A 57267-nucleotide genomic window follows, 5' to 3' on the forward strand; every position below is an offset into this window, starting at 1 on the left:
CAGTACCGACCTTGCCACGGCGGTGTGTTCGTGGGCCGGTTCGTTCACGGTGGTGCGCGTGGACGGCGGAGGCGGAGTCGACGTGCTGGCCGACGCGGCCGGCTCCTGCCCCCTCTATACGGTGTCCACTCCTGGCGGTCTGGTGTGGGGGTCGAGTTCGCTTGCGCTGTCTTCGTTGACGGGCAGGTGCCCGGATGCCGAGTGGCTCGCCTCCTACCTGCGCGAGAGGAACGCGCCGGACTCCCGAAGGAGCGCGTGGTGCGGAGTGGACCCGGTACCGGCCGGACACCGCTTGGTCATGGGGCCGGACGGCGGGACCTCGCTGTCCGAGTGGTGGACCCCGAGTAAATGTCCGACGCGGGATGCGCTCCAGGCTCTTCGGCGTGCGCTCGGTGAAGGGGTGCGAGCACGTGTCGAGGGTGTTCCGGTCACATCGGATCTGGCGGGCATGGACTCGACGACGGTGGCGCTCCTGGCGGCACGACACGGCCCGGTGACCGGCGTGACCCTCCATCCGTCCGGCGTCACGCGGGGCGGTGACCTCCAGTACGCGCGAGCGCTGGACGTACCCGGGCTGAACCGTACGTACTTCCCGCTGGAGACGCGTCACCTGCCGTTCACGGCCGCCGACGAGCCACTGCCCGCCACCGACGAGCCCGCCCCGTCAACCGGCGTATGGGCCATGCTGTTCGCACAACTGCGGGCGATGGCCGCCGGCGGATCGGCGCGTCACCTGACCGGCGATGGCGGCGACAACCTGTTCCTGCCCGCCCCTGCCCACTTGGCCGACCTGGCCCGAAGCGGGCGCTGGCTGCGCGTTGCCGGTGACGCGACGGACTGGGCGCGGCTGCGCAAGCAGAGCCCGTTTCCGCTGATCGCGCAGGCGCTTCGCGGCGACGCGGCCCGCATCGGCCGTCCGGTCCGGCCCCGCCCTGCGTGGCTCAAGGCACCCGCCCCCGACCCCACACCCTTTGGAGAGGACGCTGACACGGTGCTCGTGGCATCCGTCAGGAACGTGGCACGAGCCGTTCAGGCTGACAACCAGCTGGCGGACTCGATAGGGATCGAGCTGCACAACCCCTACTTCGACGCGGCCGTACTCGCAGCGGTGGTGTCCGCACCGGCTGTCGAACGGTTCTCCGCCCGCCGGTACAAACCCCTCCTTGCCGATGCCTTTGCCGACCTGCTTCCCGAAGCCCATCGGCAGCGGGCGTCCAAAGGGCTGTTCGCGGGTGACTTCCACCAAGGGGTGCGCACCAATCTGCGGCGTGTTCTCGGACTCGCGGACGGACGACTCGCCGCCATGGGCGTCATCGACCCCGCGCCACTGCACGCCGCGGTGCACGCGGCCGCGCTCGGCGCACAGACGGTATGGCCTCCGCTGTTGAGCGTGCTTGCCGTTGAGATGTGGCTGGACGCCGTCGAGAACACGGCGCCCGTCGGGTGGACCACTTCGCCCCCGGCGGGCGCGCGGTGAGTCACGCCAAGACCGTGGCCGCGCTCACCGCTCACGCCTGCGTGCTCATCGACTACGACACCGGGCACACCGAACTGCGCCCCGCCTCCGAGGCGGCCGCATCCCTGGGTGCGACTGTCGTACGGCTCCAGGACGCAGCCCCCTCATGGGGAACCATCGACGTGCCCGCGGTCCTGCCGCCCCTGGCCGACGTCCCGGTCCGGTGGCGTGCGGGAGCGGTCCTCGCCGTTCTCGTCACCTCGGCGGCCTGGGCAGTCGGACATCGCGGCAAGCCCGTTACGCTGTGTGCGCGGTACGTCGGGCCTCACGGCTGGTTCCCCTGCGCTGGGCCTGCCTGGAGCAGTCGACCGCCGCCGCTGTGCTGCTCGCGATGGCTGGGCGCCGCGCCGAGTGGCGGCACGGCGTGGCCACCGATCCGGTACGGCTGCTGCGTGGATCTCCGATGAGGACGGCGAACCCGTCGAAGAACCGGACGACACCGCGCTCTACACCGCCACCTGCACACCCGACGGACCCGGCTCCGTGACCAGGGCCGAAAGGAAGACCCACCGTGAGTGACCCGCACATCCTCCTGGCCGGCGAGAGCCTCGCACTGGGCATGCCCCGCCGCGACATGCTGCCCGAGTACCACCGTTGGGAGAACGATGCCCGGACGATCCTCGGGTACGGCAACCAGTGGGCGCAGGCGTGGGAGGTCCGCGAGTCCGGATGGGAGCGGCAGCGCGGGAACAGCCGCTATCAGCAGTTCGAGGTCGTACGGCTGACGGACCGACAGGCCATCGGTGTGACCGTGTTACAGATCAATACCTTCGTGCAGACCGCCGAATTCGTGATCGTCCTGGCACCGGAGGCGCGTGGGAAGGGTTACGCGACCGAGGCGACCCGCCTCACCCTGGACTGGGCGTTCCATCTGGGAGCACTGCGCATGGTGTGGCTCAAGGTGCTGGAACCCAACCGCGCGGGAATCGCCGCCTACGAGAAAGCCGGGTTCCGCCGGTCCGGGCGCCTGCGCAAGTCCGGTTACTGGCTGGGGCAGCCCGTGGACGAAGTCCTCATGGACGCCCTTCCCGAGGATTTCCCAGGCCCTTCGGCCGTGACCGCCGCCATCGGCGGCTGACGGCCATGACGTCGGAGATGGGAGCTGATCGGCCAGGGATCGCGGCTGCGGTCGTTGTGCAGGAGGGGCGTGTGCTGCTCGTTCGGCGGCGGGTGCGGGAAGGGGAGTTGTGCTGGCAGTTTCCGGCGGGGGAGGTGGAGAACGGGGAGTCGGAGGCGGAGGCCGCTGTGCGGGAGACGTGGGAGGAGACCGGGTTGGTGGTGAGGGTGGTGCGGGGGCTTGGGGAGAGGGTTCATCCGAAGACGGGACGGCGGATGTCGTACACGGCTTGCGAGGTCGTCTCGGGGGAGGCGTACGTCGCGGACCGGGAGGAGTTGGCCGAGGTGGCGTGGTGCGGGTCGGGGGAGATCGCCGGGTATGTGCCGTACGGGTTCTACGGGCCGGTGCAGGCGTATCTCGACCGGGTGTTGGGCCGTAGTGCGAGGCGGGGAGAAGGATCACGCTCGGGAGTGGAGGGCGGCGAGGAAGGTGGTGAAGGCGGGGGTGGGGATGTGGAGGGTGGGGCCTGAGGGGTTTTTGGAGTCGCGGATCAGGATGGTGGTGGGGGTGGGGGAGATTTCGAGGCAGGCGCCGCCGTTGCTGCTGTGGGAGGACTTGTGCCAGACGGCGAGTTCGAGGCATTGGCCGCCGTTGTTGCTGTAGGAGGAGGTGCGCCAGGCGGAGGCGGCTACCTCTACGCAGACGCCGCCGTTCTCGCTGTGGGAGGACTTGCGCCAGGTGTGGGTCATGGAGCCCCATGGTGAGTTGTCACATGGGGCTCCGACAGATCAGAACCCGCCGAACTCGGGGGAGTTGAGGGCGGTGAGGAAGGTGGAGAAGGCTGCCGGGCGGACGTTCAGGGCGGGGCCCGACTGGTTCTTCGAGTCGCGGACCGGGACGGTGCCGTGGGTGGCGGCGAGGTTCGTGGCGACCTCGACGCACTGACCGCCGTTCTCGCTGTACGAGGAGGTGAACCAACGGGGAGCTTGGGTGTTCACGGGGTGCCCTTTCGCAACTCTCTGATCATGGCCACGGAGTCCGCCTGGGAAAGCGCTTCGGCCTGTAGCTGATAGTAGGCCGACAAGAAGGGGGCGACGAAGGAGTTGTCCCGCTCAAGATGGCCCCTCAGCGCGGACTCGGCATACGCCACGAGCGCGCGGTCCGGCAGCGTCACCAGGGTGATCGGCAGAGTGAGCGGTCGACGCTCGCCCATGTCGAACGTGGCGATCTGGAGGTGGGTGTTCGGCAGCTCCGAGAACTCCAGCAGTCGGTCCAACTGGGCCTTCATGACGGAGGGTTCGCCCATGGGACGACGAAGGCAACTCTCGTCCAGCACCGCAAAGATCTGCGGCAGAGGTTTGCGAGTCAGGGTGAGCTGACGTTCTGCGATGAGAGCTATCCGCTCCTCCACCTGTGCGCTGGTGATCGCTCCGCGCTTCATGGCGCTCTGCACGGAGACCTCGGTGTACTCGGGTGCCTGGAGCAGTCCGGGGATGACCCCCACCTCGTACAGGCGGATCTCCACCGCCCTCGCCTCATCCCCCAGGAACTGCGGAAACCCGTCCAGCAGCCCGGCGTTGTTCATCTTCCGCCACCGGCGCTCGAACATGTCTCCGGTCCCCAGCGACGCATCGATCCTTCTCGCCAGCTGAAGGGTCGGTTTTTTTCGGGCCGTTTCCACCGCCGACATGTGCGAGCTGGAGAAGCCGGCGCGGAGCGCGACCTCGTCCTGGGTCAGGCCCTGTTCCTCTCGCACCGTGCGGAGATGCGCGCCGAACGCCGCGTGGGGCGAGCTGTCGGGGTCGAGTTTCTTTCGGTTCAACGGCTGTTGCACCGTCCTTCCAATCCGGCCGGGCTAGTTGAAGGGTTCCCGGCGGCTCGGCCACTCTGAGGCTCACGGTAGTGGAAGGACTACGGAGTGGAGTGGTCATGTCGGGAAAAAGCGGGGAGGGGGAGCACGAAGTCCCGCCCCCCGTACCGGAGATCGGCGCGTTGATGCTGGACTCCGCGCGCGACCTCGTGGGGGAGTTCAGGGGGGTGTGGGCGGGGAGATGGTCGCTGCGGCCGGTGAAGGGTGGGGTCGAGTGGGAGGTGGACCCGAAGGACGTGCGGCCGCTGAACGCCGAGCAGCGGATGCGCGCCGAGGTCGGGAAGGCGAACGCCCGCAGCAGGGGTGAGGTGCTGTGACCGGGCGTGAACGGGTGCTGGAGGAGAGGGAGTTGGTGGTGCGGCGGTACCGGGAGGGTGCCCCGCTCAGCCGGCTCGCCGAGGAGTACGGGGTCAGCAGCGGGTGGTTGGGGAGGCGGTTCGACGAATGGGGCGAGGACAGAAGGGGGTTGGTGGACGCGCTGCTGTACCGGAGGGCCGGTGCGCGGGTGTTCCGGGGGCGCGCGAAGCGACGTAGCAGTGAAGAAGTTCGGGAAGCGCGCGCGGAGTTCGTGGGGGCGCGGGAGAGTGTTGTGGCGCGGTATCGGGAGGGGGTGTCGGCGGCGGCGCTGGCCCGGGAGTTCCGGGTGAGTCCGACGTTCGTCGCCGAGCGGCTGGTCGCGTGGGGGGTGCCGCGGAGGGAGCCGCGGGGCCCTTCGGCGGCGTACGGAGAATCTCTCAACTGACTTGCGAGGGCGCGATGTTGCAGTGCACCGCAGTGAAGCTTCTGCCCGTGCGGGATGTGCTGGCCTTGCTGAAGGCCAACCGCGAAGAGCCGTACGACCACGCCGAGTTCGCGGACGGGTACGTCTGCTGCGAGCTGGCGGAGGGGCACGACGGGGACCACGCGGACTTCCTGTGGGACGGGTTCGCGCTGGACGAGGGGCAGTGGTTCCTGTGGGGGGAGGAGGAGTTCCGGTTCACCGTGCTGCGGTGGTGTCCGGCGTCGCATCCGGAGGGGGACGCGTGCGGGCTGTACGACGGGCATCCCCTCGTACACGCCTGGGACGTCTCCGATCCGACCTCCGACGCGTTGCTCCAGGACCTGATCGAGAACCCGGAGAAATGGGGACTTCCCGGGCCGCTGTAGCTCTCAGGTACTACGGGAAAGTTCACCCGAACGAGTGAATACTCGGAAGTCAGTTTTCCGCTTGTGTCACTTGGCCCTACGGTCTGTCACCACAACACGAAAACGCCCCGAAGGATCGCGACAACGATCCGACGGGGCTAAGCCGAAACAGCCACGTAGGAGCTGATCGACCTATGCGCGATTTTATCGTGCGCGCCCTTTTGAGCGCCCTCCGCATCCTCATCCCTCGTCGCCGTCCCGGACGGCACACCGCCGAGCACTTCATCGCCACGGCGCCCCCCACCCCCGTCATCCCCCCGAGCCCCTGGTCCCGGCCCTGGACCGGGCCCACCAAAGCCGAGGCCGCCGAGATCTTCCGCCGCCAGGCCGAGGCGGACGAGGCGCGGCGCCTGCGCGAACACCACCTCCAGCGGGAACGCCGCCATGCCGCCGCGCTGGCCTCGATGGGGATCGAGTACCCGTACACGTACGACGGGGCGCCGTTCACGGAGTTTCCGGTGGGGGCGTAGGTAAAGAACACGCCAAAACCCTGACGGGAAAGGGCACTTGGCAGGTTTCCACACCCTCGGGATAGTCGAGGTGAGACTTCAAACGGGGGAGTTGACATGGAACGACTGCTGGGCGCCCACGAGTTGGCGATCTTCCGCAGCGGGGGCCGCGTGCTCGTCATCTGCGAGGTCGAGGGGGACGTCGACCGGGGGCTGCTCGCCGAGGCCCTCCGGCTGCTGACCGAGTTCCACCCCGTCCTCCTCGGGAGATTCGTCCCGGACGGCGCGACCTGTGTCGTCCGGGACGGGGATCGTGCCGCCCAGCGCGTGCCGATCGACAGGTTCACGGACGTCCGCGAAGAGGCGCAGGTCGTCCAGGACTGGCTGAACGGCCCCCTGTTACGGGTCGCCGTGTCCGACCCCGGCCCGCGTACGACGATCGCCCTCGGCATGCCGCGCGCCCTCGTCGACGGCTCGGCCTACATCGCGCTCCACAAGAGGCTGTGGTCCCTCTACACGGCCCTGTCCCAACGCGAGGACATCGCCGCGCCGCACGTCATCGCGGGCGGGCTCGCCTCCCCCTCGCTCGACGACCGCGTCCGCGAGGCGTTCACCGACGGCGAGGTGACCGCCTTCCTGGAGTCGCGGGCCGCGCTGCGGGACGCCGTACCGTCCGTGCTGCCCGTCCGTGGGCGCGAGCCCGGCGGGTTCGGGGTCGTACGGCTCGAACTCGACGCGGAGCGTACGCAGTTGTTCGCCGAGCATGCGCACGGGGTCGGGCTGTCCGTGCACAGCCTGGTCTGCGGGGTGCTGCTGGCGGGGGCCCGGGGCCTGATGCGGCCCCCGGGCGGGGCGGTCACCCTGGCCTGCGTCTCGGCGGTCGACCTGCGTGCACGGCTCACCCCGCCCATCGATCCCGAGAGCGTCCAGTCCTCCGCCTCCTCCAGCACGACCACGCTCGACGTCCTCGACTCGCCCGACCCCGTGGACCTGGGCCGGGCCGTGGCGTCCCGGCTCCGCTCCGACCTCGACGCGCGGGTTCCCGACCTCGACGTCGCCACGATCCCCCACCTCACCCCGGCGACCGTCCCCCGCCTGCCCACCCTGATCGTCACCAACCTCCACACGATCCCCGCCCCGACCCTGCCCCCGTCCCTGACGCTCACCGGCTGGCGCATCCTCCCCCTCGTCGACATGCCGGTCCCCCTCGCCACGGTCACCCGCTTCGCCGGCCGCCTCGCGATCGACCTGCCCTATCCACGGCGGTGGTACGACGACGAGACGATGCGGCGGTTCCTGGACGCCGCGTCGGGGGTCTTCGACGAGGTCCTGGCACGGTGGGCGGCCCCCACGCCGTGACCGGGGGAGATCACACGCGCCTCGCGGCGACCGCCCCCGTGTACGTCTCCGTCGTCAGGTCCTCCGAGGCGATCCCCAACTCGCCGAGCACCGAACGCACATCGTCCAGTGCCGATCCCAACTCCCCCTCCTCGACGAGCGTTTCCACCTCCAGAAACGTCCCGTCGAGCTCCGGCACCTCCACCAGCGTCGCGAGCAACTGTCGTCCGTACGCCGTGAGTTCATAGTTCCGGCAGTGCTTCTCGAAGGCGATCCGTACGGTGTACCCGAGCCCTCGCAGGATCGCGTGCGCCGCGTCCGCGTCCGCCACGGCCGTCTCGTACTCCGGCTTGGAACCGGACGCCTCGTCCAGCGCGGCTCCCTTCCAGGTGAGGACCGTACGGGTGCCGTCCGCCCCCTCGACCGTACGGATCCGCAACTCCTCGTCCCGCTCCCCCAACTCCCCGTTCCCCCGGTCGTAGTACGTGTCCCGGTACACCTCGCCCCGGGCCTCGGCACGCTCACCGAGCACCCGAGCCACCGCCTCCGGCACCCGCACCCGAGCCTTCAACTCCGCCTCAACCGGCATCCGCCGCTCCCCTCGCCACCGGGCTGGACCCGTTCGCCACTGCTCAGCCGCCGCCGGGCTTCCTCTCCTCGCCGGTGCGGTGCGTCGTCTCGGACATGTTCCCAGCGTGTCAGAAGCGCCGATCGTGGGTGGCCGGGCGGGGGTTAGTTCTTGGTGGTTGGGCTGAGGTAGAGGACTCGTACCCCTTGGGTGCGGTTGACGCCCAGGTGGTAGTCGAGGGGGCCGTGGGTTGTTGTGTGGCCGGGGCCCTTGCTGGGGCGGTCGATGTGGGACGTGAGCCAGTGGCGTACGGGGGCGGGGGCGTTTGTCGCCGCCTTCGCGCAGGCGAGGAGGAAGCGGGTCGCCTGGGGCACGTCCTTGCCGAATGCCTGGCAGGCCAGGGAGGTCAGGGTTCCGCCGGTGGACTTCGTCTCCACTACGCCGATGTGGAGGTTCTTGGGGCCCTTGCCTTCGCCCATGCGGCGTTCCGTGCCGGGGAGGTCGCGGTAGGTCAGGTGCCAGTCGGTGGCGAGGGCCTTTTCGAAGGGGGCCGAGGCCAGGGTGGCGGCGGGTTTCGCGTCGGCCTGAGGGGTGGGCGTGCAGGCCGTTGCGGCCAGGGCCAGGGGGGTGAGGAGGGCGAGGGCGCGGCGGGGGGTCGGCATGGTCGGAGTCAAGCTTCGGGGGGTGCGGGGTCTCCTGCGACACGGTGATCATGGAGGCCGGACGGGGGATAAATCGCATCTACATGATCAAGTGATGTCGGATTGTGTGAATAGGGGCCGTGCTGACATCCCGTCACTTCCTCTCCCCAGGGAAGGTCATGTACGCGACGCTCACCAGAGGTCCCGGCCGTCTGCTCACCGCCCTCGTTGTGCTGTTCCTCGGCATCGGGGCGGCTCCCGCACTCGGCGAGCCGACGTTCTCGCTGCGCGATCAGCTCGGCGGGGGAGCGCCGGTACTGCTCGCGGACTGGGGTGCCGGGGCGGGGGCGCTGGGGGACACCTTGAGCGACGGCTCCGGGTATCGGGTGAGCTTCACGCCGGGGGAGGCTACGGAGGAGGCGGGGGCTGAGCAGCGTACGGCGCCTCGGCCCCGTAAAGAGTCTCAACCTCGTTGGCGTACCGTCGAGTTGGCTCGTGATGTCGCCGGGCGGTCCGGTGCGTACGGCGTGCGGTTGCCCGCCGCGCCTGCCGGGCGGCCGTACACCGTGACCGTGCGGCTGCCGGAGGCTCGCGCCTCGTGGGTGTCCGTGCTCGGGGACGGGGCCGACGGGGTGTTCGCGGACGGGGCTCGGCGGGTCAACCGGTTCGACCGGCGGGAGCGTGGCGCGGACCTGGTGTTCGCGGCGCCGGTGGACGAGATGCGGTTGACCGTCTCCGAGGGGGCGCCTGCGGGGCTGGTGCTGGCGGGACCGTTCGGGAGCGAACCGAAGGCGCCGGATGCGGCGGAGCCTGCGGATGAGGCGGAGAAGGGCGAGAAGGCGGAGGCTTCGAAGGCGCCTGGCTCTTCGGAGACGTCCGGTCCCGACAAGGCTTCCGGTCCTGCCGAGGCTTCCGGTGCCGCTGAGACTCCTGGTCCCGACAAGGCGTCCGGTCCCGACAAGGCCACCGGCGCCCCCAAGCCAGACACCTCCGGCGCCCCCAAGCCCCGTACAGAGCCGGGCGCAGCCCCCCGTGGCAACTCCCCCGCCCGCCGCGCAGCGAACTGCACCCCCTCCTCCGCTTTCACCAACTGCACCCTCTACAGCTACACCGGCGCCGACCAGACCTTTACCGTCCCGGCCGGGATCAGCAGCGTGAACGTCCAGCTGTGGGGCGGCGGCGGTGGCGGCGACAACGCGCAGTACTACACGGCCCAGAAGGGCGGCGGCGGTGGCGGCTACACCACCGGCACGCTCGCGGTCACGGCCGGCCAGCAGCTCACGGTGATGTCGGGCCAGGGCGGCCTGGTCAACTCCACGACCGGTACGTACGGGGGCGGCGGCGCGGGCGGCGCCAGCAACAGGACCATCGCGCAGGGCGGCAGCGGCGGCGGCATGTCCGCGCTGTGGACCGGCGCCAGCTTCGGCACACCGCTGCTGATCGCGGGCGGTGGCGGCGGGGCCTCGCCCGGCTCCGACACCCTGAGCCCCTCGGCGGGCGGTGGTGGTGGGAGCAGCGGTGGCGGGGACGGCGTGACCTCGGCCTCGGGCCAGGGCGGTACGCAGAGCGCGGGCGGCGCGGCGGGCACGAACGGCTCGCAGTGTGCCGCGTCCAGCAACACGGCGGGCCAGAAGTGGTACGGCGGCAACGGCTTCAACGCCTTCACGAACCGCAACGGCGAGGGCGGCGGCGGTGGTGGCGGCGGCTACTACGGCGGTGGCGGCGGCGCCTGTCAGAACTCCTTCCCGACGAACAACCCGAACGGCCCCGGCGGCGGCGGTTCCGGCTACATCGGCGGCGCGGGCGTGTCCGGCGCCTCGACGACGGCCGGTGCCAACGCCCCGGCCAACAACCAGGGCGGCAACGCGGCCGGCACCTCGTCCGCGCAGTACCCCTCGGGCGTCGGCACGGGCGGCAGCGACTCGCAGGCGGGCGGCAACGGCGCCGTCGTCATCCAGTGGCTGACCCAGACCAGCCTGAGCGTCACGAAGACGGCCACCCCGAACCCGTACACCCCGGGCAACAGGGTCACGTACCAGATCACCGTCTCCAACGCCGGCCCCGCCCCGGCCCCGAACGCGGCCATCACCGACACCGTCCCCTCGGGCCTGACCGGCGTGACCTGGACCTGCGGCGCCTCGGCGGGCGCGAGCTGCGGCAGCTCCTCGGGCAGCGGCAACAGCATCAGTACGACGGCGACGATCCCGGCGAACGGCCGCGTCATCTACACCGTCACCGGCACCACCGCGTCCTCGGCCACCGCGACCCTCACCAACACGGCGACCGTCACCCCGCCGTCCGGCGTCCGGGACACGACGTGCGGTACGGGGTGCAGCGCCACGGCGACGACACCCGCCCAGGCGTCGGCCGACCTGTCGGCGGCGAAGCAGGCCAGCACGGCGAACGTCTCCCCCGGGCAGACGTACACCTACACGCTGACCGCCTCCAACGCGGGCCCCTCGGACGCGCAGAGCGTCTCCATGACGGACACGCTGCCGAACAACGTGACGTTCCGGTCAGGCAGCGGGTGCACGGCGTCGGGGCAGAACGTGACGTGCGGACCGGTGGCTACGGTGGCTTCGGGGGCCTCGACCTCCTGGACGATCACCGTCCTGCTGGCCTCGTCGTACAAGGGGAACGGGTCCGACATCGGCAACACGGCCACCGTGTCGTCATCGACTTCTGACCCCAACTCCAGTAACAACAGCGGGAGTTCTGGTCCACCGCCGATCGTCCCGCAGTCCGACTTCGACGTCACGAGCAGCACGGCCGGTGGCCCGGTCGCGCCCGGGTCGACGACCACGATCCCGGTCGTCGTGAAGAACAACGGCCCGGCGGACGCGCAGGGGAACGTCACGGTGGCGGTCAACCTGCCGTCGGGGGTGACGGCTTCGGGGACGCAGCCGTCGGGGTGTACGGCCAACTCGGCGGGTACGACGGTGACTTGTACGGTCCCGGCGGCCTCGCTGGCGAGCGGTCAGTCCGTGAACCTGCCGATCGGCGTGCTGGTCTCACCGAGTGCCGCCCCCAACAGCACGCTCACGCAGCCGGGCGGCATCACGGTCTCCGGGCCCAACGACAACGTCTCGTCCAACAACCAGGCGGACGCGGTCGTCCGGACGTCCGGCGCCACCAACGACCTCGCGGTGACCAAGTCGGCGAGCCCGACGTCCGTCAACTACGGCTCCACCACGGTGTTCACGGTCACGGTCACGAACAACGGGCCGAGCGCCGCGACCGGAGTACAGGTCACGGACCAACTCCCCAGCGGGCTTACGTACGTGAGTGATGACGCGAACGGCGCCTACAACTCCGGCACCGGGGTGTGGACGGTCGGCGCGCTGGCGAACGGGGCCAGCGCGACGCTTCACATCACCGCGCGGATGACGAGTACGTCGGCCCAGACCAACACCGTCTCCCAGGCGACGTCCAACGGCACCGACCCCACCCCGTGCTCCAACTGCGCCTCGGCGACGGTGACTCCGGTCGCCGCCGACCTCGCCACGACCAAGTCGGCGACGGGGACGCCGGTCGCGCCGGGGCAGACGTTCCAGTACCAGATCACGGTGACGAACAACGGGCCGAGCGCGGCGGCGAACGTCTCGGTGACGGACACCCTGCCGTCCCAACTGGCCTTCGTCTCCTCGTCGTCGGGGTGCACGGCGTCGGGGCAGAGCGTGACGTGTCCGCAGATCGCGTCGCTGGCGAACGGGTCGAGTCAGACGTTCACGATCACCGCGCGGGTGGATCCGTCCTACACGGGGAACGGCTCGGACATCGCTAACACGGCTTCTGCGGGGTCCAGTACGCCGGATCCGACGCCGGGGAACAACACGTCGCCGCCGTCGTCGCCGCAGGTGTCGGGGGTGCAGACGGGGCTGTCGATCACGAAGACGGGTTCCTCCACGTCGTACCAGCCGGGGCAGACCTTCTCGTACACGGTGACGGTCTCCAACTCCGGTCCCTCGACGGCTGCTGGGCCGTCTGTCGCGGACACGTTGCCGAGCGGGTTCTCGAACTTCTCGTGGAACTGCGCTGCCTCCAACGGGAGTTCGTGTGGTGCGGCTTCGGGGTCCGGCAACATCAGTGACGCGCCGACGATCCTGCCGAGCGGGACGATCACTTACACGATCAGCGGTACGGTGCCGGCGGCTACCTCCGGGAACCAGACCAACAACGCGACGGTGACCGCCGCGAGCGGGACGACCGACAGCAACTGCAAGTCGACGTGCACGGCTTCGGTGGTCACCAACGGGCCGAGTGTGCAGATCAGCAAGACGTCGACGCCGGCGCCCGCGAAGCCCGGGCAGACGGTCACCTACACGGTCACGCTGAAGAACAACGGTGGCGGGGACGCCACGAACTTCTCCTACAGCGACAACCTGAGCGACGTCGTGGACGACGCGACCTTCAACTCCAGCTCGATCAGCACCTCGCCGTCGAGCGCGGGCAACGGGACGTACAACTCGTCCAACACCACGCTGACGTGGACGGGGACGGTGCCCGCCGGGGGCACGGTGACGGTGACCTACCAGGCGACCGTGAACAACCCGCCCGGCGGGAACCAGGTCCTGAACAACGCGGTCACCGCGCCCGGGACGAACTGCGCCGCCGGGTCGAAGGACGCGAACTGCTCCGACGACAACGGGGGCGGGATCCCACGGCTCAGCATCAGCAAGACGAGCAACGCGAGCGGGACCGTGAAGCCGGGGCAGAAGGTCGTCTACACGGTGACCTTGACGAACCCGGGGACGGCGACCTACACGGGCGGTGCGTTCACCGATGATCTGACGGACGTCATCGACGACGCGGCCTACAACAACGACGCTTCCGCTTCGGTCGGTTCGGTGTCGTACACCGCGCCGAACGTGACGTGGAACGGGACGCTGGCGGCGGGAGCCTCCGCGACGGTCACCTACAGCGCGACCGTGGACAACCCGGACACGTCCGGCAACCAGAAGCTGGTCAACCAGGTCACCTCGTCCTCGGACACCAACTGCCCGTCGGGTGGGTCGAGTTCCTCGTGCACGACGACGAACTCGGTGGCCGCGCTGAAGATCGCGAAGACGGTGTCGGACGCGAATCCGAAGCCCGGGGAGAAGGTGACGTACACGGTCACCGTGCAGAACACGGGGGCGGCGACGTACGCGGGGGCTACCTGGTCCGATGATCTGTCCGACGTCATCGACGACGCGGCTTACGGCAACGATGCCTCGGCGACGGCTGGTTCGGTTTCTTGGGCGTCCCCCAAGCTGACCTGGACCGGCGATGTGGCGGCGGGCACGACCGTCACCATCACCTACTCGGCCACGGTGAACAACCCGGACACCGGCAACGGGCAGATGGTCAACGCCGTCACCGGACCGGCGGACTCCAACTGCCCGCCGGGGAACACGAGTTCCGCGTGCTCGACCGGTAACCAGCCCGGCAACGGCATCCCGCAGCTGAAGATCACCAAGACGCAGAACCCGACGGCACCGGCGGCCGGGCAGACGATCACGTACACGGTGATCGCGCAGAACACCGGCACGGCCGTCTACACCGGGGCCACCTGGTCGGACGACCTGTCCTCGCTGACCGATGACGGCACGTACAACAACGACGCCAAGGCCAGCGCGGGGACGGTCAGTTACAGCGCTCCCACCCTGTCCTGGACCGGTGACCTCCAGCCGGGCACCCGGTCGACGACCACCTACACGGTCACCCTCGGCAACCCGGACCCCGGTGACAAGCAGCTCACCAACCTGGTCACGTCGACCTCGGACACCAACTGTGGCTCTGGTTCGACCAGTTCGGAGTGCGGCAACCAATCCCCCGTCCCCGTCAAGCAGTTGACGATGAAGAAGTCCGCGTCGACGACGACCCCGAAGCCGGGTGACAAGGTGACGTACACGGTCACCGTGCAGAACTCCGGAACGGCGGCCTACCCGGGCGCGACGTTCAACGACGACCTGACGGCTCTGCTGGACGACGCGGCTTACAACAACGACGCGAATGCCACCTCTGGCAGCGTGAGTTACTCCTCCCCCACCGTCTCCTGGACGGGTGACCTGGCCGTCGGGGCGACCGCGACCATCACCTACAGCGTCACCATCGACGCCCCGGACAACGGGGACCAGGTCCTCACGAACACGCTGGTCAGCACGTCGGCCGGATCCAACTGCAGGTCCGGTTCGACCGACCCGAACTGCACCGCCGGGCCGTACGACGTGCCGTCCGTGCAGATCACCAAGACCGTCTCCCCGGCGAAGCCGCTGCCCGGCGACACCATCACGTACACCGTGAGCCTGGTGAACACCGGCTCCAGCGACTACGACGGCGCCTCCTTCACCGACGACCTGACGAACGTCCTCGACGACGCGACCTGGCTCGACCAGACGACCCCGGCGGACGGTTCGGTGACGTACGCGTCACCCAAGCTGTCCTGGACCGGTGACGTGCCGGTCGGGCAGACGCAGACGGTGACGTACGCGGTGAAGCTGAACGACCCGACGACCGGGGACGGCAAGGTCACCAACTCCGTTGTGGGCCCCGCTGGTTCCAACTGTGCGCCGGGTTCCACCGACAACCGCTGCACCGCCGCCATCGACGGTCTGCCCGAGCTGCACATCAGCAAGTCCGTCTCGCCGGTGAACCCGGTGGCGGGGCAGAAGGCGACGTACACGGTGACCGTGCAGAACACCGGGTCGGCTACCTATACGGGGGCCAGCTGGTCGGACGATCTGACGAGTGTGCTGGACGACGCGGCTTACAACAACGACGCGTCGGCGACGGCCGGTTCGGTTTCCTGGGCCTCTCCCAAGCTGAGCTGGACCGGAGACGTGACCGCCGGCGCGTCGGCGACGATCACCTACAGCGTGACCGTCGACTACCCCGACACCGGGGACCAGCGGTTGAACAACACGGTCACCGGGCCGCAGGGATCCAACTGCATGTCCGGTTCGACGGACACTGATTGCGGAAGCTCCTCCGGTGTGGGCCAGCTGAAGCTCTCCAAGAGCTACACGCCGCAGGCGGCCGTACCGGGCTCGAAGGTCACGTACACGGTGACCGTCCAGAACACCGGCACCGGGACCTACCCGGACGCCACCTGGTCCGACGACCTCACCGGGGTCCTGGACGACGCCGCCTACGACAACGACGCCTCGGCCGACTCCGGTTCCACGTCCTGGGCGTCCCCGCAGCTGACCTGGAGCGGCGACCTCGCCGCCGGGCAGACGGCGACGATCACCTACAGCGTCACCGTGAACGACCCCGACACCGGGGACAAGCAGCTCGCCAACACGGTGACCGGGCCCGCCGGTTCCAACTGCGCGGCCGGTTCGACCGATCCGGCTTGCGCGCCGAGCCCGGCGGGCGTACCGACGTTGAGCATCGCCAAGTCGGCGTCCAGCAGCACGCCCACACCGGGGACGAAGGTCACGTACACGGTCACCGTCCAGAACACGGGGACGGCGACGTACGCGGGTGCCACCTGGTCGGACGATCTGACCGACGTCCTCGATGATGCTGCTTACGGCAACGACGCCTCGGCGACGGCTGGTTCGGTGTCGTACGCCTCCCCCAAGGTCTCCTGGACCGGGGACGTGGCGGCGGGTGCGACCGTCACCATCACCTACTCGGCGACCGTGAACACGCCGGACACCGGCAACGGGAAGCTGGTCAACTCCGTTGTGGGGCCCGCCGGTTCGAACTGTGAGGCGGGGAAGCAGGACGCCTCCTGCTCGACCGGTGACCAACCCGGCAACGGCATCCCGCAATTGGCGCTGAGCAAGACGTCGAGCCCGGCGAACCCGGTGCCGGGGACGAAGGTCACGTACACGGTGACCGCTCGCAACACGGGGACGGCGACGTACTCGGGCGCCACCTTCACGGACGACCTGACCGACGTCATCGATGACGCGGCGTACGGCAACGACGCGTCGGCGACGGCCGGTTCGGTGTCCTGGGCGTCCCCCAAGGTGTCGTGGACCGGCGATCTCGCGGCGGGCGCGTCCGCGACCGTCACCTACTCCGCGACCGTCGACAACCCCGACACCGGCAACAAGACGCTCACCAACTCGGTTGTGGGGCCGACCGGTTCGAACTGTGCGCAGGGTGCGCAGGCCGCCGCCTGCTCGACCAGCACCGGGTCTCCGCAGCTCACGCTGAACAAGACCTACACGCCGAGCAACCCGCTCCCCGGGGACAAGGTGACGTACACGGTCACCGCGCGGAACACGGGGACGGCTACCTACCCGGGCGCCACCTGGTCCGACGACCTGACCGGGGTCCTCGACGACGCGACGTACAACGCTGACGCCAACGCCTCGATCGGGACGGTCAGTTACGCGTCGCCCAAGCTGTCCTGGACCGGCGATGTTCCAGCCGGCCAGACGGCGACGGTCACCTACAGCGTGACGGTGAACGACCCCGACACCGGGGACAAGCAGCTCTCCAACACGGTGACCGGCACCCCCGACGCGACCTGCGCGACCTGCACACCGCCCCCGGTCGGCGTGCCCCAGCTCGCCATCGCCAAGTCGGCCTCGGACAACACGCCCAAGCAGGGCGAGAAGGTGACGTACACGGTCACCGTGCAGAACACGGGGGCGGCGACGTACACGGGTGCCACCTGGTCGGACGATCTGTCCGGTGTCCTCGATGATGCGGCGTACGGCAACGACGCGTCGGCGACGGCCGGTTCGGTGTCCTGGGCGTCCCCCAAGGTGTCCTGGACCGGGGACGTGGCGGCGGGTGCGACCGTCACCATCACCTACTCCGTGACCGTGGACAACCCCGACACCGGGGACATGAAGCTCGCCAACTCCGTTGTCGGGCCCCAGGGTTCGAACTGTGAGGCGGGGAAGCAGGACGCCTCCTGCTCGACCGGTGACCAACCCGGCAACGGGATCCCGGTGCTGAAGCTGAAGAAGACGGTCAGCGCCGCGACGACCGCGCCCGGTTCGACGGTGACGTACACGATCACCGCGCAGAACACGGGGACCGCGACCTACACGGGCGCTCAGTGGTCCGACGATCTGTCCGGAGTCCTCGACGACGCGACCTACAACAACGACGCCGACGCCTCGTCGGGCACGGCTTCGTACGCGTCGCCGAACCTGACCTGGACCGGGGACGTCCCGGCCGGGCAGACCGTCACGACCACCTACACCGTCACCATCAACAGCCCCTCCACCAGCACCCAGGACCTCACCAACACGGTGACCTCCTCACCCGACACCAACTGCCCGTCCGGCACGGCCAATTCGGACTGCACCGCGTCGGTCGGCATCCCGCAGGTGTCCATCACCAAGACGGCGTCCACCACCAGCCCGATGCCGGGGCAGAAGGTGACGTACACAGTCACCGTCCAGAACACCGGCACGGTCGTCTACCCCGGCGCCACCTTCACCGACGATCTGACCGACGCCATCGACGACTCGGCGTACGACAACGACGCCAACGCGACGATCGGCACGGCGAGTTGGGCCTCGCCCGAGCTGACCTGGACCGGGGACGTGCCGGTCGGGCAGACCGCGACCGTGACGTACAGCGTGACGGTGGACTCGGATCCGGCCTCGATGGGCAACGGCGTCCTGAAGAACGCGGTCACCTCCACCGGGCCCGGGACCAACTGCACGACGGCCGCTGTGCCCGGGTGTTCCACGACGTCCAGCCAGGTGCCGACGCTCCGGATCAGCAAGACGCAGACCACGACGGTGGTGTTGCCCGGGGGCACGGTCTCCTACCAGATCACGATCACGAACCCCACGGCCTCCGACTACCCGAACGCGGCCTACACCGACGATCTGACGGGTGTCCTGGACGACGCTTCCTACAACGACGACGCCGACGCGACCTCGGGGACGGCGAGTTGGGCCTCGCCCAAGCTGACCTGGTCCGGTGACGTCCCTGGCGGGCAGACGGTCACGCTCACCTACAGCGTCACGGTGAACACCGTTGACACCGGGGACGGCAAGCTCGCCAACACGGTCGTGGCGAACGTTCCCGGCTCCAACTGCCCTGCGGGTTCGACCGATTCGGACTGCACGACCGGTGGGAACAACACCGGTGGTCTGATCCCGCACCTGAAGATCGTCAAGACCGTCGACAACACCGACCCCCTGCCGGGTGACCTGCTGAACTACACGGTCACGGTCACGAACGACAGCCTCGCCGCCTACCCGGGCGCGACCTTCACCGACCAGGTGACGCAGGGGTCCGGGCTGATCAACCAGCAGGCGGTGACGCCTCCGACGGCCACTTCGGGGACCATCAGCGACCGGTCCGGGTTCACGTACACGTGGACCGGTGACATGGCGGCCGGGGCCTCGGCCTCCGTGACGTACACCTACATGGCGAACGCGGTACCGGGTTCCGGGAACCGGCAGATCGTCAACCAGATCACCAACGCCAGTGCCAACACGACGTGTTACGGCAACGGGGCGGACGCCGGTTACCCGACGGGGTGCGGCGCGACCGTGGTGGCTCCGCTGTACGACTTCGGCGAGGCGCCCAACTCGTACGGGACGACGACGTCCGCGAACGGGCCGTACCACGTCATCGTCCCCGGGCTGGGGCTCGGAGACGGGCCCGTGGCCGGGCTGAACGGCATCCCGAACGGGCCCCGGCTCAGCCGGACGACCGGACGAGGGCCGACGTCGATCCCGACGGCTTACTCCTCCCAGCGGGGGTACGCGACTCAGGTCGAGCTGACCAACACCACGGGTTCTCCTGTGCTGTTGGCCGCCTGGCTCGACTACGACTTCGACGGGGTCTTCTCGCCGGGTGAGCGGATCACCCGGGCGATCGGGAACAACGCGACCACCGCCAGCCTGAGTTGGCCTTCCGCCTCGTTCGCCAAGGCCGGGACCACGTACATGCGGCTTCGGTTGTACGGCGAGCAGGTGCCCGCGGGGCGTGATCCGCAGGTACCGGTCGGGGAGACTCTGGTCAAGGTCGGCGGCAAGCTGCGGTCGGTGCCCTTCCAGAAGGCCGCGCCTCCGTCCGACCCGAAACCCACCGGGTACGGCGGTGCCGGGCAGGTCGAGGACTTCAAGATCCCGGTGGTTCAGGGGACCTTGAAGGTGGCGATCACCTCCGACAACGCGCATCCCAAGCCGGGGGACAAGGTGACGTACACGATCACCGTGTGCAGTCCGAGCGGGACGCCGTACACGGGGGCCACCGCCTCGGCCGATCTGACGCAGGCGTTGAAGTACGCGACGTACAACAACGACGCCGCTGCTTCTGCCGGGAGCGTGAAGTACTCCGGCGGCAAGGTCAGTTGGAAGGGGACCGCGTCCGGGGACTGTGCGCATCCGACGAAGATCACGTTCTCGGTGACGTACAGGGCCGTGCCGCCCGGGACTTCCGTGGACGTTCCCGTCACGGGTGGGCCGTCCGGGTCCAACTGCCCTGCGGGCTCGAAGGATCCGGTGTGCAACGCGGTCGTCGAGCCGAAGACGCCGGTCAAGCCGCTGCCCGACACGGGCGGCAGCCGGGGGATGTCCCCGCTGTGGGGGCTGGCCGCGCTGGTTCTGCTGGCGGCGGGTCTCCTCCTCCACCTCGTGGTGAGGCGTCACCGGTCCAAGGGGCGTGTGTGATGCGGGCGTTGACCAAGGTCGGGACGGTCCTGCTGGCCGGGTTGGGGCTCCTGATGGTGGACACGGCGGCGAGCGGGCTGCCGGTGTCCCGGGTCGTGGCGCTGTCCGAGAAAGCCGGGCCCGGTACGACCATCCTGCTCATGGGGACCGATGACCGGTCCACGCTCACTCGGGAGGAGCTGCGGAAGTTCCATGCGGGTGGGGAGGCTTGTCACTGCGCGGACACGATGATGCTCGTGCATGTCTCCGCCCGGCAGGATCGGGTCAGCGTGCTGAGTCTGCCCCGGGACTCCCTTGCGCGGGTTCCCGGGCGCGGGGACGCGAAGCTCAACTCGGCTTTCCGGGACGGTGGGCCCGCGTTGGCCGTTCAGACCGTCGAGGAGATGACCGGGGTGCCGGTCGACCGGTATCTCCAGGTCGACTTCCGGCGGTTCGTGGACTCCGTGAACCAGGTGGGCGGGGTGGATGTGTGTACGGCTCGGGGGATGAACGACCCCGGTACCAAGCTGCACTTGGCGCCGGGGACCCATCGGCTCGACGGGGGGCGGTCCCTTCAGTACGTGCGGTCGCGGAAGTTCGACGGCGCCGCCGACATCGGGCGGGTTCAGCGGCAACAGCGGTTCCTGGTGGGGGTGTTGAAGCGGCTTCAGGCCAACCCCGTCGAGCTGCTGGGGCTCAGTCGTACGCTGCTGGGGGCCGTGTCCGTCGATCAGGGGTTCAAGGACGCCGAGTTGGTGTCGTTGGCGAAGGTGCTGGTTCGGCTCGCGCCGTCCGCCACCGAGTTCGCGACGGTTCCCATCGGGGGGTTCGAGGATGTGCCTGGGGTGGGGTCGACGCTGGTCTGGGACCGGGAGCGGGCTGATGAGGTGTTCGCTCGGTTGCGGGAGGATCGTCCGCTGACTCCGGTGGGCTCTGTGCAACGGCCTTCTGAGGTGCCTGAGTTCGGGGCGTATGAGCCGGTGCGGGGGTCGGCGATGGTGTGTGGGTGAGGGGGCGGCTGCTGGTCTGTGCGGCTGGGCTGGTGTGGGGGTTGGGGTCTGGGCATTCATCCCCTGCGGGGATGGCGGCGTTTCGGGGGGACCCTGATTCGGCTGTGGGGCGGCAGGTGGGGGTGGGGTTTCGGGGTGATCCCGGTACGGCTGCGGGGCGGCAGGCGGTGGCGTTCTGGGTCGACGCCGATACGGCTGCTGCCCGGCAGGTGGAGGAGTACCGCAGCGCCGGGCGTCTTGCGGACGCGGCCCGCATCTCGCGCATCTCCCTTCAGCCGCAGGCTACTTGGCTGACCGGGGCCAACCCGGGGGTCGAGGTGCGTCGGCTCACCTCTGCCGCTTTCGCTGTCGGCCGGGTCCCCGTCCTCGTCGCCTATCACATTCCCGACCGGGACTGCGGTGCCTTCTCCGCCGGGGGCGCGGACGACTCACGCGACTACCGCGCCTACATCGACTCCTTCGCCGAGGGCCTGGGCGAACGACCCGCCTGGATCATCCTCGAACCCGACGCCGTTCCCCACGCGCTCGGGGGCTGCTCGGACACGAACCTCAAGGAACGCCTGGGGCTTCTGTCCTACGCCGTGGACCGTCTCAAGTCCCACCCAGGCGTACGGGTCTACCTGGACGCCGGCCACCCGGACTGGATCACCGATCTCCCTTGGCTGGCAAGGACGTTGATCCAGGCGGGGGTGTCACGAGCCGACGGCTTCTCCCTCAACGTCTCCAACTTCCACACGACCCCGGCCGTGCTGACGTACGGGCGGCGTCTGGCCGAGGCGCTGGGCGGGGGCGCCCACTTCGTCATCGACACGAGCCGCAACGGCAACGGGCCCTACGCCGGACCGGACGCGTGGTGCAATCCGCCGGGGCGAGCGCTGGGGGTGACGCCGACTGCGGAGACGGGGGAGGCGGGTGTCGACGCGTACCTGTGGATCAAGCGGCCGGGGGAGTCGGACGGGGCCTGCCGGGGTGGGCCGGGGGCGGGGGTTTGGTGGGGGGAGTATGCGTTGGGGTTGGCGGGGTGAGGGGATCCCCCTCGGCGGGGTGAGGGGAGTTCCGGCGGCGGGGTGAGGGGAGTTCCGGCGGCGGTGTCCCCGATCACTCAAGGCGAGAGGTCCAGGACCCGGACTCCTGCCTGGTCCCACTCCTTCGGTTCGACCGTTGCCACCCGTGCTCCTTCCGGGCGCTCGGGGCTGGGCATGACCACGTGCCGGGTGTGGCACCAACCGATCGACCGGTCCTGGCCCGAGGCGGTGAGGACGGCCGCGAGATCGAGTGGGTGGAAGACCACCTGGTCGAGCATCCCGAGGTGGCCGGCGAGGCCGACACGTACGCGGTCCGCTTCGGCGAGTGCCGCCAGGGCGACGTGGATGCGCCAGGATCCGGTCTCGGCTGCCTGGCGCAGGATGCGTGAGGCCAGGATGTTGCCCGAACCCAGAGCGATCAAGGCGCTGTCGTCGAGGACGACGTCCATGGCAGGGGCAGGGTTCACGCGCCGCCGCCGAGCCGCCGCGCGAGTTCCTTGTCGGCCACGCGGTCCTGCTCCGGGTCAGGGGTGTAGCCGGAGAGGGCGTGCAGGACTTCGAACGTCTTCGCGATCTGCTCGGCCCGTTCGCTCTGGGTGGGGGTGTGGGTGGCGAACTCGCTGACCAGGCCCGCGATCGTGGTGCCCTTCTCGGCGGCCAGGATCGCGAGTCGGTCGCGAATGCTGCTGTCGACCTTGATCGTTGTGTGTGCCATGCCCTGAAGAATGCCTGAGGTATACCCGAGGCGGGGTGCTTTCGGAGTACGGGCGGGGCCGGTTCTCACGCCGTGCGCTGGGCGGCCTCCCTCCGGCGCCGCAGCACCCACCAACCCCCCACCCCAGCCGCCCCGAGCAACCCCGCTGCCCCGGTCAGCCACCCGTACGACGACCCGCCCCCCTCCGCCCCCGGGCGAGCCTCCAGTGCCGCGAAGTCCGAGGCGCAGGTCGTCCCCCGGTCCCCCGCCTTCCCCCGTACGCACACCGTCGTAGACATGGACGACTTCGCCTTGCCGTCCGTCCGTTCCGGCTGGCGTACCTTCACGAACTGGGCTTCCCGTACCGCCTCCGGGCTGCCCGGCATCGCGGTGACGGTGATGCGGGTGTGGCCGTGTGCGGGGACGCGGACCGTCCAGGTCACCTCGTTGCCCGAGGCGCGGCCTGCCGGTGTGGCTGTCACGTACTTCATGCCGCCCGGCATGAGTTGGGTGACGACCGCCGCCGGGTACGGGTGGTCGCCGGGGTTCGTGACGTCGACGGTGTAGTGGACGCGGGTGCCTTCGCGGACGTCCGCGTCGGTGCGGTGGACGGTGACACCGAGTCCGGGGTCGGCGCCGGTGAGGAGGAGGGCGGCGGATGCGGTGAGGGCGAGGGTGTGCACGGGGGCCTCCGGCGGGGCGAGTGAGGGTGGGGGCGGGAGAGAGATTCCGCGCCAGTCCTACCGTTCGAGCACCGCTCACTCCGTCCACGGCACGCGGCCACTGTTCCGTCGTACCCGCCTGGCCGTCCCTCTCGGATGCGGCCAGCCCACCCGGCCCCCTCCCCGGATGCGCTCCCACCCCCCTTCCGGGGACTCGACCCGTAAGGCGTGGCGGCAGCCCGTGTGTGAGAGGGCGCCGGACGAGTGATCTTGGTCGGGATTCTTTACGTAAATGCGACAAAACTCCTGTCGTTTCCTTCACGCTCCGTAGCGATCGCACATTCCCGTGCCCCACGTCGCCCGAAGGAGACCAGCGGTGAGATTCCGCCCCTTGCTGAGACGCGCAGCCTTGCGGCTGCGCACCGGACTCGTGGGGGTGGTCGCGCTCAGCATCGCCCTGGGTGCCCCCGGGTTCGCCGCCGCGCGCGCCTCGCAGCCACCCGCCGGTGACTCGAACCTGACCGGCGTACCCATCTCGCCGACCGGGTATGCCGGGCTGTGCGTGACCGCCGCCAGCGCGAACGTGGGCGCACAGATCAGCCTCCAGAGCTGCAAGTCCGGCTTCGAGTTCCAGCTCTGGGACCTGAAGTCCGGCAGCGACGCGCTCTGGCTCAACGGCCAGAGCCTGTGCATCTCGAACCCGTCGAACGGGACGGACAACAACGTCCAGCTGGTGCTGTCGTCGTCCTGCACGGGCAACGACACCAACTGGACGTACACGCCGACGGTGAGCGGCTCCTACCCGGCCGGCGGACTGCACACGCCGGGCGGCGTCTGCATGAACGTCAAGGACGGCAACATCGTCTCCGGGACGCAGATCATCCGGTACGGCTGCGACGCGACGTACGCCAACGAGAAGTTCAGCATCGGCACCGCCGACATCCAGGTCTCCGGCATCAACGCCTCGGGCAAGCCCGGCGCCACCGTGACGCCCTCGATCCGGGTCCAGAACCTCGGCCTCAACCCGTCGAACGCCTGGGCCTCGGGCCCGTTCTTCTCGGTCGGTACGTCCCTGACGGCGACCGCCGACTCCGGCTTCACGATGAAGAGCGTCTCCCCGTCGTACGGCTGGTCCTACGCGTACAACACCTGCTCGATCTCCGGACAGAACCTGAGCTGTCCCGCGGCGACCGGGTACCTGTACACCAACTCGGGCACCACCCTGCACAACGGCGCCGGCGCCGGCTTCCTCGGCGTCACCGGGACGATCCCGGCATCGGCGACCCCCGGTTCGACGTACAAGGTGTGCGCCACCAACACGACGAGCGTCTCCAACGACACCGTCAGTTCCAACAACAGCGGCTGTGCCACCGTCACCGTCCTGCCCTTCGAGTCGGACCTCGCGATGACGACCGGCGGCGCGCAGACGAACTCGCAGTCGACGACGCCGGGCGCGACCCTGGACACGTCCTGGACGCTGACGAACAACGGCCCCGACACGGCCGGGATCCCGAAGGTCACCTTCGCGAAGCCGTCCGGCGTCACGGTCAACTCCCTGACCGGGCCGTCGGGTTGGAGCTGCTCGACGTCGACGCTGGTCTGCACCGGCCCGACGGAGAAGCTGGCGAACAACGGCACCGCCGCCTTCACCATGAACGTCACCGTCCCCGCGAGCCAGCAGGTCGGCACCTCCCTCGCGCTGACCGCGACCTCCTCGGTCGGCGGGCGCTCCACGGACACCGAGAGCGACAACGACAAGGCGACCCTCACCCTGAAGATGCCGAGCTCGGTCGCGGTGAACGTCACCAAGACCGGCCCGAGCACCGCCGCCCCCGGCGACAAGGTCGAGTTCGTGGTCACGGTGACGAACCCGAACGCCTACCCGGTGAACGGCGTCTCCCTCACCGACACCGTCCCCAGCTCGCTGACCGGCGTGACCTGGACCTGTGTCACCGGCAGCACCTGCGGTTCCGCCTCCGGCAGCGGCAACAGCATCAGCACGACCGTCGACGTCCCCGCGAACGGCACGGCCCGCATCCGCGTCTCCGGCACGGTGGCCGCCTCGGCGTCCGGCACGACGGTCACCAACACGGCGCAGATCACCCTCCCGAACAGCGTCAGCAACACGGGCACGACGAGCGGCAGCGCGAGCGTCGCCATCGAGGCACAGGCCGACCTGGCGACCTCGAAGACGGCGAACGGCTCCGGCCCGGTCTCCCCCGGCGACACCTTCGAGTACACGGTCACCGTCAAGAACAACGGGCCCGCCGCCGCGACGAACGTCAAGGCCACGGACACCCTGCCGAGCCAGCTGACCTTCGTCTCCTCCCCCGACGGCTGCACGGCCTCCGGGCAGACGGTGAGCTGCGGCCCGGTCGCCACCCTGGCGAACGGCGCCTCCAAGTCCTGGCTGATCACGGTCAGACTCGCCCCGGGATACACCGGCGACGGCTCCGACATCGCCAACACGGCCGCCGCCACCTCGGACACCACCGACCCGAACCCGGACAACAACTCCGGCCCGAACCCGGGCGCGGGCCTGCCCGGCGGCACCGCCGGCACCCCGAAGGCCGACGTCGCCATCACCAAGGCCCCGGTCGGCACCGCCTCGGTCGCCCCCGGCAGCACCTTCGACTACACGGTCACGGTCGTGAACAACGGCCCCTCCGACGCCAAGAACGTCAAGGTCAGCGACCCGCTCCCGAGCCAGCTGGCCTTCGTCTCCTCGACGGACGGCTGCACCGGCACCGCCGAGCAGTACGGCGGCACGGTCACCTGCCCGACGATCGCCACCCTGGCGAACGGCGCGACCGCGACGTACACCTTCACCGTCCGGCTGGACCCGGCGTACACGGGCGACGGCTCGGACATCAAGAACTCCGCCACCGCGTCCTCCGACACCGCCGACCCCGATCCGGGCAACGGCACCAGTGACCCGGCCGGGCTGCCCGGCTCGGCGACCCCGCAGGCCGACCTGTCGACGGACAAGCAGGCCGTCGGCACGGGTCCGGTGACGCCGGGCGAGACCTTCGACTACACGATCACCGTCAAGAACAACGGCCCCTCGGACGCCGTCAACGCGAAGGCGACCGACACGCTGCCGAGCCAGCTGACCTTCGTCGGCTCGCCGGACGGGTGCACGGCACAGGGGCAGGTCGTCAGCTGCGGTCCCGTGCTCCAGCTGGCCAACGGCAAGTCCAAGTCCTGGCTGATCCGGGTCAAGCTGGCCGAGTCGTACACCGGGGACGGCTCGGACATCGCGAACACCGCGACCGCGTCCTCCGACACCGACGACCCGAACCCCGACAACGACTCGGGCCCGAACCCGGGCGCGGGCCTGCCCGGCGACACCGCCGGAACGCCCGAGGCGGATCTGTCGACGACGAAGACCTCGGGCCCGACGGGTGACGTCACGCCCGGTGAGACCTTCACCTACTCGATCACCGTCAAGAACAACGGCCCCTCCACGGCCGTCAACGCCAAGGCGACGGACACCCTGCCGACCGGGCTGACCTTCGTCTCCGGCGACGACTGCGCGGCCTCCGGGCAGACCGTCACCTGCGGTCCCGTCGCCACGCTCGCGAACGGGGCGTCCAAGACCTGGACGTTCACCGTGAAGCTGGCCTCCTCCTACACCGGCGACGGCTCCGACCTCGGCAACACCGCCACCGCGTCCTCCGACACCGACGACCCCAACGACGACAACGACTCCAACCCGGACCCGGTCCTGCCGCCCGGCACGATCACGCCCGAGGCGGACCTGTCGACGGACAAGGAGGCCGTCGGCAGCGGCCCGGTGACGCCGGGCGACACCTTCCAGTACACGATCACCGTGAAGAACGCCGGTCCCTCGGACGCGGTCAACGCGAAGGCGACCGACACCCTGCCGGCGCCGCTCGCCTTCGTCTCCGGCGACGGCTGCACGGCGGCAGGGCAGGACGTCACCTGCGGGCCGGTCGCCACGCTGGCGGCGGGTGCCTCGAAGTCGTGGACCATCACCGTCCGGCTGTCCGCCTCGTACACGGGCGACGGCTCCGACATCAAGAACACGGCCACCGCGTCCTCCGACACCAACGACCCGAACGACACCAACGACAGCGGGCCGAAGGACGGCGCGGGGCTGCCCGGCGGTACGCCCGGTGACCCGTCCGCCGACCTGGTGTCCGGCAAGAAGGCGCTCGGCGACGGGCCCGTGACCCCCGGCGAGACGTTCCAGTACGAGCTGACGGTCACCAACAACGGGCCCTCGACGGCCGTCAACGCGAAGGCGACGGACACCCTGCCGACCGGGCTGACCTTCGTCTCCGGCGAGGGCTGCACGGCCGCCGGGCAGACCGTCACCTGCGGTCCCCGCGCCACCCTCGACAACGGCAAGTCGGCGGTCTGGGTCATCACCGTCAAGGTGAACCCGGACTACACGGGCGACGGCAGCGACCTCGCCAACACGGTCACCGCGTCCTCCGACACCGACGACCCGAACGACACCAACAGCTCGGGCCCGAACCCCGGCGTCACGCCCCCCGGCGGGGTGGGCGACCCGGAGGCCGACCTGTCGACGACCAAGACGGCCGTCGGCGACACCGAGGTCGCGCCCGGCGAGACCTTCGACTACACGATCACCGTCAAGAACAACGGGCCCTCGACGGCCGTGAACGCCAAGGCCACCGACACGCTGCCCAGCCAGCTCACGTTCGTCTCCTCGGCGGACGGCTGCACGGCCGCCGGGCAGACGGTCACCTGCGGACCGGTCGCCACCCTGGCACCGGACGCCTCGAAGTCCTGGGTCATCAAGGTCCGCCTCTCGGCCTCGTACACCGGCGACGGCTCCGACATCGCCAACGTCGCCACCGGCACCTCCGACACCGACGACCCCAACACCGGCAACGACACCGGCCCCAACCCGGGCGCGGGCCTGCCCGGCGGCACCGTCGCCCCCGGGAAGACCGACCTCGCGATCACCAAGGAGTTCACCGACGCCGACGCGGGGCCGATCGCGCCGGGCGAGACGTTCTCGTACGACGTGACGGTCACGAACAACGGGCCGTCCGTCGCGCAGGAAGTCGTGGTCACCGACCCGATGCCCAAGGGCCTGACGTACGTCTCGGCGGTCAACGCGGACACCGGCAAGCCGGTCAACTGCACGATCGCGGGCGGCAAGGCGACCTGCCCGGCGGGCTCCAGCCTCGCCGTCGACGACTCGGTGACCGTCACCCTCACCGTCCGCCTCGACCCCGCCTACGACGGTGACGGCTCGGACATCACCAACACCGCGAAGGTCTCCTCGGAGAACACCGACCCGGTCGCGGCCAACAACACCGCGTCGGTGACGGGCCTGCCGAACCCCGACGGCTCCGGGAAGCCGGGCGGTTCGAAGGTGGACGTGGCCATCAAGACGAACCACGCGCCGAAGGCCGTCCACCCGGGCGGGTCGACGACGATGTCGTTCACGGTCACCAACGAGGGCCCCTCCACCACCCGCGAGACCACGCCCGTGGTCATCACCATGCCGGCCGACGTGACCGCGCTCGGCGCGGGGCTGCCGGAGCGGTGCGCGGTGCTGTCCGGGGCGACGCAGGTCTCCTGCTCGGTACCGGCGGGGCTGGCGCCGCAGCCCGGCGGGAAGCACAAGCGCCGCGCCGCGGCGTCCTCGGTGGCCTTCACGCTGCCGATCCAGGTGAAGTCCTCGGCCCCGGCTGACGCCGAACTCCACGACGGCAAGGGACAGGTCTCCTACCCCGGGGACTCCCGCCCCGCCAACAACACCGACACGTGGGGCGTCGACACGCTCGGCCTCGAAGCCGACCTCGCGTTCACCAAGACCGCGAACGTGACGGGGACCCTCAAGCCCGGCGGGACGTTCACCTACACCCTGACCGTCACCAACCACGGGCCCTCCGACGCCCCCGACGTCAAGGTCACCGACCCGCTGCCGGCGCCGCTGACCTTCGTCTCCGGCGACGGGTGCTCGGCCTCCGGGCAGACCGTCACCTGCGGTCCGCTCGCCTCGCTGGCGTCGGGTGCCACCCACTCCTGGACGATCACGGTCAAGCTGGCCGCGAGCTACAAGGGCGACGGCTCCGACATCCGCAACACGGCGACGGTCAGCTCGGGGGCGAAGGACCCCAACGGCTCCAACAACACCAACGACCCGTCCGGGTCGGGCATCAAGGTCGGGGGCCACGGCCCCCTCGCCGAGACCGGCGGCCCGGCCCCCGCTCCGGCCTGGTACTGGCCCGCCGGTGCGCTGCTGCTGATCACGGGCCTCGGCCTGTTGATCCTCTCGCGGGTCCGCAGGGAGGGTCGCGCCTGACCCTGACCCTCACCTGAACGGCCCCTGCCGCCACCCCACTTGCTCCACGGGGTGGCGGCATCGGCCTGTCGCGGGCGAGGCGAACGGGGCTACCGTTGAGTACGCGCGCGGTGACGGCGAAGGGGGAGACGTCATGCTGGACGAGGCGGCGGTCGCGCTGGCCGCGTCGGTGGGGACGGCGGTCGCGCAGGCCGCCGGGACCGACGCGTGGACCGGGTTCCGGACCCGGCTCGCGCGCGTGCTCGGACGCGGGGACCGGGCGCGGGAGGCCGCCCAGGCAGAGCGGCTGGAGCGGTCGGTGGGACAGGGGGAGGCCGGCTCCGTGTGGCGGGCGCGCGTCGAGGATCTGCTGGAGGAGCTGGAACCGGGGGAGCGGGCCGTGATGGAGGAGCAACTCCGGGCGGTGGTGAGGGAGTCCGGGGGAAACGTGTTCTACGGCCCCGCCGCTGTGCAGTCCGGGAACAACAACGTCCAGGTGAACCGGTTCGGGCGCCCGTGAGAGACGTCTTCCGGGGCGCGACCGGCAAGCAGGACGGTGACGGGAACGTCCAGATCAACATCCACGAGAACCGTACGGGGATCGTCGGGGCCTGCGTCGTGGCGCTGGTCTTCGGGACGACCCTCGCCGTCGTCCTGATGACCGGGAAGGAGCCCGGCGACAAGGAGGTTCCCCCGCCCACGGGGACGCCCTTCACCGCGTCCGGCACCTCCCTCGCCGGGCGGCTCGTCAACGACGGCAGCGGACTGTGCCTGCGCGCACCCGGCACCGCCGACGGCGTCGTCCCCGTCCTCGCGCCCTGCACCGACGCCCCCGACCGCGCCTGGAGCCTCCCCGCCCGCCACGACGGCAGCACGGCCCACGCCCTGCGCAACGACCGCAGCGGACGGTGCCTGACCGTCATCGGCGCCGAGAACTCCGCCCCGGTCCCCCAACGCCGGTGCACCACCCGGCCCGACGCCCACTGGGAGGTCCTGTGGGGCACCGGCGACCGGGCCGGGCACTTCATGCTGCGCAGCACCGCCAACGCGAAGTGCCTGGTGGCGCAGGGGGCTGAGGTGAACCGGCCGGCGGGGCAGATCTCGTGCGGGGAGCAGTACGACGACCAGTGGTGGCATGTCGCCCGGTGAACGGGGTCAGACCGTGATGTCCACGCCGGTTCCCCGGGGCAGGCGCGTGAACCTCCCGGTGGCCTGCTCGAAGTGCGACCACCCCTCGTAGTGCACCGGCACGATCGTGTGCGGCCTCAACTCCGCGCACAGGCGCAGAGCCTGAGCCTCCGTCAGGGTGTACCGCACAGGGCCGGTCACCGGGAAACGGACGCCACCGAGGTGCAGCAGGGCCGTCCCTACGTCCACACGGCGGGCTACGTCGCGGACACCCCCGTACAGGACCGTGTCCCCGGAGATCCACAGCGCGCCGTGCCGCTGACCGGGCCAGCGCAGGGCGAAGCCGGTGACCTCTCCGACGAAGGGGCGGGAGAGGGGCGGCCCGTGCCGGGCGGGGGTGGCGGTGACCTCGACGGTCGGGCGGTCCGGCGCTTCCAACTTCCAGGCCGCCCAGGGGGCGAGGCCCCGCGCGTTGCCGCCGAGCCGCCCGGCCCCGGCGGGGGTCGTGAGGACCACCCCCGCCGTCGGCAGGACCGAGCGCCCGGCGTCGTCCAGGTTGTCGGCGTGCTGATCGTGCGTGAGCAACACGGCGTCGACCGGCGGGAGTTCGGAGACGGCCAGCGCCGGACCGGCCGTCTTCGTGGACGAAGTCCCCCACCCGAACGCGTACTTACGCCCCGGTGGATCGAAGGTCGGGTCGGTCAGCAGCCGCCACCCCCCGACCTCGATCAGCACGGTCGGCCCGCCGATGTGCGTGAGCCTCACGTGGCCCAGTCCACCACTTGGTCGGCGACCTTCTCCCACCCCGGTGCGGCGGGCAGCAGATGCGGCATGCCGGGGACGACCCTGACCTCCGTACGCGCCTGGTACTTACGGGCGTTGGACCGCTGGACGGCGGGCGGCATCAGGTGGTCCTTCTCGCCGGAGACGAAGAGGAGGGGCGGGCGGTGAGGATTGCGGTAGTCGACGTACGTGGCGCTGCGTCCCGGCCGGAAGTTGCCGAGGACGTTGTCCCAGAAGACCCGCCCGGACGCGGGGACGGCGTAACGCCGGTACAGGGCCTCGGAGTCGGCCTCGGAGAACGTGTTGGTGAAGGCGTACCGCCACTGCGCGGCCGTGAGACCGACCGCCTTGCGACGGTTCGCGGGACTGCGCAACACCGGGAAAGCGGCCCGGAGTTGGGAGGGCGGTGCCAGCCGGACCCCTTGCGGCGGCGCCGAGTTGAGCGCGACCCCGGCCGCGCCGAGCCCCCGGTCCAGGAGGAGCTGGACGAAGACGCCCCCGGCGGAGTGGCCGATCAGCAGCGGCGGCTTGTCGAGGCCGCGCACCACCTCCTCCAGCGAGGACACGATCCCCTCGACCGTGAGCCGCTCCACCGGCGAGGGATCGGAGTTGAGCGCCTCGACCTCCACCTCGAACCCGGGGTAGGCGGGCGCGAGCACCCGGTACCCGCGCTGCTTGTAGTGCTCGACCCAGTGCTCCCAACTCCGGGGAGTCACCCAGAAACCATGGACCAGGACGATCGTGTCCATCACGCCCTCCTCACACCAACGACCGGCATACAGCGCCGAGTTGCCGTACGACGACCTCGGGCCGCGACATCATCACGACGTGCGAAGCGCCCCGCACCTCGACGGTCCGGCTGCCCGCGCGCCCGGCCATGAACCGCTGGGCGACGGGCGGGATCACCCGGTCCTCACCGGCGACGACGTACCAGGACGGCACGCTCCGCCAGGCTGGCACCCCGCTCGTGTTCGACAACCCCCCGAGGCTGCCCGGCCGTTGGGTGACCGCCATCAGCCGGGTCGTGGACCGGGGGAGATCCTGCGCGAACACGTCGTGGAAGCGGGCGGTGTCGATGTACCCGTCCGCATCGGTCCCGCCGGGCAACGGCCGCTGCACCAGCGCCTCCGGCAACCGGCTCCCCGGGAACTGCCCCGCCAGCTGCAACGCGCTCTCCCCCTGGTCCGGCGCGAACGCGGCCACGTACACCAGCGCCTTGACGTTCGCCCGCCCGACCCCGGCGTTGGTGATGACCTCACCGCCGTACGAATGCCCCACGAGGACGACCGGGCCGGTGATCGTGTCGACCACGCTGCCCACGTACGCCGAGTCGCCCGCGAGGTCGCGCAACGGGTTGGCGGGGGCGATGACCTGGTGCCCGGCGTCCAGCAGACGCGCCGCGACGGCGTTCCAGCCGGAGGCGTCCGCGAAGACGCCGTGGACGAGGACGAAGGTGACGCGCTTCGCAGGCCTTTCTGTGGCTTCGGCCGTACCCGCGGTCCCCACGGCCAGCGCGCCCCCGGCCGCGAGCGCGCTCCCCAGCACCTGACGACGAGAACTCATGGAAATCCCCTCCCTGTTGGCGAACTGATGGCCGAACTGCCCGATGATCAGTACGAGTTGAGGAACCGCAGCAGATCCGCGCCGAGTTGCTCCTTGTGCGTGTCCGTGATGCCGTGCGGCGCCCCCGAATACACCACCAGCTCCGCCCCCTTGACCCGCGCGGCGGACGCCTTCCCGCCCACCTCGAAGGGCACGACCTGGTCGTCGTCCCCGTGCACGACGAGCGTCGGCACGTCGACCGCGTCGAGGTCGCCCCGGAAGTCCGTCGCGGAGAACGCGGCGACACACTCGTACGCGTTCCGGTGCCCCGACCGCAGCCCCTGGAGCCAGAACGCGTCCCGGATCCCCTGCGCCACCTCCGCGCCGTCCCGGTTGTTGCCGAAGAACGGCCCGTCCGCCAAGTCCCGGTACAGCTGGGACCTGTTGGCGAGCGACCCGGCCCGGATCCCGTCGAACACCTCGACCGGCACGCCCCCGGGGTTGTCGTCCGTGCGCAGCATGAACGGCGGCACCGCCGAGACCAGCACGAGCTGGGCGATCCGCGCGGTGCCGTGCCGCCCGATGTAGCGGGCGACCTCGCCGCCGCCGGTCGAGAACCCGACGAGGGTGACGTCGGTCAGGTCGAGTGAGTCGAGGAGCGCCGCGAGGTCGTCGGCGTACGTGTCCATCTCGTTGCCGTGCCAGGTCTGGTCGGAGCGGCCGTGCCCGCGCCGGTCGTGCGCGATCACCCGGTACCCGTGCCCGGCGAGGAAGAGCTGCTGCGCCTCCCAGCTGTCGGCGTCCAGCGGCCATCCGTGGCTCAGCACCACGGCCCGGCCCTCGCCCCAGTCCTTGTAGTGGATCCGTGCTCCGTCTGCTGCGGTGACGAACGGCATGGACACTCCCGCGATTCGGTGGAAGCGGACGTTCGGGAGCATGACACGGTGATATGCCCCCGCCTGTGCCGTACGTGCCAACTCCTTTGCCCTGTACGCCAGTTGTCCGGTGCACCCATCTTTGCCAACGCCTTGTCCCGCACAGGACACTGTGTGACGTGCTGGTCCTGGACACCGACGACTTACCCGAGTCCGACCGTTACGAGGCGCTGTACGCGGCGGTCGCCCGCGAGGGCGGGATCTCCGCGCTGGAGGAGGGCGAACCGGCGTCGCGGCTGTGGAAGCGCATCGAGATCTGGACGTTCGGCCCGCTCACCCTCTTCGACACGCAGGGCACCGGCGCCCGCTTCGTCCGCTCGGTGCGCACCACGCGCCGCGAACTCGCCGCGAACGTCTCGGTGATGACCCAGGCCCCCGGCCACGGCACCGCCCGCTTCGGCGCCGACAACCATCAACGCCTCCTCGCCGGCGACGGCATCGGCCTCGTCCCGCACATGGCCGCCTCGCACGAGTACGGCTGGGACGGCTTGGGCCGCTCCCTCGCGTTCACCGTCGACCTCGCGCATCTCGGCCTGCCCGTCGACACGGTCCTCGACGCGATCCCGCTCCTCGGCCACAGCCCCCTCGAACCCCTCCTCCTGCACCACATCCGCGCCCTGCACCGTGACGCCGACCGCTACTCCACCGGCCCCGAGGCGGGCCCCCTCGCCGACGCCACCCTCCACCTCACCCGCGCCCTCATCGTCTCCGTCGCGGGCGACGACCGCACGCGCCGCGAGGTCGCCCACGAGACGCTCCTCCCGCGCGTCCTCGCCTACCTCCGCACCCACCTCACCGACCCCGCCCTCACCCCGCGCCGCGTCGCCCACGCGCACGGCATCTCCGTACGCACCCTCTACCGCCTCTGCGAGGAGGGCGGCTTCAGCCTGGAGAAGTGGATCATCCGCCGCCGCCTCGACGGCGCCCGCGCGGACCTCGCGGCCCCCCACCTCGCCCACCGCACCATCGAGTCCATCGCCCGCGCCTGGGGCTTCCCCAACCCCGCCCACTTCTCCCGCCGCTTCCACCAGACGTTCGGCGCGACGCCCACCCAATGGCGCCGGCACGCTACTCCGGCGCGTTCAGCACCGGATGCACCGCCCGAGCGACCCGCTCGACCGTAGCCACCCCGTATTTCATGCTCGCGTTCCCGTGGCTGAGAACCGTGATCGTGTACGTCGTCCCGGGCGCGACGAAAATGCCGCTGCTGTGTACGCGCCACCCGTACGTACTCCGGGGCAGCCACCCGTTCTTGAGGTGCACTTTCACCGTTTCCGGCGCCCCTTCAGAGGTGCCCCACCTCTGCGATTCCACGACCTTCCCCATCAATTCCAGCCCGTACGCCCGTGAATCAGCGTTGAGCACTCTGTTCCACCCGGCGAACAATTCCATCAACCGTTGCTGATCCCGCGCGTTGAGCTGCGTGAGCCCCCAGTATCCGTACGGATTCAGCTCGGTCCGCGTCATCTTCGCCGCCGTCATGAACCGGCGTATCTTCGCCGGCCCGAGCTGATTCCACAGGGTGTTCGTCGCCGCGTTCCCCGACCGCGTGATCATTGACGTGGTCAGCTTCCTCTCCCTCGCCGTGAGCGCCCGCCCCGCGCGCTGCGCGTCCCACAGCAGCGCCCCCAGCACGGTCACCTTCACCACGCTGGCCGCGTCGAACGCGTACGTGCTCCGCAGCGCGCACCGCGTCTTGGTCGACCGGTCGTGCAGGGCGACCGCGACCGTCCCCCGGCGGCCCTGCAACGCCTTGGTGATCCCCTTCCGTAACGCCGTCGCCAGCGACTTCTTCGTGGAGGTGCAGACGACCCCCGGTGCCGCCCCCGCCCCCGCCGCCGGCGCCGCGCCCAGCACGAGCAGACAGACACACACCACCTGCGCCCACCCCGTCCGCCCCCTCACTCCGGATCGGGATTCGGCGGCGGCCCGACATCCGTCACGGGCGGCGGATCCCCCAACGGCACGGGCGCGACGTACGGCACACTCCGCGCGGTCCCGGGCTTCACGCCGTAGACAAACACGGCGTCCTCCAGCCTCAGGAGGTTCCACAATCGCCGGGCGTCGGCGAGCCGCAGATTCACGCACCCGTGAGATCCACCGGCGAACAGATCCCCATACGTCCCATGCAGAGCCTGCCCTCCGTCGAAGAACTGTGAATACGGCATCGGCGCATTGTCGTAAAGGCTCGAATAGTGATCCCGGTCCCGCCAGTAAATCCGCTTCCACCCTGTCCGCGTCTCATGTCCGTCTCTCCCCGACCGCACAGGAACCGGCTTATAGACCACCCGCTTCCCCTTCTGCACCCACATCAACTGCCGCGTCAGATCCACACACGCGACCCGATAACTCCGTACCGGACACTTGTTCCCGGCATTCGGATTCCGCGCCGCCTCCACCACCAGCATCATCCGGTACGTCGCCAACCCCGCGTACCCATCCGCCGGCCGCACCCCCTGCCGCCCCTGAAACCCCCGAACAGCCACACAGTCCTGCGCCGACTGCCGCCCGTCCACCACCAGCCGAAGATGCCGCTCAAGCTGCCGCTGATAAGGGCCGGTGGACGTGGAACAGGCGGCGGCCCCCGCCGGAGCCGTCGGCACCCCCACCGCACACACCACCGCCACCACCCCGCCCAGCCACCGTCCGCCCTGCCGCATCAAGCACCTCCTCGACCCACAGGACCGCCCGGCCCTACCCCATGAGTCCCACCCGCCCCAAGCCCCCACGCCGAGAGCCTCCGCATTACCCCCGATCGGCGGACGGCGGGCCCTCTTCAGGCGCCCGGCTGCCGCACCGGCTCCGTGCTCCTGATCAGCTCCCGATGCGCCCCCTGCAACCCCGCCGGCAGCGCGTCCGGCTCGAACCACCCGGCCTCCAGGATCTCGAACTCGTCGATCTTCAGCGTCCCGCCGGTGTGCAGCGCCTCGTACGCCACCTCGGCCCGCAGCCTGTACCCGCTCTTCAGACCCACCAGCCGCCCCGGCACCACGTCCAGTCCCGTCTCCTCCTTCACCTCCCGGACGACGGTCGACGCGAACTCCTCCCCCTTGACCGCGAAGCCGGTCGGCAGCCCCCACGGACGGTCCGGATGCCACAACCGATGCTTGAGCAGCAGCACTTGCCCCGCGTCGTTCCGCACGACCCCCGTGACCCCGACCACGAACTTGGCGTGCGCGAACCACAGGATCCGCCACTGCCAGGACCCTCGGATACTCCGCCACAGACGCGCGACGAGTCGCTTCACTGGGTGCCTCTCGCTTCGGTTCTCGGCTAAGCCCCCACCCAACTCTGCCAGTTGCCCCCACAGACCCGAGCCCGCCCTCCCCCGCTGAACTTGCCGCCCGGCAAGGAGAGATACGGTAAAGTTCTTTACCGAATACTTACGACCGTCGGCGGAAGGAGGCGTTCCCATGGACCGGGGCATCCGTGCCGTCCGTGTGGACAACGCCGCCCGCGACAGCGTCCCTGATACCGGCCGCAGCCTCTAGGGCGCGTTGCGAAAGTCCCGCCTGCCGCCCGACGCCTGGCACGCACTCCCGCCGCACCGGGCGAAACCCCACGTACAACCAGTACGAGGGCTTCCGCCCGGCACGCCGGGAGCACGCACCAGACGCCGCTCGGCCCGCCCTCCGGGCGGACGACGGGACTTTCGCAACACGCCCTAGCGCTGCCAGCCCCCCGGACCGGCGTACACAGCCGCCCGGGCCCGCCGGACAACTCCCTTCACCTTCACGTACGTACGACGCGCGCGCCCTCCTCCGGGACGGCCGCGCGGCGGCACAGACGCCCGCGACCTGAACCGAATCGACGGAGGTCAGACGCCCGTGCACGACACCACCGCCATGCTCATAGAGCTCGGGGCGATCATTCTCGCCCTGGGCCTGCTCGGCCGCCTGGCCGGGCGGATCGGGTTCTCGCCGATCCCGCTGTACCTGCTCGCCGGACTCGCCTTCGGGCAGGGCGGGTTGCTGCCGCTGGAGGCGAGCGAGGGGTTCATCGCGACCGGCGCCGAGATCGGGGTGATCCTGCTGCTGCTCATGCTGGGCCTGGAGTACAGCGCGAGTGATCTCGTCACGACGCTGAAGACCCAGTACCCGTCCGGCGCAGTCGACTTCGTGCTCAACGCGACCCCGGGCGCGGTGATGGCGCTGCTGCTCGGCTGGGGCCCGGTCGCGGCCGTCGCGCTCGCCGGGGTCACCTGGATCTCGTCGTCCGGGGTGATAGCCAAGGTCCTCGGCGAACTGCGGCGCCTCGGCAACCGGGAGACCCCGGTCGTCCTCGGGATCCTGGTCCTGGAGGACCTCGCGATGGCGGTCTACCTGCCGATCCTGACGGCCGTCCTCGCCGGGGTCAGCCTCGCGGGCGGCGCGCTGACGCTGCTGATCTCGCTGGGCACGGTCGGCGCGGTGCTGTACGTCGCGCTGCGCCACGGCCGCCTCGTCAGCCGCGCGGTCGCCTCCGACAACGCGGAGATGCTGCTGCTCGTCGTCCTCGGCCTGACGCTGCTGGTCGCGGGGCTCGCGCAGCAGTTGCAGGTGTCGGCGGCGGTGGGCGCGTTCCTGGTGGGGATCGCGCTGTCGGGGGAGGTCGCGGAGGGCGCGGGCAACCTCATCACCCCCCTCCGGGACCTGTTCGCCGCCGTCTTCTTCGTCTTCTTCGGCCTGCACACCGACCCCTCCGCGATCCCGCCGGTCCTGGTCCCCGCGCTCGCGCTCGCCCTGGTCACGACGGGTACGAAGATCGCGACCGGCTACTGGGCCGCCCGCCGCGCGGGCATCTCCGTCCCGGGTCGCTGGCGGGCCGGTGGAGTCCTCGTCGCGCGCGGCGAGTTCTCCATCGTCATCGCGGGCCTCGCGGTGGGCGTGGAGCCGAGGATCGGCCCCCTGGCGACGGCGTACGTCCTGATCCTCGTCCTCCTCGGCCCCCTCACGGCCCGCTGGACGGAACCCCTGGCCCGCCGCCTCACGCGTACGGCGGCCGTGGGCGGCACGCGGCAGCGGGAGGCGGCGCATGCGAGCGGGTGAGAGCGGTACGGCGACGAGGACCGGTACGGCGAGGCGGACGGGTGCCGGGGTGGACGCGAAGACGGGGACCCGGCGAACCCCTGCCGACGCCCCTCGCCAACAAGCCGCCCGGCGACCCGACAGCTCACGGCCTCTCCGGCGCAGCCCCCTGCATCCGAACCCCGCCCCCACGCGTCGTACCCAGCAGGCGACCAGCGGGGAGGCGTACGGGGTGGACGGGACGGCCGTGTTCATCGAGGGGTTCGCGGAGATTCTCGCCGACGCCGCGCTCACCGGACGGCGGCTGACGCGGGGGGAGCTGGAGTCGCGGCGGGCGCTCGGGGCGCGGGCGGCGGAGGCCGGGGTGGCGTGGCGGCCGCTGGTGCGGGCCTACTTGAGCGCGGGACGGGCCCACCGCCCGCCCGGCGCCGACCTCGACGACGTACTCGGCGTCCTCGAACAGGCCGTGGACGCCTTCTCCGACGGCTACGAGCGCGCCCAGCGGCTCGTCGTGCGCAAAGAGGAGGCCGCCCGGCGGGAGTTCATCGACGACCTCCTCGCCGGCCACGGCGACCCCGGCCAACTCGCCGCCCGCTCCGAGAAGTTCGGCCTACGGCTGTCCCGCGCGCACGCGGTCGCCGTCGCGGCGGGCCCGGAGGCGTACGACGAGACCGACCCCGTACCCCGGCAGGTGGCCGCCGAGTTGTTCACCCGCTTCGAGAACCGGCGGATCCTGTTCACCACCCGCGACGGCCGCATGGTGTGCGTCGCGCCCGGCGACCAGGAGGACGTCCTCGTCCACTTCGCGAAGCTGGTGCACGCGGTGACCGGGGGCGCGGGTCAGGTGGCCGTGGGGCGGACCCGTACGGGGGTCGTCGGCATCGGGCATTCCTACGAGGAGTCCCTCAACGCCCTTGATGTGGCGCAGCGGATGGGCTTCGACGACCCTCTGCTGCGCGCCGCCGATCTCCTCGTCTTCCCCGTGCTGGCCCGCGACCGGCAGGCGCTGATGGACCTCGTCCAGTACACGCTGGCCCCGCTGGAACAGGCGCGCGGCGGGGCACAGCCGCTCCTCGACACGCTCACCGCGTACTTCGACACAGGCTGCGTCGCCGCCGCTGCCGCGCGCGAACTCTCCCTGAGCGTACGGGCGTTGACGTACCGCCTGGAGCGCATCCACACCCTCACCGGCGTCGACCCCGCCGACCCCGCGCACCGCTATACCCTCCAAACCGCCGTGATCGGGGCGAGGTTGCTCAACTGGCCGTCCAGGCCGCTGAGCTGAGCCGGTGATGGGAGAATTCCCGGTGCTCCGCGCGACGTCGGGCGGAGCTGGTCGCGAAGGAGCGTCGGCATGATCGAGTGGAGCGACTTCGGCACGGGCGGCGTACGGCCGGTGCCCCAACCGGTGGCCACGCCGCTGATCTGGGCGGGCGCGTTCTCCGGTGCGCTGCTCCTGGTCGCCGTCCTCAACACGACCGTCGGCATGGACCGCCCGCACCTCGCACTCCTCGCGCTCTCGGTGCTCGCCGGGGTCCTCGGCCTGTGCGCCCGCTTCACCGCCGCGCCGGGGACGGCCCTCCTGTGCTGGTTCTTCCTCAACGGCTTCGCGATCGCGCCCCTGGGCACGCTGACGTGGACCGTGTCGCGGGACGCCCTGTGGCTGGCGTGCCTGCTGGGGGCGGCGGTGACGGGGACGGCGCTGGCACGGGTGGTGGACGCGCGGGCGGCTTATCGGAGGGTGTCGGGGGGCTGGGAGGAGTGAGGAAACCGTTGGGGTGACGCTGCTCCGACACGGTCCGGGTGCCTGGACCACACCACCGGCTTAAAGCGGGGGCCCGTCAGGGAATTTTCCCATTCGGATCAAAGCCGTCTGTTCTGCCGTGAACGGCGCCTGGAACAGGCGTTCTTCTTGCTGCCAGGCACGGAAGAAATCTGCCACGAAGTTCATGCGATCACCGAGCAATGCCCAATTGTTGGCAGCGCTGCCCAGCAGGGTATTTGGCGTACGATCAATGTCGTACAAAAGTGCCTTGAGTTCGATGTTCTCCAAGCGTGTAAGCACCTTGGGGAATTGCGTGTAATTCGATACCTTGCCGATATCGGCCCCGAGTCGCTGCGAGATGAGGCGTCGGGTGATGGTGAAATCCGACGCAGGGAGCATGACATCCATCAATTGCTGAGTGACCATGGTTTCCCAGGACCGCTGCAACTGCTTGCGTAGCGGTAGTTGGGCATCTGTAGGCCAGGTAAGGGCTTGAGTTATGGGTTCTTGCAGCCTGATCTGTTCGTGCAGGCCGATATATAGGTTCGCGAGTAGAACGTGTTCAGCGCGTTCGTCCGCGCTGTGGGCGATCATGGCCTTGCCGTAGTTGCGGACAGCCGCAATTAGCAGGTCCTGACCACCTTGCTCCACGGGGCCCGTTTTGAGAGACGCGATACAGCGTTCCACGGCCTGGTCGCAGTCCGTTGTTGCCTGGCCCACATCGTTGATCAGGCGCGCGAAGAGTGGGCCAAGGTCCTGAAAAACGAGAAGATTCCCCCAGGCGACGTTTCTGCTGACCTGCTGGACAGCCTCGGTAAAAGCATCTCCCCGAAACCGGCGGAAGCGAGGCGGGACGCGCTGACTGAAAGCAATGACGGTCTTGATGATCGCGGGGGCGCTCTCCCCTCGAATGGAGAGGCCGGCGGTGCGCGATGCCCATGTTCCGAAGGCGCACCAACTGACATTCTCCCGCCCCAGGATTTCAGTCATGGCGATAGCGAGATCGTGATAGGCTTGGGTGATTCTCAGGTTTCGCAGGATCGGGTCTTCGATGGCCGGTATATCTTCAATCTCGCAGAGGTTTACCCGCTTTTCGGCACCTCGATCACCAGTCGCATCGCACACCTTCGACATTGCTGGAATCCATCACTCGCTCGGGGGCAACGTGATGTATGTCGCCCGGGTGCCGGCCGAAAATACTGTTCCGTCGAGGAATCCCTCGCACTCCGGTGTCTACCCTAAGTCGAAGGAGAGAGTTTCGCTCCTTGAGCATGGATCTACTGGGTTGTACTGAGGCTGAACTCGTGGTGGCGGGTCGGTCGATCCACGAGGACGCCTCCAAGATTTATGTCGACTGCCTCCCCCACGTCACGGCCGGTCTTCGCAGCCCTCGCCATCGGAGTCAACCGCCAGGGCGGCCACGCCGACATCGCCGCCGCCTTACGCCACACCGCCCCCGGATAAAACCGGGCAGAACCCCTGCGTCCGGGGCGTTGGGCCGGGCGCAGGGGTGGGGGGCCGGAGGTCAGGCGGGGAAGTGGCCCTCGCGGACGCCGGTGAGGAAGGTGCGGAAGGCGGCGGGGGGCATCAGGAGGGCGGGGCCGTCGGGGTTCTTGGAGTCGCGGAGGGCGATGGCGGTGGGGAGGTGGGCGGCTTCGACGCAGACGCCGCCGCCGTTGCTGTAGGAGGACTTGATCCAGGTCACGCCCTCCAGGCTTGCGGCTTCTACGCAGTTGCCGCCGTTGTTGCTGTAGGAGGACTTCACCCAGGCCACTCCTTCCAGGTCGGACGCTGCGATGGTGACGGGCTGGCGGTTCATTCTGCGATCTCTCGTGCTAGCTGGTTCAGGACTTTCGGGGTATCCCGAGGGGGAAGCGCGTTCGATGCCATAGCTTCGAACATCCGCGAGAATCGGTCCACTTCACGGGGCTTGTCGGTGACGGCGACGGTGCGCATCGCGGTGTCGCTCTGGATGGTCGTCGGCAGCCCGTTGCCGAGGAACATGATGTTGACGTCGTGGAGGGCCACGTACCCCCGCTCGCCCTGGGGGAGGACCTGGAGCGTGACGTTCTCCAGCTCGCCGAAGTCGATGAGCTGTTTGTACTGCTCGCGCATGGCGTCCGGTCCCCCGAGCGGGTAGCGCAGAGCCGGCTCGTGGAGGATGGCCCAGAGCTTCACCGGGTCGTCCTCGCGGGTCAGGGCCTCCTGGCGCTTCAGGCGCAGCTGCATGCTCTGGCGCATGAACTCGGTGGTCGTCTCGTCGATGGGCTTGTGCAGTTCGTGCACGGCCTGCGCGTACGCCGGGCTCTGGAGCAGGCCGGGAACGACGAACGGGTGGAAGGCCCGGATCTCCCGCGCCACCGCCTCGATGCCGAGGAACCGGGGCATGCCCGAGAGCATGTGGGTGCTTCCGTCAGCCCACCACTCCCGGCTCGACGCCTCACGCTGGAAGACGACCAGCCTGTCGACCTGCTTCTCGTCCGTGATGCCGTACCGCTCCAGCAACTCCCGCAGGTGGCCCGCCTGCCGGAAGGACTTCCAGCCGGTCTCGATCCGCTGAAGCGTGGTCTCGTCGAAACTCAGACCGTCGACGGCCTGAGCGATGGTCAGGCCCGCCTCTTTGCGCAACTGCCGTAGCTCATGGCCGAGTCCGATGCGCCGGGCGGTTGGTTGGGGCCGTGCGGCCATGTGCTCTCCGCTCCCAAACAAGTGCTCGCAGTGACTGCGATGTGCACAGGGTGATGGCCAACTGAGGCACGGCGGAAGCTGTGAAGCGGTCACCGTCGGACACCCTTCGTGCACACTCCCGTACCGTCGGTCAGAGCGACACCATCGCGTCATGAGGAAACAAGAGATCGTCACGGCGACTGCTCGGCCCGTCCCCTTCGGGGTCCGGCACTTGGTGTCGCCACCTCCGCGTAGCGGCGAAGCTTCCGTCATGACCTACAGCGAGGCCCTTCAGCTCAACGTGTCCGCTTCGGGCAACCCGTGGCACGCGGAGAGCGCGGCCAGGCCGGAGACCCAGACCGAGACGAGCAACGGAGACGGCAAGAACCCGGGCTCCGACAGCGGAACCGACCTCTACTGACATGGGCCTCATCCTCGTGCTGACCGGCCGTGACGACCTCACGGCCGACGCGGTGGTCGAGGAACTGATGCGGCGTGGTGGGGAAGTCGTCAGATTCGACACCGCCGATTTCCCCACCAAGTCCCGGCTGGTCGCCTCCCTGACGGAGGACGGCTGGGCGGGCACCCTCACCGGTTCCCGTTCCTTCCGCCTGGAGAGCGTCAAGTCCGTCTGGTGGCGCCGTCCGAACGAGTTCGTCACCCCGGATGACTGGCCCGGTCCGGCGCGGGCGCTCGCCGTCTCCGAGGCGCGGTCCGGCCTGCTGGGCGTCCTCGGATCGCTGCCTGTCCGGTGGATCAACCATCCGGCACAGGACTCCGCCGCGAACTACAAACCACGGCAACTCGCCGTGGCCGCCCGCGTCGGACTGGAGACACCGCGCACCATCATCACGTCCGATCCGGAGCGTGCCAGAAGGTTCGCGGGGGACGGCGAAGTGATCTACAAGGGGCTGGGCGGGGGTGTGCTCGGGCCGGGCGGCCAGCGGCAGTTCCTTCCCGTCTCGCTCGTCCGCGCCGATGAGATGGACGACGGCGTCACCGGCACCGCGCATCTGTTTCAGGAGAACGTTGAGAAAGCGTACGAAGTACGGCTCACCGTGATCGGCAGCCGGATGTTCCCCGTCGCCATCCACGCCGGAAGCGAGGCGGCCAGACTGGACTGGCGCACCGACTACCGTTCACTGACCTACAGCCGTGTCGACATGCCATCGGCGGTGGAGAAGGGTGTTCGGCGGCTCATGGACGAACTGGGCCTCTTCTTCGGCGCGCTGGACTTCGTCGTCACGCCCGACGGGCGGTGGAAGTTCTTGGAGATCAATCCGAACGGCCAATGGCACTGGCTCGCCGTGAAGGCGGATGTGCCCCTCGTGGAAGCCATGGCCGACGCGTTGGAGGGAGAAACCGCATGACCTCGGCCGAACCGTGGGCGGAGGCCGCGCGAGCGCTCGCCGACAAGGTGACGGCGGACGCGCCCGAATGGCACGACGCCGTGAGCCGCACTCCCAGGCATCTCCTCGTCCCCCGTTGGTGGCGGCGCGTGCCCGACAGCCCTGTACAGGAATGGGAGTTGGTGGATCCCTCCGAGGGGACACCGGAGTCGCTGCGAGCGGCGTACACCGACGAGACGCTGGTGACCCGGGTGGGACCGCTGCACGCCGATCACGCAGCCGCCGGTGAACGAGGCAAGGGCGACCCGACGTCGTCGTCCACCCTGCCCGGACTCGTCGTGTCCATGGCGCACCGGCTCGACGCCGAGCCGGGCCACCGGGTCCTGGACGTGGGCACCGGTTCCGGTTACTCCGCCGGGCTGTTCGCGCTGCGGCTCGGGGACGCGAACGTGACGAGCGTGGACGTGGACCCGTACCTGGTGGAGGCCGCTCGTACCCGTCTCGCCGGACTCGGGCGCCATCCTCGGACGGACGTCGTCGATGCCACCGGGGACCTCCCGGACACGGAGTACGACCGCATCATGGCGACCGTCTCCGTACGGCCCGTCCCCGCCTCGTGGCTGCGCGCGCTCCGCCTCGGCGGACGTCTCGTCACGACCATCGCCCACACCGCCCTCCTCGTCGTGGCGGACATGGGGGCCGACGGCGTCGCGCGGGGCCGGGTCCAGCCCGACCCGGCGACGTTCATGGAGACCCGGCGGGAAGCGGACTACCCGCCGAAGCTGGACGGCGTGTTCAAGGCGGCACGGGACGAGGACGGAGAGGACGTACGGCTCCCGGGCGGCATCATTCCCGATCTGTGGCAGGAGTGGTCCCTGCGATGGCTGTACGAACTGGACACCCCCGGAGTCGAGACCCGCGCGGCGACATATCCGGACGGACGCCGTGTGCTGTGGCTGCTCGCCGAGGACGGCTCCTGGGCGCGAGCCGAGGACGGCAGCCTCCCCGTGGTGCACCAGAGCGGTCCTCGCCGGCTATGGGACGACCTGGAGCGGGTCCGCTGCACGTGGGAGGAACACCACAGATTTCCGCTGTACGCGTTGAGGGCCGAACTCAGCTCCGAGGGCAGCCGCTTTTTGTCCCCGACCGGTTCGTGGAGCTTCTCGATCTGAGCCCCGTCCTTCCGTCGCCCCGAGTGAAAGGCACTCCGTGAAGCGACTCGTCGCCCGTCTGTGGCGGCTCATCCGAGGCCCGTTGCAGTGGCGGATTCTCTGGCTCGCCCATGCCAAGTTCATGGTCGGCGTCACGGGGGTCGTCCGGAACGAGGTGGGCCAAGTGCTGCTGCTCAAGCACCGGTTGTGGCCGCCGGAGCGTCCGTGGGGCCTGCCCACCGGCTACGCGGTCAAGGGCGAGGAGTTCCCCCTGACCGTCGTCCGGGAGGTGAAGGAGGAAACCGGCCTGGACGTCGTACCGGGCCGCCTGCTGACCGTGACGAGTGGCTACAAGCTCCGGGTGGAAGTGGCGTACGAAGCCCTCCACACCGGCGGCACATTGAAGATCGACGGATTCGAGATCCTGGAGGCCCGCTGGTTCGACCCGGACGAAATGCCGGCGGCGATGCAGGACTCCCATCGGAAGCTGATCAGGAGCACGGAGAAGGCGTGACCCCGGGGAGTGCCGTTTCACGTGAAACACAGCTGTGGGGCGGGCGACGCGATCACGTCACCCGCCCCACAGCCCGGTTCACTCAGCCGTGCTTCTTCCGCTGCCCCTCCGCCTGCGCGGCCTCCTCCTCCGCCTCCTTCGCCTGGACCTCGGGATCGAGCCCGGTGTTGTCGACGGACTTCAGCGCCCCCGGTGCCGGGACCTCGGTCGCGGCGGGGGGTTCGACCAGCCAGTCCGGGTTGGCCTGGCGGTCCCACCAGCGCCAGGCGGCGTACGCGCCCCCGGCGAGGACGCCGAGGACGGCGAGCCCCTTGACGGCACGGCCCGCACGGGCGCGGCGGCGGTTCGCGCGGACCAGGCGGTCGATCTGGGCCGGGGTCACCTGCCCGCGCAGGGCGGCGAGCGCGGCGGCACCGCGGGACGCGGCCTCGTCGCGGACGGGCCCCGCGGCGGCCACGGCGTGTTCGATGCGGGGACGCGAGTACTCGGCGGCCTGCCGCGCGGCGATGCGCGTACGGAGCGCGGCTTCGTGCGCGGCGTAGTCGACCTTCGGCGGGACATGGGTCCGCGCCTGTTCGAGGCGCGGTGCGAGGTGCGCGTCGTACTGGACGCGGGCCTGCTCGGCGGCCTGCGAGACCTTCGGCGCGAGCCGTACCCGCGCCTCCTCGGCGGCCTGGGACACCTTGGGCGCGAGCCGTACCCGCGCCTCCTGCGCGTAGTGTGCGGCCTTCTCCCTCGCCGTGTCGGCGTAGGGCGCCACCACTTCCGCGGCGTGCAGCACGCTGTCCTTCGCCGAGCCGGTCGCGGCGCGCACGCTGTCGATGCGGGTCACGGGTTCCTCCTCCTCGGTGGCGTACGTTCTATCGGCTTTCCACCCAATTGAGGATCATGCCTGTTCCGCTGGGACCGGGCATGCGGGGGCGGGCATACGGGTGCCGATCGGGCATGCCGTCGACGATGCCACGGAACCGCCACTCGCGCAGGAGGGCGGGCGTGGGAGGATCGGGGGGTTATAGGCAGTCCGACGAAAGGCGCCCCCAGTGGCCGAGAAGCTCTACGCCACCCTGAAGACGACCCTCGGTGACATCGAGGTCGAGCTGTTCCCGAACCACGCGCCGAAGACGGTCGCGAACTTCACCGAACTCGCCTCGGGCCAGCGGGAGTGGCGCAACCCCGAGACCGGCGCCGCGACCACGGACCCGCTGTACAACGGCACGGTCTTCCACCGGGTCATCGACGGCTTCATGATCCAGGGCGGGGACCCGCTGGGCAACGGCACCGGCGGCCCCGGCTACCGCTTCGAGGACGAGTTCCACCCGGAGCTCAAGTTCTCCAAGCCGTACCTGCTCGCCATGGCCAACGCGGGCCCGGGCACCAACGGCTCCCAGTTCTTCATCACCGTCGGCCCCACCCCGCACCTCAACAACCGCCACACCATCTTCGGTGAGGTCACCAAGGGTGCCGAGGTCGTGGACGCGATCGCGAAGGTCCCGACGGGCCGCAACGACCGCCCGGCGACCGATGTCGTCATCAACAGCGTCGTCGTCGAGAAGCGCTGAGCCCGCCCCCGGGACTTCTCCGGGGAACCTTTCGCCCCGCTCGTCCGTGAAACAGGAGGAGCGGGGCAAAGCATTGTGTACGACCTACCCGCGACGAGCTACGACGAGCCAGGGGGCCCAGTGGACCAGGCGCAAGGCGGCGGACAGCAGGAGGCTCCCGGCGTGCCCGGGTGTTACCGCCACCCCGACCGGGAGACCGGCGTGCGCTGCACCCGCTGCGAGCGCCCGATCTGCCCGGAGTGCATGGTCAGCGCGTCGGTGGGCTTCCAGTGCCCGGAGTGCGTGCGCAACGGTTCGGGGACGGGTCACGCGCCGGACGCGAACCGGCCGCGCACGATCGCCGGCGGCAGCGTCGCCGAGGATCCCCGGCTGGTGACGAAGATCCTGCTCGGCATCTGCGCGGTCGCGTTCCTCGCCCAGCAGGCGCTGGGGGACGAGTTCACGGACCGGTTCGACCTGATCGGCCGCGCGATCATGCCCGCGCTGGGCTTCGACCAGCTCCAGGGCGTCGCCGAGGGTCAGTGGTACCGCATGCTGACCTCGATGTTCCTGCACGGCAGCGTCATCCACATCCTCTCCAACGCGCTGAGCCTGTGGTGGATCGGCGGCCCGCTGGAGGCGGCGCTCGGCCGCGCCCGCTACCTCGCGCTGTTCTTCGTCTCGGGGCTGGCGGGATCCGCGCTCACGTACCTCGTCGCCGAACCCAATCAGGCGTCCCTCGGCGCCTCCGGCGCGATCTTCGGCGTCTTCGGCGCGATGGCCGTCCTCATGCGCCGCCAGCGCTACGACATGCGCCCGATGATCGCCATCCTGGTGATCAACCTCATCATCACGTTCGGCTGGAGCGGCATCGCCTGGCAGGCCCACGTCGGCGGTCTCGTCGCCGGTGTGATCATCGGCGCCGGCATGGTCTACGCGCCCCGCGACAAGCGCACGATCGTCCAGTACGGCACCTGTGCACTGGTCCTCGCCGCAGTCGTGATCGTGACCCTCCTGAGGACCTCCCAGCTCACCTGAGCGCAGAGTTGTCCACAGTGTGTAGCACGCCCTGTGCATCCTGTGGAAGAACGGGTTCGCCCCCTGTCTCCGACCCGCATTCATGCAGGTCAGGCAGGGGGCGTACGCGTTTTCGAGGGGTTGTGGGTTCGTCGTACCGGCGTCAACGTCCGGGAGGTTATCCACAGATCGTCGTTCTTTTTCCCCACCGTGTGGACAACGAGCCCTGGCCTGTGGATAACTCCACGAACAGCCCTGGGGAAAACTCCGGTACTAGGCCCGGCCGCCCCTTACTTCCACTGCGTGGACACACCGAACCCGGCGGCGATGAACCCGAAGCCGACGACGATGTTCCAGTTGCCCAACGCGTCGAGGGGGAGGTCCCCGTCGGTCACGTAGAAGAGGACGATCCAGGCCAGCCCGATCAGGAACAGCGCGAGCATGACCGGTGCCACCCAGCCCCTGCTGTTCAGCTTGATCGCGGTCGCCTGCTTCGCCGTCGGCGGCGTGTAGTCGGCCTTCTTACGGATGCGTGACTTCGGCACGAGGGTCTCTCCTGCTGGCAAGGGGGACACGGAGCGCTCCCCCGGGCGTCGGTTAGCGTAGTGCTTCCACGGCGGCGAAGGAGATAACGGTACGTTGAGCAATTCTGCCGACTCCCCCGGGACGGGTTCAACGGGTTCCGCCCCCGGTCGTACCGGCCGTGTCCGTCCGATGCGCCTGATGACGGTCGGCGTCTTCGCTCTCGCGGGCCTCATTTTCTTCACCAGCTTCGACACCGCCAAGGGCACCGACATCCGTACGGACGCCTCCCTGCTGCGTCTCTCCGACCTGATCCAGGAGCGCAGCCGCAAGAACGGCGAGCTGGACGAGTCCAATGCGGGCCTGCGTGAACAGGTCGAGAAACTCGCCGAGGCGGACGACGGACGCAGTACGACGGAGGACCGGAAACTCGCCGAGCTGGAGCACAGCGCCGGCACCCAGAAGCTCAAGGGCAAGGCCCTCACCGTCACCCTCGACGACGCCCCGCCCAACGCCACCGCCAGACTCCCCGGCTACCCCGCCCCCCAGCCCGACTACCTGGTCATCCACCAACAGGACCTCCAGGCCGTCGTCAACGCGCTGTGGCAGGGCGGCGCCCAGGGCATCAAGGTCATGGACCAGCGCCTCATCTCCACCAGCGCCGTCCGCTGCGTCGGCAACACCCTGATCCTCCAGGGCCGCGTCTACTCGCCCCCGTACAAGATCCAGGCCGTCGGCGACCCCCAGAAGCTCAAGGACGCCCTCGCCGCGTCCAAGGCGATCCAGAACTACATGGTGTACGTCGACGTCTACGGCCTCGGCTGGAAAGTCACCGACGACGGCACGGTGACGCTGCCCGGCTACTCGGGCACAGTGGATCTGCACTACGCCGAGCCCGTGGAGTAGCAGTACGCCGAGGGGGTCCCGTGTCCTTACGGGGGATCGTCAGGACCGTCAGCGAGCTGTGCGTGACCGTGGGCGCGGTGATCGTCCTCTTCGTGGTCTACGTCCTGTACTGGACCGGCGTCCGCGCCGACCACGACATGGCCGCGCAGGTCTCCCAGCTGGAGCACAGGTGGGCGAGCCCGGCGCCGGTGGCCGCGACACCCTCGTACAAAAAAGGGCAGCCCTTCGCCGTCATGTACATCCCCCGGCTCGGTTTCACGTGGAACAAGCCCGTCCTCGAAGGGACCGCCACTTCCACCCTGAAGAAGGGGCTCGGGCACTACGCCGGGACCGCCGCCCTCGGGGGCATCGGGAACTTCGCCGTCGCCGGGCACCGGCGGACGTACGGAGATCCGTTCAAGGACTTCCCCGAGCTGCGCGGAGGTGACGCCGTCGTGGTCAGCGACGGGACGACCTGGTTCACGTATCGGATCGACAAAGGGCCCTACAAAACCGTGCCCACCGACGTTGAGGTGATCGACCCTGTGCCACGTAAGTCGGGGTACACGGCACCGGGCCGGTATCTCACGCTGACCACGTGCGATCCGGAGTGGGGCCACAGCCACCGGCTCGTCGTCTGGGCACGCCTGGACTCCACGACGCCTGTGGACGAAGGCAAGCCCCCGGCGCTGCGCCGTTAGTCTGGTGCGGTACGGCGTGAGTCTGGTGCCGTGGTACGACGGAAGGGACGGCATGTACGGCTGGATCTGGCGGCATCTGCCAGGCAACGCGTGGCTCAAGGCACTGATCTCGATCGTGCTGGTCCTCGCTGTCGTCTACGTCCTCTTCCAGTACGTCTTCCCGTGGGCCGAACCGCTGCTTCCCTTCAACGATGTGACGGTGGACAACCAGTGAGCGCGCGCATTCTCGTCGTCGACAACTACGACAGCTTCGTCTTCAACCTGGTCCAGTACCTGTACCAGCTGGGCGCCGAGTGCGAGGTCCTGCGCAACGACGAGGTCTCCACGGCCCACGCGCAGGACGGCTTCGACGGCGTCCTCCTGTCGCCCGGCCCGGGTACGCCCGAGGAGGCCGGCGTCTGCATCGACATGGTCCGGCACTGCGCCGCGACCGGCGTCCCCGTCTTCGGGGTCTGCCTCGGCATGCAGTCCATGCAGGTCGCGTACGGCGGCGTCGTCGACCGCGCGCCCGAGCTGCTGCACGGCAAGACGTCCCTGGTCGAGCACGAGGGCAAGGGCGTCTTCGCCGGGCTCCCGTCCCCCTTCACGGCGACCCGCTACCACTCCCTCGCCGCGATGCCCGCCACGGTCCCCGCCGACCTTGAGGTCACCGCGCGCACCGAGGACGGCATCATCATGGGCCTGCGCCACCGCGAACTCCCCGTCGAGGGCGTCCAGTTCCACCCCGAGTCCGTCCTCACCGAACACGGCCACCGCATGCTCGCCAACTGGCTCGTCGAGTGCGGCTACCCGGGCGCCGTCACCAGATCCACCGGCCTCGCGCCGGTCGTGGGCAGGGCCACCGCGTGACCGCGCTGCGCCCGGAGCGCGAGGAGTCGTACGGGGCGGTCCCTCCGTACGACTCCGGCATTCCCTACGGCGGTGAGCGGTACGACGCTCCCGCCGCGGCCGGGGGTTTCCACGGCACGGCCGGTTCCCTCGACGAGGAGACCGTCGCCCTGCGGATACCCGAGCCGCCCCACGGCGGTGACCCCATATCCGCTTCTGCGGGCACGGCGGGAGTGCCCGGCTCTCTCGCCCCGCCCGGAGGGCGCGCGGCCCGCAGAAAGGCCGCCAAGGGCCGCCGTGGGCGTGTCGTCGCCGCACCGGCGGAGGAGTCGCTGCCCCTCTCGCAGGGTTCCCGTACGCAGGGCTCGCGTCCGCTGTCCCGCGTCGAGGCCCGCCGGCAGGCCAAGGCCCGCAAGCCCAGCCCCGCCGTCCTCGCCAGCCGCGCCCTCGGCGAGATGTTCATCACCACCGGCGTCCTCATGCTCCTCTTCGTCGGCTACCAGCTCTGGTGGACCAACGTCCGCGCCCACGCGCAGGCCGGCAGCGAGGCCAACCAGCTCCAGAAGGACTGGGCCAGCGGCAAACGGGCCGCCGGCACCTTCTCCGCCGGGCAGGGGTTCGCCCTCCTGCACATCCCCAAGCTCGACGTCGTCGTCCCCATCGCCGAAGGCGTCAGCAACAAGAAGGTCCTCGACAAGGGGATGGTCGGGCACTACGGCGAAGGCGCCCTCGCCACCCCGATGCCCGACGCGAAGACCGGGAACTTCGGGCTCGCCGGGCACCGCAACACCCACGGCGAGCCCTTCCGGTACATCAACCGTTTGCAGCCCGGTGACGCGATCGTCGTAGAGACCCAGGACGAGTACTTCGTCTACAAGATGGCCTCCATGCTGCCGGTCACCTCGCCCAGCAATACCAGCGTTCTCAAGGCCGTTCCGCCCGGATCCGGGTTCACCCAGCCCGGCCGCTACATCACCCTCACGACCTGTACCCCGGAGTTCACCAGTAAGTACAGGTTGATCGTCTGGGGCAAGATGGTCGAGGAACGGCCGCGCAGCAAGGGAAAGCCGGATGCGCTCGTCGAGTAGGGGCAGACAGACGTGACAGCGACGACCGACGGGACGACCACCCTGGACACCGGGTCCCCCGCGCCCCGCCGCAAGGGCGGACGCCTCGCCACCGCCGTGAGCGTCCTCGGCGAACTCCTCATCACCGCCGGTCTCGTCCTCGGGCTCTTCGTCGCGTACTCCCTCTGGTGGACCAACGTCATCGCCGACCGGGAAGCCGCGAAACAGAGCGACAAGGTCCGCGACAACTGGTCCAAGCCGGCCGGGCCCGGCGCCCTCGACACGAAGGACGGCATCGGCTTCCTCCACGTCCCCGCGATGAAGAACGGCGAGGTGCTGGTGGAGAAGGGCACGTCCTCCGACGTCCTGAACGAAGGCGTCGCCGGCTACTACACCGACCCCGTCCAGGCGACCCTCCCGACCTCCGGCAAACAGGGCAACTTCACCCTCGCCGCCCACCGCGACGGCCACGGCGCCAAGTTCCACAACATCGACAAGCTGAAGGACGGCGACCCGATCGTCTTCGAGACGCGGGACACCTGGTACATCTACAAGGTCTACTCCACCCTCCCGGAAACCTCGAAGTACAACGTCAAGGTCCTCTCCCAGATCCCCGAGGAGTCCGGGACCGAGAAGGCCGGGCACTACATCACGCTGACTACTTGTACGCCGGTTTATACGAGCCGGTACCGGTATGTGGTGTGGGGGGAGCTGGTTCGGACGGAGAAGGTGGATGCGAAGAGGACTCCGCCGAAGGAGCTGAGCTGACTGACCTCCTTTAAGGAGGCCAGTCGCTGTGCCCTGTGGATAACTCGGCCGACTGAGGTCCTTTAAGGACCTCAGTCGCTCATACCGCGCTCATCATCCGCCGCAGCCTCGCCCTGTGCTGCCGGAGCCTCCTCTCGACGGCCTGTACGTCCGCCCGCAGCGACACCAACTCCTTGCGGTGCTCCCCTGACGTCTCGATCAGGGCGTTGAACATGGGGACGATTGTCTTGCTGAGGATGTGGACGATGCGCTCGTCGATGCGGTTGTCCACAAGCTGGTCAATGGACTCGGAGAGCCTGTGGACAGAGTTATCCACAGGCTGGGCGCGGACCATGTACTCCATGTCGAGGAGATACACACGCACCTGACGTGCGGTTTCGCTGTCGCGGAGCAGCATGGCGATGTTGAGGACGGCTCGGCGGGGGAAGAGAGCGAGGGAGCGGGCGCGGGTCTGGATCCCACTGAGTTGCTTAAAGTAACTCAGTCGCGAACCTGTCAAAACGTGGTAGCCGTTGCTCTCCAGCTCTGCTCGGTGGTCGTGGATGACTGCACGGACCACCTCCAGCCCCACCCCGAAGTACTCCGCCACCATCGCCGTAGTCACATGCACCCCGTCCGGCAGCAACGCCAGCACCTTCACCCGGTCCAGCACCTCCGTCCGCTCCGCCACGCTCTCGCGCAGCGACCTGGACTCCAGCAGCACGGTTTCGTTGATCATGTGCTGTAAACGAGTGAACTGATCCGAAGGCACGATCGACATACGAACAGATGAGCAACGAAAAACCCCGGCCCCCTCAAAGCGAGGGAACCGGGGTTCAGAGGTGGGACCGGGTGTCAGTCGTCCTCGCGGAACGCCGCCCCGTTGAACCCGCCGAAGAAACTGCTCCCGCCGTTGTTGTTGCCCCCGTTGTTGTTGTCGCCGTTGTCCTGGGCGAGCACGGTGACGGTCTGCCCCGGCTGGACGGTCTGACCGGGGCTGGGGTTGGAGTTGACGACGCGGGCGTCGTCGTCCTGGGCGCCGATGACGTTGACCTGGAGCCCGAGGTTGGAGAGCGCCTGCTTGGCGTCCCGGAGGGAGAGGCTGGTCAGGTTGGAGGGGACCTGGAGCTGAGCCTGGCCGACCTTGATGTTGACCGTGGTGTCCTTGTCGACCTGCTGCCCGATGGCCGGGTCGGTGGAGACGACCTTGCCGTTCTGGTTCTGGTCCTGGACCTGGACGTTGGTGCAGGACCCGGCGGTCAGGTTGTTCTGCTCGATCCGCGCCTTGGCGTCGTCGCAGCTGAGCCCGGAGACGTCGGGGACGGTCTCCTTGGCAGCGGCCTTGGCGACCTCAAGGGTGACCGTCGAGCCCTTCTCCTTCTCGGAGCCGGGGTCGGGGTTCTGGCTGAGGACCGTACCGGGTTCCTGGGTGGACTCGGACTGCGTGGTCTTCACCTCGAAGCCCTTCTCCTCCAGCGCCTGCGTGGCCGCGTCGACGTCCTTGTCGATGACGTTCGGCACGACGACCTTCGGCGCCCCGGTCGAGACGACGACGCTGATCGTCTCGCCCTTCTTGATGTTCCCGCCCGCGGCGGGGTTCTGCGAACAGACCTTGCCCGTCTCGGTGTTGTCGCAGGTCTTCTTCTCGACGGCGATCTTCAGATCGGCGTTGGTCGCCTGTTGTCGCGCCTGCGCCTCGGTCAGGTCGACGAGGGTCGGCACCGGGGTGGTGTCGTTGCTGACCCCGTCCCCGTTGGTGACGTACCACCCGATCAGCACCGCCCCCACCAGCACCAGCACAGCGGCCAGCGCCAGCACGATCGTCGAGGTGTTCGACTTCTTCTGCTGACGCCGCCGCGCCGGCCGGTCGTCGTACCCGACGAACCCCCCGTCGTCGGGGTTCATCGGCGGCAGCATGGTCGTCGCCCCGGCGTCGGACCGCAGCGCGGTGGTCGCCTGGTCGTCGCCGTAGCCGCCGTACCCGACCGCGCCGAAGGCGGCGGCGGCCTGGACGGGCTGGCCGTCGAGGCATGCCTCGATGTCGGCGCGCATCTGGTCGGCGGACTGGTAGCGGTAGTTGGGGTCCTTGACGAGCGCCTTGAGGACGATCGCGTCCATCTCCGGGGTGATCTCCGGATCGAAGACGGACGGCGGCTGCGGCTCCTCGCGGACGTGCTGGTAGGCGACGGCGACGGGGGAGTCGCCGACGAACGGCGGCCGTACGGTCAGCAGCTCGTACAGCAGACATCCGGTCGAATAAAGATCCGACCGCGCGTCGACCTGCTCGCCCTTCGCCTGTTCCGGCGAGAGGTACTGGGCGGTGCCGATGACCGCGGAGGTCTGCGTCATCGTCATGCCGGAGTCGCCCATCGCACGGGCGATGCCGAAGTCCATGACCTTGACCTGGCCGGTGCGCGTCAGCATGACGTTGGCCGGTTTGATGTCGCGGTGCACGATGCCGCTGCGGTGCGCGTACTCCAGGCCCTGGAGGATGCCGACGGTCATCTCCATCGAGCGCTCGGGCAGCAGCTTGCGCCCCGAGTGCAGGAGTTCGCGGAGGGTGGAGCCGTCGACGTACTCCATGACGATGTACGGGATCGAGACCCCGTCGAGGTAGTCCTCACCCGTGTCGTAGACCGCCACGATCGCGGGATGGTTGAGCGAGGCGGCCGACTGGGCCTCCCGGCGGAACCTGGCCTGGAAGGAAGGGTCGCGCGCGAGGTCCACGCGCAGCGTCTTCACCGCCACGGTGCGCCCAAGGCGGGTGTCATGCGCGAGGTAGACCTCCGCCATGCCACCACGGCCGAGCACCTGGCCCAGCTCGTACCGGCCGCCGAGGCGACGCGGCTCTTCCATAGCTCTTTACCAGCCCTCTCCGTCGGTCCCGACCGGCATCCCGCCCGGTCGGCGGCTGCCGTCCGGGGATACGCTACCCGGCTCGCTCTGTCTCACCGGGCCAAGCCTGTTACTCGATACAGGACCGGTATCGCAACGTGCACCTATGCGCGGGTCACGTGAGCGGGGTCACCTCTTGTTGCCGAGGACCGCCTGCATCACGGCCTTGGCCACCGGCGCGGCGAGGCCGCCGCCGGAGATGTCCTCGCGGACGGCGGAACCGTCCTCGACGACGACGGCCACGGCCACGGGGGAGGAGCCGTCGGACAGCTTGGCGTAGGAGATGAACCAGGCGTACGGCTTCTCGCTGTTGTTCAGACCGTGCTGCGCGGTACCGGTCTTGCCGCCGACGGTGA

General features: G+C 69.6%; 53 protein-coding genes and 1 pseudogene (2 of these 54 running past the window's edge). 31 read left to right on the forward strand and 23 right to left on the reverse strand.

Annotated elements, in window-relative coordinates; translation table 11 throughout:
• The 4 genes and pseudogenes from ACLZOT_RS19440 to ACLZOT_RS19455 form a co-directional block, all read left to right on the forward strand.
• Nucleotides 1–1477, forward strand: the 3' portion of a protein-coding gene (locus ACLZOT_RS19440) for an albusnodin/ikarugamycin family macrolactam cyclase (RefSeq protein ID WP_416970224.1). 221 nt of this gene lie to the left of the window's left edge; the window shows 1477 of its 1698 coding nt (coding positions 222–1698); its start codon lies beyond the left edge, outside the window; the stop codon is at nucleotides 1475–1477.
• A gap of 145 nt (nucleotides 1478–1622) precedes the next feature.
• The gene (locus ACLZOT_RS19445; protein ID WP_416970225.1) at nucleotides 1623–2003 is read left to right on the forward strand and encodes a lasso peptide biosynthesis B2 protein; all 381 of its coding nucleotides are present in this window, start codon (nucleotides 1623–1625) and stop codon (nucleotides 2001–2003) included.
• 24 nt (nucleotides 2004–2027) lie between these two features.
• Nucleotides 2028–2594 carry a GNAT family N-acetyltransferase gene (locus tag ACLZOT_RS19450; protein ID WP_416970226.1) on the forward strand — a complete coding sequence of 189 codons (567 nt, stop codon included), beginning with the start codon at nucleotides 2028–2030 and terminating at the stop codon, nucleotides 2592–2594.
• A 5-nt stretch (nucleotides 2595–2599) separates the two neighbouring features.
• A pseudogene (locus tag ACLZOT_RS19455) lies at nucleotides 2600–3004 on the forward strand (NUDIX hydrolase); the annotation flags it as partial.
• A gap of 27 nt (nucleotides 3005–3031) precedes the next feature.
• Here ACLZOT_RS19455 and ACLZOT_RS19460 read toward each other — a convergent pair.
• The 3 genes from ACLZOT_RS19460 to ACLZOT_RS19470 are packed head-to-tail and all read right to left on the reverse strand — an operon-like array spanning nucleotide 3032 to nucleotide 4407.
• On the reverse strand, nucleotides 3032–3322 hold the full coding sequence (locus tag ACLZOT_RS19460; RefSeq protein WP_416970227.1) for a DUF397 domain-containing protein: 291 nt from the start codon (nucleotides 3320–3322) through the stop codon (nucleotides 3032–3034).
• 39 nt (nucleotides 3323–3361) lie between these two features.
• On the reverse strand, nucleotides 3362–3571 hold the full coding sequence (locus tag ACLZOT_RS19465) for a DUF397 domain-containing protein (protein WP_416970228.1): 210 nt from the start codon (nucleotides 3569–3571) through the stop codon (nucleotides 3362–3364).
• Nucleotides 3568–4407, reverse strand: coding sequence for a helix-turn-helix domain-containing protein (locus ACLZOT_RS19470; protein ID WP_416970229.1), 840 nt, complete (start codon nucleotides 4405–4407; stop codon nucleotides 3568–3570). The genes ACLZOT_RS19465 and ACLZOT_RS19470 overlap by 4 nt, the downstream gene beginning before the upstream one ends.
• Nucleotides 4408–4502: 95 nt before the next feature.
• Between ACLZOT_RS19470 and ACLZOT_RS19475 the strand changes: the two genes are divergently transcribed.
• From ACLZOT_RS19475 to ACLZOT_RS19495, 5 genes are all read left to right on the forward strand, one after another.
• Complete coding sequence (locus tag ACLZOT_RS19475; protein WP_416970230.1) at nucleotides 4503–4760, forward strand: hypothetical protein; 258 nt, start codon at nucleotides 4503–4505, stop codon at nucleotides 4758–4760.
• A complete protein-coding gene (locus ACLZOT_RS19480; RefSeq protein ID WP_416970231.1) occupies nucleotides 4757–5185 on the forward strand; it encodes a hypothetical protein in 429 nt (142 codons plus the stop codon). Before ACLZOT_RS19475 ends, ACLZOT_RS19480 begins: the two co-directional genes overlap by 4 nt.
• Before the next feature lie 32 nt (nucleotides 5186–5217).
• Nucleotides 5218–5589, forward strand: a complete 372-nt coding sequence (locus tag ACLZOT_RS19485) for a hypothetical protein (RefSeq protein ID WP_416970232.1) — start codon at nucleotides 5218–5220, stop codon at nucleotides 5587–5589.
• A 173-nt stretch (nucleotides 5590–5762) separates the two neighbouring features.
• Nucleotides 5763–6098, forward strand: coding sequence for a hypothetical protein (locus ACLZOT_RS19490; protein WP_416970233.1), 336 nt, complete (start codon nucleotides 5763–5765; stop codon nucleotides 6096–6098).
• Between the two features lie 96 nt (nucleotides 6099–6194).
• Nucleotides 6195–7436 (forward strand): phthiocerol/phthiodiolone dimycocerosyl transferase family protein, encoded by a 1242-nt coding sequence (locus ACLZOT_RS19495; protein WP_416970234.1) that lies wholly within the window; start codon nucleotides 6195–6197, stop codon nucleotides 7434–7436.
• Between the two features lie 10 nt (nucleotides 7437–7446).
• Here the strand turns inward: ACLZOT_RS19495 and cyaB are convergent, their stop codons facing one another.
• Both cyaB and ACLZOT_RS19505 read right to left on the reverse strand, forming a co-directional pair.
• Nucleotides 7447–8004, reverse strand: coding sequence for a class IV adenylate cyclase (gene cyaB / locus ACLZOT_RS19500; RefSeq protein ID WP_416970235.1), 558 nt, complete (start codon nucleotides 8002–8004; stop codon nucleotides 7447–7449).
• A 143-nt stretch (nucleotides 8005–8147) separates the two neighbouring features.
• Nucleotides 8148–8645, reverse strand: coding sequence for a hypothetical protein (locus ACLZOT_RS19505; RefSeq protein WP_416970236.1), 498 nt, complete (start codon nucleotides 8643–8645; stop codon nucleotides 8148–8150).
• 158 nt (nucleotides 8646–8803) lie between these two features.
• Between ACLZOT_RS19505 and ACLZOT_RS19510 the strand changes: the two genes are divergently transcribed.
• The 3 genes from ACLZOT_RS19510 to ACLZOT_RS19520 all read left to right on the forward strand — a co-directional run bounded on the left by ACLZOT_RS19510 (nucleotide 8804) and on the right by ACLZOT_RS19520 (nucleotide 22226).
• Complete coding sequence (locus ACLZOT_RS19510) at nucleotides 8804–20212, forward strand: isopeptide-forming domain-containing fimbrial protein (RefSeq protein WP_416970237.1); 11409 nt, start codon at nucleotides 8804–8806, stop codon at nucleotides 20210–20212.
• The gene (locus ACLZOT_RS19515; RefSeq protein WP_416970238.1) at nucleotides 20212–21201 is read left to right on the forward strand and encodes an LCP family protein; all 990 of its coding nucleotides are present in this window, start codon (nucleotides 20212–20214) and stop codon (nucleotides 21199–21201) included. The genes ACLZOT_RS19510 and ACLZOT_RS19515 overlap by 1 nt, the downstream gene beginning before the upstream one ends.
• A gap of 71 nt (nucleotides 21202–21272) precedes the next feature.
• Complete coding sequence (locus ACLZOT_RS19520) at nucleotides 21273–22226, forward strand: glycoside hydrolase family 6 protein (RefSeq protein WP_416970239.1); 954 nt, start codon at nucleotides 21273–21275, stop codon at nucleotides 22224–22226.
• A gap of 77 nt (nucleotides 22227–22303) precedes the next feature.
• On the opposite strand, the gene ACLZOT_RS19525 is transcribed toward ACLZOT_RS19520, so the two are convergent.
• The 3 genes from ACLZOT_RS19525 to ACLZOT_RS19535 form a co-directional block, all read right to left on the reverse strand.
• On the reverse strand, nucleotides 22304–22675 hold the full coding sequence (locus ACLZOT_RS19525; protein ID WP_416970240.1) for a hypothetical protein: 372 nt from the start codon (nucleotides 22673–22675) through the stop codon (nucleotides 22304–22306).
• Between the two features lie 14 nt (nucleotides 22676–22689).
• The gene (locus ACLZOT_RS19530; RefSeq protein WP_416970241.1) at nucleotides 22690–22941 is read right to left on the reverse strand and encodes a hypothetical protein; all 252 of its coding nucleotides are present in this window, start codon (nucleotides 22939–22941) and stop codon (nucleotides 22690–22692) included.
• Between the two features lie 65 nt (nucleotides 22942–23006).
• Nucleotides 23007–23603, reverse strand: a complete 597-nt coding sequence (locus ACLZOT_RS19535; RefSeq protein WP_416970242.1) for a hypothetical protein — start codon at nucleotides 23601–23603, stop codon at nucleotides 23007–23009.
• Nucleotides 23604–23958: 355 nt separating this feature from the next.
• Between ACLZOT_RS19535 and ACLZOT_RS19540 the strand changes: the two genes are divergently transcribed.
• The 3 genes from ACLZOT_RS19540 to ACLZOT_RS19550 all read left to right on the forward strand — a co-directional run bounded on the left by ACLZOT_RS19540 (nucleotide 23959) and on the right by ACLZOT_RS19550 (nucleotide 31020).
• Entirely contained in the window at nucleotides 23959–29892 is a 5934-nt protein-coding gene (locus ACLZOT_RS19540; RefSeq protein ID WP_416970243.1) for an isopeptide-forming domain-containing fimbrial protein, read from the forward strand.
• Nucleotides 29893–30025: 133 nt separating this feature from the next.
• A complete protein-coding gene (locus ACLZOT_RS19545; protein ID WP_416970244.1) occupies nucleotides 30026–30391 on the forward strand; it encodes a hypothetical protein in 366 nt (121 codons plus the stop codon).
• On the forward strand, nucleotides 30388–31020 hold the full coding sequence (locus ACLZOT_RS19550; protein ID WP_416970245.1) for an RICIN domain-containing protein: 633 nt from the start codon (nucleotides 30388–30390) through the stop codon (nucleotides 31018–31020). Before ACLZOT_RS19545 ends, ACLZOT_RS19550 begins: the two co-directional genes overlap by 4 nt.
• 6 nt (nucleotides 31021–31026) lie before the next feature.
• Here the strand turns inward: ACLZOT_RS19550 and ACLZOT_RS19555 are convergent, their stop codons facing one another.
• From ACLZOT_RS19555 to ACLZOT_RS19570, 4 genes are read right to left on the reverse strand one after another with little or no spacing between them, the layout of a single operon-like run.
• On the reverse strand, nucleotides 31027–31764 hold the full coding sequence (locus ACLZOT_RS19555) for an MBL fold metallo-hydrolase (RefSeq protein WP_416970246.1): 738 nt from the start codon (nucleotides 31762–31764) through the stop codon (nucleotides 31027–31029).
• Nucleotides 31761–32531, reverse strand: coding sequence for an alpha/beta hydrolase (locus ACLZOT_RS19560; RefSeq protein ID WP_416970247.1), 771 nt, complete (start codon nucleotides 32529–32531; stop codon nucleotides 31761–31763). The genes ACLZOT_RS19555 and ACLZOT_RS19560 overlap by 4 nt, the downstream gene beginning before the upstream one ends.
• 10 nt (nucleotides 32532–32541) lie before the next feature.
• The gene (locus tag ACLZOT_RS19565; protein WP_416970248.1) at nucleotides 32542–33345 is read right to left on the reverse strand and encodes an alpha/beta fold hydrolase; all 804 of its coding nucleotides are present in this window, start codon (nucleotides 33343–33345) and stop codon (nucleotides 32542–32544) included.
• A 47-nt stretch (nucleotides 33346–33392) separates the two neighbouring features.
• Nucleotides 33393–34220, reverse strand: a complete 828-nt coding sequence (locus ACLZOT_RS19570; protein ID WP_416970402.1) for an alpha/beta fold hydrolase — start codon at nucleotides 34218–34220, stop codon at nucleotides 33393–33395.
• Between the two features lie 158 nt (nucleotides 34221–34378).
• Between ACLZOT_RS19570 and ACLZOT_RS19575 the strand changes: the two genes are divergently transcribed.
• Nucleotides 34379–35383, forward strand: coding sequence for a helix-turn-helix domain-containing protein (locus ACLZOT_RS19575; RefSeq protein WP_416970249.1), 1005 nt, complete (start codon nucleotides 34379–34381; stop codon nucleotides 35381–35383).
• Here ACLZOT_RS19575 and ACLZOT_RS19580 read toward each other — a convergent pair.
• From ACLZOT_RS19580 to ACLZOT_RS19590, 3 genes are all read right to left on the reverse strand, one after another.
• Nucleotides 35328–36137 (reverse strand): serine hydrolase, encoded by an 810-nt coding sequence (locus ACLZOT_RS19580; RefSeq protein ID WP_416970250.1) that lies wholly within the window; start codon nucleotides 36135–36137, stop codon nucleotides 35328–35330. The two genes, ACLZOT_RS19575 and ACLZOT_RS19580, sit on opposite strands and share 56 nt — an antisense overlap.
• Before the next feature lie 23 nt (nucleotides 36138–36160).
• Nucleotides 36161–36919, reverse strand: coding sequence for a L,D-transpeptidase (locus ACLZOT_RS19585; RefSeq protein ID WP_416970251.1), 759 nt, complete (start codon nucleotides 36917–36919; stop codon nucleotides 36161–36163).
• 116 nt (nucleotides 36920–37035) lie between these two features.
• A complete protein-coding gene (locus ACLZOT_RS19590; RefSeq protein WP_416970252.1) occupies nucleotides 37036–37506 on the reverse strand; it encodes an NUDIX domain-containing protein in 471 nt (156 codons plus the stop codon).
• Between the two features lie 580 nt (nucleotides 37507–38086).
• Between ACLZOT_RS19590 and ACLZOT_RS19595 the strand changes: the two genes are divergently transcribed.
• The 3 genes from ACLZOT_RS19595 (at nucleotide 38087) to ACLZOT_RS19605 (ending at nucleotide 41030) form a co-directional block, all read left to right on the forward strand.
• Nucleotides 38087–39286: a cation:proton antiporter gene (locus tag ACLZOT_RS19595; protein ID WP_416970253.1), complete on the forward strand. Its 1200-nt coding sequence runs from the start codon at nucleotides 38087–38089 to the stop codon at nucleotides 39284–39286.
• On the forward strand, nucleotides 39273–40550 hold the full coding sequence (locus tag ACLZOT_RS19600; RefSeq protein ID WP_416970254.1) for a PucR family transcriptional regulator: 1278 nt from the start codon (nucleotides 39273–39275) through the stop codon (nucleotides 40548–40550). The genes ACLZOT_RS19595 and ACLZOT_RS19600 overlap by 14 nt, the downstream gene beginning before the upstream one ends.
• Before the next feature lie 69 nt (nucleotides 40551–40619).
• Nucleotides 40620–41030: a hypothetical protein gene (locus ACLZOT_RS19605; protein WP_416970255.1), complete on the forward strand. Its 411-nt coding sequence runs from the start codon at nucleotides 40620–40622 to the stop codon at nucleotides 41028–41030.
• Nucleotides 41031–41090: 60 nt separating this feature from the next.
• Here ACLZOT_RS19605 and ACLZOT_RS19610 read toward each other — a convergent pair whose 3' ends face one another.
• The 3 genes from ACLZOT_RS19610 to ACLZOT_RS19620 form a co-directional block, all read right to left on the reverse strand.
• Complete coding sequence (locus ACLZOT_RS19610) at nucleotides 41091–42164, reverse strand: hypothetical protein (RefSeq protein WP_416970256.1); 1074 nt, start codon at nucleotides 42162–42164, stop codon at nucleotides 41091–41093.
• A gap of 391 nt (nucleotides 42165–42555) precedes the next feature.
• Entirely contained in the window at nucleotides 42556–42849 is a 294-nt protein-coding gene (locus ACLZOT_RS19615; protein ID WP_416970257.1) for a DUF397 domain-containing protein, read from the reverse strand.
• A complete protein-coding gene (locus ACLZOT_RS19620) occupies nucleotides 42846–43718 on the reverse strand; it encodes a helix-turn-helix domain-containing protein (protein ID WP_416970258.1) in 873 nt (290 codons plus the stop codon). Before ACLZOT_RS19620 ends, ACLZOT_RS19615 begins: the two co-directional genes overlap by 4 nt.
• Before the next feature lie 250 nt (nucleotides 43719–43968).
• Here ACLZOT_RS19620 and ACLZOT_RS19625 point away from each other — a divergent pair, with 250 nt between their 5' ends.
• From ACLZOT_RS19625 to ACLZOT_RS19640, 4 genes are read left to right on the forward strand one after another with little or no spacing between them, the layout of a single operon-like run.
• On the forward strand, nucleotides 43969–44118 hold the full coding sequence (locus ACLZOT_RS19625) for a hypothetical protein (protein WP_416970259.1): 150 nt from the start codon (nucleotides 43969–43971) through the stop codon (nucleotides 44116–44118).
• Nucleotide 44119: 1 nt separating this feature from the next.
• The gene (tgmB, locus tag ACLZOT_RS19630) at nucleotides 44120–45067 is read left to right on the forward strand and encodes an ATP-grasp ribosomal peptide maturase (RefSeq protein WP_416970260.1); all 948 of its coding nucleotides are present in this window, start codon (nucleotides 44120–44122) and stop codon (nucleotides 45065–45067) included.
• Entirely contained in the window at nucleotides 45064–46218 is a 1155-nt protein-coding gene (locus tag ACLZOT_RS19635) for a methyltransferase domain-containing protein (protein ID WP_416970261.1), read from the forward strand. Before tgmB ends, ACLZOT_RS19635 begins: the two co-directional genes overlap by 4 nt.
• Before the next feature lie 37 nt (nucleotides 46219–46255).
• On the forward strand, nucleotides 46256–46711 hold the full coding sequence (locus ACLZOT_RS19640) for an NUDIX domain-containing protein (RefSeq protein WP_416970262.1): 456 nt from the start codon (nucleotides 46256–46258) through the stop codon (nucleotides 46709–46711).
• Nucleotides 46712–46793: 82 nt separating this feature from the next.
• Here the strand turns inward: ACLZOT_RS19640 and ACLZOT_RS19645 are convergent, their stop codons facing one another.
• Nucleotides 46794–47543 (reverse strand): DUF5324 family protein, encoded by a 750-nt coding sequence (locus tag ACLZOT_RS19645; RefSeq protein ID WP_416970263.1) that lies wholly within the window; start codon nucleotides 47541–47543, stop codon nucleotides 46794–46796.
• A 208-nt stretch (nucleotides 47544–47751) separates the two neighbouring features.
• Between ACLZOT_RS19645 and ACLZOT_RS19650 the strand changes: the two genes are divergently transcribed.
• On the forward strand, nucleotides 47752–48270 hold the full coding sequence (locus ACLZOT_RS19650; RefSeq protein WP_416970264.1) for a peptidylprolyl isomerase: 519 nt from the start codon (nucleotides 47752–47754) through the stop codon (nucleotides 48268–48270).
• Between the two features lie 120 nt (nucleotides 48271–48390).
• Nucleotides 48391–49287: a rhomboid family intramembrane serine protease gene (locus tag ACLZOT_RS19655; protein WP_416970265.1), complete on the forward strand. Its 897-nt coding sequence runs from the start codon at nucleotides 48391–48393 to the stop codon at nucleotides 49285–49287.
• A gap of 269 nt (nucleotides 49288–49556) precedes the next feature.
• On the opposite strand, the gene crgA is transcribed toward ACLZOT_RS19655, so the two are convergent.
• Complete coding sequence (gene crgA, locus ACLZOT_RS19660; protein WP_187748457.1) at nucleotides 49557–49811, reverse strand: cell division protein CrgA; 255 nt, start codon at nucleotides 49809–49811, stop codon at nucleotides 49557–49559.
• Between the two features lie 94 nt (nucleotides 49812–49905).
• Between crgA and ACLZOT_RS19665 the strand changes: the two genes are divergently transcribed.
• From ACLZOT_RS19665 to ACLZOT_RS19690, 6 genes are read left to right on the forward strand one after another with little or no spacing between them, the layout of a single operon-like run.
• Nucleotides 49906–50694 (forward strand): DUF881 domain-containing protein, encoded by a 789-nt coding sequence (locus tag ACLZOT_RS19665; RefSeq protein WP_416970266.1) that lies wholly within the window; start codon nucleotides 49906–49908, stop codon nucleotides 50692–50694.
• A gap of 20 nt (nucleotides 50695–50714) precedes the next feature.
• Nucleotides 50715–51374 (forward strand): class E sortase, encoded by a 660-nt coding sequence (locus ACLZOT_RS19670; RefSeq protein ID WP_416970267.1) that lies wholly within the window; start codon nucleotides 50715–50717, stop codon nucleotides 51372–51374.
• A gap of 16 nt (nucleotides 51375–51390) precedes the next feature.
• A complete protein-coding gene (locus ACLZOT_RS19675) occupies nucleotides 51391–51588 on the forward strand; it encodes a hypothetical protein (RefSeq protein ID WP_187753147.1) in 198 nt (65 codons plus the stop codon).
• Complete coding sequence (locus ACLZOT_RS19680; protein ID WP_416970268.1) at nucleotides 51585–52223, forward strand: aminodeoxychorismate/anthranilate synthase component II; 639 nt, start codon at nucleotides 51585–51587, stop codon at nucleotides 52221–52223. The genes ACLZOT_RS19675 and ACLZOT_RS19680 overlap by 4 nt, the downstream gene beginning before the upstream one ends.
• Entirely contained in the window at nucleotides 52220–53290 is a 1071-nt protein-coding gene (locus ACLZOT_RS19685) for a class E sortase (RefSeq protein WP_416970269.1), read from the forward strand. Before ACLZOT_RS19680 ends, ACLZOT_RS19685 begins: the two co-directional genes overlap by 4 nt.
• A gap of 12 nt (nucleotides 53291–53302) precedes the next feature.
• Nucleotides 53303–54037 (forward strand): class E sortase, encoded by a 735-nt coding sequence (locus tag ACLZOT_RS19690; protein WP_416970270.1) that lies wholly within the window; start codon nucleotides 53303–53305, stop codon nucleotides 54035–54037.
• 79 nt (nucleotides 54038–54116) lie between these two features.
• Here the strand turns inward: ACLZOT_RS19690 and ACLZOT_RS19695 are convergent, their stop codons facing one another.
• The 3 genes from ACLZOT_RS19695 to ACLZOT_RS19705 form a co-directional block, all read right to left on the reverse strand.
• Nucleotides 54117–54755 (reverse strand): restriction endonuclease, encoded by a 639-nt coding sequence (locus ACLZOT_RS19695; RefSeq protein ID WP_416970271.1) that lies wholly within the window; start codon nucleotides 54753–54755, stop codon nucleotides 54117–54119.
• Between the two features lie 116 nt (nucleotides 54756–54871).
• On the reverse strand, nucleotides 54872–56872 hold the full coding sequence (gene pknB, locus ACLZOT_RS19700) for a Stk1 family PASTA domain-containing Ser/Thr kinase (RefSeq protein WP_416970272.1): 2001 nt from the start codon (nucleotides 56870–56872) through the stop codon (nucleotides 54872–54874).
• A gap of 168 nt (nucleotides 56873–57040) precedes the next feature.
• Nucleotides 57041–57267 carry the 3' end of a peptidoglycan D,D-transpeptidase FtsI family protein gene (locus ACLZOT_RS19705; protein WP_416970273.1) on the reverse strand. It continues 1237 nt past the right edge of the window, so the window shows 227 of its 1464 coding nt (coding positions 1238–1464); the start codon falls outside the window, past its right edge; its stop codon occupies nucleotides 57041–57043.

Origin of the sequence: Streptomyces sp. 4F14 (assembly GCF_048159485.1) — a bacterium.
Taxonomy (GTDB): Bacteria; Actinomycetota; Actinomycetes; order Streptomycetales; family Streptomycetaceae; genus Streptomyces.

Excerpts from the sequence above, each read along its gene's own strand:
- ACLZOT_RS19445 (WP_416970225.1), top strand. The coding sequence starts at position 1,623 with ATGGGGAACCATCGACGTGCCCGCGGTCCTGCCGCCCCTGGCCGACGT.
- ACLZOT_RS19460 (WP_416970227.1), bottom strand. The coding sequence starts at position 3,322 with ATGACCCACACCTGGCGCAAGTCCTCCCACAGCGAGAACGGCGGCGTC.
- ACLZOT_RS19475 (WP_416970230.1), top strand. The coding sequence starts at position 4,503 with ATGTCGGGAAAAAGCGGGGAGGGGGAGCACGAAGTCCCGCCCCCCGTA.
- ACLZOT_RS19490 (WP_416970233.1), top strand. The coding sequence starts at position 5,763 with ATGCGCGATTTTATCGTGCGCGCCCTTTTGAGCGCCCTCCGCATCCTC.
- ACLZOT_RS19495 (WP_416970234.1), top strand. The coding sequence starts at position 6,195 with ATGGAACGACTGCTGGGCGCCCACGAGTTGGCGATCTTCCGCAGCGGG.
- cyaB (WP_416970235.1), bottom strand. The coding sequence starts at position 8,004 with ATGCCGGTTGAGGCGGAGTTGAAGGCTCGGGTGCGGGTGCCGGAGGCG.
- ACLZOT_RS19505 (WP_416970236.1), bottom strand. The coding sequence starts at position 8,645 with ATGCCGACCCCCCGCCGCGCCCTCGCCCTCCTCACCCCCCTGGCCCTG.
- ACLZOT_RS19510 (WP_416970237.1), top strand. The coding sequence starts at position 8,804 with ATGTACGCGACGCTCACCAGAGGTCCCGGCCGTCTGCTCACCGCCCTC.
- ACLZOT_RS19515 (WP_416970238.1), top strand. The coding sequence starts at position 20,212 with ATGCGGGCGTTGACCAAGGTCGGGACGGTCCTGCTGGCCGGGTTGGGG.
- ACLZOT_RS19520 (WP_416970239.1), top strand. The coding sequence starts at position 21,273 with ATGGCGGCGTTTCGGGGGGACCCTGATTCGGCTGTGGGGCGGCAGGTG.
- ACLZOT_RS19525 (WP_416970240.1), bottom strand. The coding sequence starts at position 22,675 with ATGGACGTCGTCCTCGACGACAGCGCCTTGATCGCTCTGGGTTCGGGC.
- ACLZOT_RS19530 (WP_416970241.1), bottom strand. The coding sequence starts at position 22,941 with ATGGCACACACAACGATCAAGGTCGACAGCAGCATTCGCGACCGACTC.
- ACLZOT_RS19545 (WP_416970244.1), top strand. The coding sequence starts at position 30,026 with ATGCTGGACGAGGCGGCGGTCGCGCTGGCCGCGTCGGTGGGGACGGCG.
- ACLZOT_RS19560 (WP_416970247.1), bottom strand. The coding sequence starts at position 32,531 with ATGGACACGATCGTCCTGGTCCATGGTTTCTGGGTGACTCCCCGGAGT.
- ACLZOT_RS19565 (WP_416970248.1), bottom strand. The coding sequence starts at position 33,345 with ATGAGTTCTCGTCGTCAGGTGCTGGGGAGCGCGCTCGCGGCCGGGGGC.
- ACLZOT_RS19570 (WP_416970402.1), bottom strand. The coding sequence starts at position 34,220 with ATGCCGTTCGTCACCGCAGCAGACGGAGCACGGATCCACTACAAGGAC.
- ACLZOT_RS19585 (WP_416970251.1), bottom strand. The coding sequence starts at position 36,919 with ATGCGGCAGGGCGGACGGTGGCTGGGCGGGGTGGTGGCGGTGGTGTGT.
- ACLZOT_RS19600 (WP_416970254.1), top strand. The coding sequence starts at position 39,273 with ATGCGAGCGGGTGAGAGCGGTACGGCGACGAGGACCGGTACGGCGAGG.
- ACLZOT_RS19605 (WP_416970255.1), top strand. The coding sequence starts at position 40,620 with ATGATCGAGTGGAGCGACTTCGGCACGGGCGGCGTACGGCCGGTGCCC.
- ACLZOT_RS19610 (WP_416970256.1), bottom strand. The coding sequence starts at position 42,164 with ATGTCGAAGGTGTGCGATGCGACTGGTGATCGAGGTGCCGAAAAGCGG.
- ACLZOT_RS19615 (WP_416970257.1), bottom strand. The coding sequence starts at position 42,849 with ATGAACCGCCAGCCCGTCACCATCGCAGCGTCCGACCTGGAAGGAGTG.
- ACLZOT_RS19620 (WP_416970258.1), bottom strand. The coding sequence starts at position 43,718 with ATGGCCGCACGGCCCCAACCAACCGCCCGGCGCATCGGACTCGGCCAT.
- ACLZOT_RS19625 (WP_416970259.1), top strand. The coding sequence starts at position 43,969 with ATGACCTACAGCGAGGCCCTTCAGCTCAACGTGTCCGCTTCGGGCAAC.
- tgmB (WP_416970260.1), top strand. The coding sequence starts at position 44,120 with ATGGGCCTCATCCTCGTGCTGACCGGCCGTGACGACCTCACGGCCGAC.
- ACLZOT_RS19635 (WP_416970261.1), top strand. The coding sequence starts at position 45,064 with ATGACCTCGGCCGAACCGTGGGCGGAGGCCGCGCGAGCGCTCGCCGAC.
- ACLZOT_RS19695 (WP_416970271.1), bottom strand. The coding sequence starts at position 54,755 with ATGATCAACGAAACCGTGCTGCTGGAGTCCAGGTCGCTGCGCGAGAGC.
- pknB (WP_416970272.1), bottom strand. The coding sequence starts at position 56,872 with ATGGAAGAGCCGCGTCGCCTCGGCGGCCGGTACGAGCTGGGCCAGGTG.